Below are 57010 nucleotides of genomic sequence, written 5' to 3'. Positions count from 1 at the left end.
ACGAGCGCGCCCGCGGTCTCCGCGAGGGCGGCGAGCTCCGCGAGGGAGTTCTCCGCGTCCTGCACGGTCCCGGTGGTCCAGACGCCGACGAGCACGACGCGCTCCAGCCGGAGCTGCCGGTACTCGACCTCGGTGACGTCCTCGAGCTCGGTGGAGAGGCCCACCACACGGCGCAGGGCCGCACGCTCGGAGCGATCGAACTGATCGCCGTCCCGGTCTCCGTCGATCTCGTGGCTCCAGGCGACGTCCTCTTCCATCAGGGCATCGGCCCGAAGACCTTCGGCGTAGGTGTGCGCGAAGCGCTCAGTGTCCTGGGAAGGGGATGAAGAGGAGGTCATTGGATCCTTACGTCGATGGGGACTGCGTCACTGGTCACAACGTAGGAGTACCCCGGGAGATTCCCGGTACCCCACGTCGTGGACCCGACGATGGTCGCACGGTACGGCCCGTCTCGTCATCGCCTTATTGGGCGGCCCGGGCGGGCTTTCCCTTGCCGCCCTTGGCGTCGGGCGCGTCCGACGTCCAGTCCGGGTGGCCGGGCATCGGCGGGGTCTTCTCGCCGTAGAGCCACGCCTTGAAGAAGCCGCTCAGGTCGCGTCCGGAGATCCGGGAGGCGAGGCGCTCGTAGTCGGCGGTGTTCGCCGTGCCGTCCCGGTGGAGGCTCACCCAGCGGCGTTCCAGCTGCTCGAAGGCGGGGCGGCCGATCGTCTGGCGCAGGGCGTAGAGGGCGAGCGCGGCGCCGTCGTAGACGTTCGGCCGGAAGATGCTGATCTTCTGGCCGGGCTCGGGTCCCTTGGGCGCGGCGGGCGGGCCCCCGGCCGCGCGCCAGCCGTCGGAGGCCGCGTAGGCGGCCTTCATGCGCTTCTCCATGGGCTTGCCGGCCTTCTCCTGCGCGTACAGGGCCTCGTACCAGGTGGCGTGCCCTTCGTTGAGCCACAGGTCGGACCAGGTACGGGGGCTGACACTGTCGCCGAACCACTGGTGGGACAGCTCGTGCACCATGACCGACTCGACGTACCAGGCGGGGTAGGTGTTCCCGGCGAAGAGCTCCTTCTCGAACAGGGAGAGCGTCTGCGTCTCGAGTTCGAAGCCGGTGGAGGCGTCCGCCATGAGAATGCCGTACGTCTCGAAGGGGTAACGGCCGACCTTGCTCTCCATCCAGGCGATCTGGCCGGGCGTCTTGGCGAGCCAGGGTTCGAGTTCCTTGCGGTCCTCGGTGCGGACGACGTCGCGTACGGGCAGGCCGTGCGGTCCCGTGCGGTGCAGCACGGTGGAGCGGCCGATGGACACCTGGGCGAGCTCGGTGGCCATGGGGTGGTGGGTGCGATACGTCCAGGTGGTCGTCCCGCCGCTCCTCTCCCGGTCGGCCGGCAGACCGTTGGCGACGGCCGTGTAGCCGTCGGGGGCGGTGATCCGGAAGGTGAACAGCGCCTTGTCGGAGGGGTGGTCGTTGCACGGGAACACCAGGTGTGCGGCGTCGGCCTGGTTGGCCATGGCGAGCCCGTCGGAGGTCTGCACCCAGCCGCCGTCCTGGCCCTTGGCGGGCACCGGATCGCTGGTGTGCCGCACGGTGATCCGTGTCCAGCTGCCGGCGGGCAGCAGCTTGTCCGGCGTGACGACGAGGTCCTCGCCCGCGCTGGTGAAGGTGGCCGGCTCGCCGTCGACCCGGACCGACTCGACCGTGCCGTGGGCGAAGTCGAGGTTGAAGTGGTCCAGCGCCGCGGTCGTCCTGGCGTTGATCGTGGTGACCGCCTGGAGCGGCTTGCTGTTGCTGCCGCGGTAGGTGAGCGCGATGTCGTACGACTGGACGTCGTATCCCGGGTTGCCGAGGTACGGGAAGAGGCGGTCACCGACGCCCACGGGGGTGGCGGGCGTGCCGGCGGCGAGCAGGCAGACGGAGACGGCGGAGGCGAGCAGGGCGGTCGCCTTCAGGCGGCGGCGACCGCGCAGCTGACGGCGGAAGCGGGAGGGCACGGCGGCCCGGGGGCCGCGGGAAGAGGCTTCCGGCGTCCGGGAGCGAGGGGTGAGCAGCATGGATCACCGCTATCAGCGTGTACGCCCCGGACGGCGACGACGCGCGTCCGGCCCACCCGAACGGGTAGATCGGTGACGACGCGCGGCGCTCACGCCCCGGGCGTGTGCGCCCGGCTCACGTCGTACACGCCCGCCACGTTCCGCATCGCCCGCATCAGCGCGGGCAGGTGCGCCGCGTCGGGGAGCTGGAGGGTGTACGTGTGCCGGACGCGCTGCTGGGTCGGGGGCTCGACCGTCGCGGACACGATCTCGGCGCCTTCGAGGGCCATGGCCTCGGTGAGGTCCGCCAGCAGATGGGGGCGGACGAACGATTCGGCGAGCAGCGTGACCCGGCACTCGGTGGTGTCTCCCCAGCGCACGCCGACCTCCGCGCGCCCGGCGCTCTTCATGCGCTCCACCGCGGCGCAGGAGATCCGGTGGACGGTGACCACGCCTCCGCGCACCGCGAAGCCGGTCACCTCGTCCGGTGGCACCGGTGTGCAGCAGCCGGCCAGGCGTACGGTCGCGCCGGGCTGGTCGACGATGATGTCGGCCGTGGTGGAGCGCAGCACCGAGCCTTCGGCGGTGGGCCGGAGCGCGGCCGCCGGCGGTTCCTCCCGCTGCTCCCGCGCGTCGTCCGCGGCCGGATGGGCCGCGAGCCGGCGCTGGATGGCGATACGGGCGGCGGGCGTGTGCGCGTGCTCCAGCCACTCTCTGGAGGGCTCGGAGGCCGGGTCCTGGCCCATGAGGAGCTGGACCGTGTCGCCGTCGCGCAGGACCGTGCTCAGCGTCGCGAGGCGGCCGTTGACCCGGGCGCCGATGCACGCGTGCGCGTCCTCGCCGTACTGGGCGTACGCGGCGTCGACGCAACTGGCGCCCTCGGGCAGGCCGAGCGCGGCGCCGTCGGGCCGGAAGACGGTGATCTCGCGGTCCTGGGCGAGGTCCTCGCGCAGGGTCGACCAGAACGTGTCGGGGTCGGGCGCGCCCTCCTGCCAGTCGAGGAGGCGGGAGAGCCAGCCGGGGCGCGTGGGGTCGACGCGCTCGCCGTCGGCCGGGTCGTCGGGTGCCGGCGCGTACGGGTTGCCGAGCGCGATGACGCCCGCCTCGGCGACCTTGTGCATCTGGTGGGTGCGGATGAGGACTTCGGCCACCTGGCCGCCCGGATGGGCGACCGCCGTGTGCAGCGACTGGTACAGGTTGAACTTGGGGACGGCGATGAAGTCCTTGAACTCCGAGACCACGGGTGTCATGCAGGTGTGCAGTTCGCCCAGGACGCCGTAGCAGTCCGCGTCCTCGTTCACCAGCACCAGCAGCCGGCCGAAGTCGGCGCCGCGCAGCTGGCCGCGCTTGCGGGCGACGCGGTGGACGGAGACGAAGTGCCGGGGCCGGATGAGGACTTCGGCCGCGATGTCGGCCTCGCGCAGGTGGCCGCGTACCTCGTCGGCGATCTCGGCGAGCGGGTCGTCCGTGCGGGCGGCGTTGTCGACGATCAGTTCCCGGGTGTGTTCGTACTCCTCGGGGTGCAGGATCGCGAAGACGAGGTCTTCCAGTTCGGTCTTGAGCGCCTGGACGCCGAGCCGTTCGGCGAGCGGGATGAGGACGTCGCGGGTGACCTTCGCGATGCGCGCCTGTTTCTCGGGGCGCATGACGCCGAGGGTGCGCATGTTGTGCAGGCGGTCGGCGAGTTTGATCGACATCACGCGGACGTCGTTGCCGGTGGCGACCAGCATCTTGCGGAAGGTCTCGGGCTCGGCGGCGGCGCCGTAGTCGACCTTCTCCAGCTTCGTGACGCCGTCGACGAGGTAGCGGACGTCCGCGCCGAACTCCTCGCCCACCTGATCGAGCGTCACGTCCGTGTCCTCCACGGTGTCGTGGAGCAGCGAGGCCGTCAGAGTGGTGGTCTCGGCGCCGAGTTCGGCGAGGATCAGCGTCACCGCGAGCGGGTGCGTGATGTAGGGCTCACCGCTCTTGCGCATCTGGCCGCGGTGCGAGGACTCGGCCAGCACGTAGGCGCGGCGCAGGGGGTCGAGATCGGCGCCCGGATGGTGGGCGCGATGGGCGTCGACGACATGACTGATGGCACTGGGCAGCCGGTCACGTGCGGTGGGGCCGAGCAGGGCGGCACGGCCGAGGCGGCGCAGGTCGATGCGCGCCCGCCAGCGCGCCGCGGAACCTGCTGCCGGACCTGGGGTCGCGGGGTTCGTCGCCTCCGCACTCATGGGCACCTCCGGCTGCATGGACCGGCGGACGGGGTGCCCCAGGACGGACACGGCTCAGGGGATGGCAACGGTCCCCCGCCCGGGCCGGTGCTTGATGCTACCGAGCCCATCACGTGCGACTGACCGCCTCTCGCCGAGCGTGAAACGGATCACCCATTCGAGCGAAGAGATCGATGTTTACGATTTCGCGCCATGCGACCGGTGACGCACCGTGCTTTCGAACGCCCGGTCATCACAACGGAAGTTGACACATGCACCATCCGGCACACGCGCCTTCGATCCCAAGCCGCCGGACCACTCAGCGGACGAACGATTCCAGCCACTCGGCGTCGATCTCGCCTTCGGCGACGATCACCGCGGGACCGGTCATCTCGACCTCGCCGTCGGGCCGCTCGGTGATCAGCAGGGTTCCGCCGGGCAGGTCGACGGTGTACGTGGCCGGGCTTCCGGTCACGGCCGGGTCGGTGCCGTCCCGGCGGGCGGTGGCCACGGCGACCGCGCACGCGCCCGTGCCGCACGAGCGGGTCTCGCCGGAGCCGCGCTCGTGCACGCGCAGCGCGACGTGCCGGGGGCCGCGGTCGACCACGAACTCCACGTTCACCCCGTCCGGGTAGGCGGCGGCCGGGCTGAACGGCGGCGGGGTGCGGAGGGGGCCTGCGTGCGCGAGGTCCTCGACGAACGCGACCGCGTGCGGATTGCCCATGTTCACGTTCCGCGCGGGCCAGCTGCGCTCGCCGACGCTCACCGTGACGTCCCCTTCGGGCAGCCGCGCCCTGCCCATGCCGACGGTGACGTCACCGTCCTTGGCGATGTGCACCCTCTTCACGCCCGCGCGGGTGGCGACCGAGAGGTCGCCCTCGCCGGCGTACCCGGCCCGCTGGAGGTAGCGAGCGAACACGCGCACGCCGTTGCCGCACATCTCCGCGACCGAGCCGTCGCCGTTGCGGTAGTCCATGAACCACTCGGCCTCGGCGGCCGTGTGCTGCGCCTCGGGGTGGGCGGCGGACCGCACCACGTGCAGCAGGCCGTCGCCGCCGATGCCCGCGCGGCGGTCGCACAGGGCCGCGACGGCCGCCGGGGTCAGGCCGACGGCGTTCTCGGGGTCCGGGACGATCACGAAGTCGTTCTCCGTGCCGTGGCCCTTGAGGAAGGCGATCCGCGCGCGCGTGCTCATGCCTCGATCGTACGGGGTGGCCAGGACGGCCCCACGCGCGCGTGAACGTCAGCGCAGCCGGGCCACACGCCATACGGCGAGCACCACGACCGCCGCCAGGAACACGGTGTACGCCAGCACGACCCGCCAGTCCGGTCTGCGCCCGGAGCCGCGCTGCGGCAGCCCGGGCCACGTGTAACCCACGCGGCGGGCGGCCATCATGCCCCAGCCGGCCGCGCACGAGCAGATCAGCAGCCCCAGCATGGCGATCACCGCACCGCTGTCGCCGAAGTCGAAGGCGAGCGGGAAGGCGAACATCAGAGAGCCGATCGCGGCCAGGGCCACGATCGGGGCGAGCTGCCAGATGCGCAGCCGGCGCTGCGGGCGCAGCTCGACCTCGACCTCCGGACCACCGGCGAACATCTCGTCGGGCTCGGGGCCGTCCGCGGTCACTCCGCCCTGTGCGTCATCGGGTCCGTCGGAGCTCAGACGGTCCTCGTCCTGCTCCTGTTCACCGCTGTCGACGGTGAGGGGCTCGGTGCCTTGTGCGGTGTCGCGAGGGCCGGCCTCCATCGCCACGCGCCCTCCCAACTAGGACTTCACTGGTCGATCGAAGCTCGATGATGGCACGGCGCCGGAGGCCCGGACGGCGGCCGGAGCGTCCCGATGCCATCACGTGATCAGGCTGTAACCGGTCGTTCGACCAACGCCAGTGCGAGCTGCGGAAGTTCTGTGACATCCGCCGCAGCCCCACTGAGCCAGTGCACCCGCGGGTCGCGCCTGAACCAGGAATCCTGACGGCGGGCGAAGCGCTTGGTGGCGCGTACCGTCTCGGCCCGCGCCTCCTCCAGCGTGCACTCCCCCGCGAGCGCCGCGAGCACCTGCTGATAGCCGAGCGCACGGGCGGCCGTGCGCCCCTCCCGCAGTCCCCGCGCCTCCAGCGCGCGCACCTCCTCCACGAGCCCCGCCTCCCACATCCGGTCGACCCGGCGGGCGATGCGCCCGTCGAGTTCGGGACGGGCCACGTCGACGCCGATCTGGACGGTGTCGTAGACCGAGTCGTGCCCGGGGAGGTTGGCGGTGAAGGGCCGGCCGGTGATCTCGATCACCTCGAGCGCCCGGACGATGCGGCGGCCGTTGCTGGGCAGGATGGCCTGTGCCGCCTCGGGGTCGGCGGCGGCCAGCCGGGCGTGCAGCGCGCCCGAGCCACGCAGCGTGAGCTCCTCCTCCAGGCGCGCCCTGACCGCGGGGTCGGTGCCGGGGAACTCCAGGTTGTCGACGGCCCCGCGGACGTACAGCCCGGAGCCGCCGACCAGGATCGGCCAGCGGCCCTCGGCGAGCAGGGCGTCGATCTTCTCGCGGGCCAGTCTCTGGTACTCGGCGACGGACGCCGTGACCGTCACGTCCCAGATGTCGAGGAGGTGATGCGGGATGCCGCCGCGCTCCCCGGGCGTCAGCTTGGCCGTTCCGATGTCCATCCCCCGGTAGAGCTGCATGGAGTCGGCGTTGACGACCTCCCCGCCCAGGTGCTGGGCGAGAAGGACGCCCAGATCGGACTTTCCGGCCGCGGTGGGTCCGACGACGGCGATGACTCGGGGGGCGGGGGGTGCGCTGCTCACCGCACCAGTCTCGCAAACACCGAAAGGGCTCCTCGAACGAGTTACGTGACGGTGTGGAGGCGGGGTCGTTGCCCGTTGCGAGGTTTCGCCGCCGGTTTCGGGAGGCGGCGACCCGGACGGCGCAAACGGGCGCACCGGACGACGCGGGATTCCGCCCGCACGAGTAACGTAAGGAGCGGATATGAGCGTTTTTGCGCGACTTCTCCGGAGGTCGAGGACCACGGAGGAGGCGTCAACCGCCGAGGCACCCGCGAGCCCGCCGACGGCCGGGCCCGCGGCGGCCGAACCCTCGCCAGAAGCGGCCGAGGCGACGGGGCGGACCGGCGACCGGACCGAGGGCGGGCCCACGAAGCCGGAGACCGCCGAGGACACCCCGGTCGAGGACGGCGCCTCCGGCGAGGACAACGCCTCCCCCGAGGGTGTCGAGATCCCCAGGCAGCAGTCCGGCGGACAGCCGGCGGACAGCGAGGCCGGCGAGAACGCCCGTAGGTGATCGCTCCGCGCGCGAGTGAGCCGGCCGTGGCGCGGCGGTGGGCCCCGCGGCGAACGAGCCCGGGAACGACGAAAGGTGGACGATGGGTCTCCTGGACAATTTCAAGGCCAAGCTCTCCCCGGCCAAGGACAGGGTCTCCGGGCTCGCGCAGCAGCACGGGGACAGGATCACGCAGGGTCTCGACAAGGCCGCGAGGGTCGTCGACGAGAAGACCAAGGGCAAGTACAGCGACCGGATCCAGACGGGGACGGGCAGGGCCAAGGACGCCATGGACAAACTCGCGCACAAGGACGACGCGGGGACCGGCGGCGGCACGACCGCGGCGCCGGACTCACCACCGCCGGCGTCCTGACCGGAGGCACGGCACATCGGCGGACGGCCGCGGGGCCCGAGGGCTCCCGGCCGTCCGCCGTTTCCACCGCCCCGGGTCCTGGGGTCTGTACGGCCGGCGCGCTACGACCAGGCCGCGACCAGGTAGCCGACGCCGTACGGCGCGTCCTCGTACAGGAGGGCGCCGCTGAGGCCCGCGCCGTCGGCCGCGCCCGCGAGCACCTGCCAGGGGGCCCGGCCCGACGCCTTCAGCTCGTACGCCAGCCCGGGGTCCAGCTCCTCGAGGGCCGTCACGTCCGCCGTGGCCAGCGCCCGCGCGACCCGCGCGTCGAAAGGGGCCGCGCGCTCGTCGAGGTAACCGGGGGCCTTGAGCGTGCGGCAGGCGCTGGCGTCGCCCATCACCAGCAGCGCCACCCGCTCGGCCCGGGCCGCGATGTCCCTCCCGACCTGGACGCACCGCTCGGGCGCGAGAGGTTCCCCCACGCCGAGACCCTCGACCGGGGCGTCCGACCACCCGATCCGCTCCAGCAGCCAGGCGGCCACCGCGAGGGAGGGCGGCAGGACCCGCTCCGGGTCCGCGTCGGGCGCCTCCGGTGCACCCAGCCGTACGTCGACGTCCGCGCCGAAGCCGCCGAAGGAGCCTCGCGTGCCCTGCGGGTGCGTGCCGCGCCCGCCCTGCTCGGCGGGGCCGACGACCACGAGCAGGTCGGGCCGGGACGCGGCGAGCACCCCGAGCGCGTCGGCGCACGCCGTCCGGGCGGCGTCCAGTTCCGGAGCGGCGCCCGCGGCGACCTCGGGCACGAGCAGCGGCGGGCACGGGCAGACTGCGGCGGCGACAAGCATGATCGGCAGCGTACGCCGTCAGTACGTGAGGGGGCCCGAGTCCCACTCCAGCTCGGTGAAGAGGAACTGGTAGGTGAACACGCCCCCGGACGAGCCGTCACCGACCAGCATCCAGCCCTCGGCCGTACGGAAGCGCCGCATGCGCTGCGGGTACCGCGGATGCCTGGGCCGGTACAGCCTGACGAGCTCCCCGAACCGCGCCTCCGCCTCGTCGCGCGAGCCGTCGATCGTCGCCATCAGCTCGTACTGCCTGCGGTACGGCCCCTCGCCCGGCGGCTTGTCCAGCAGCAGCGCCCATCGCGCCATCAGGTGCTCTCCCCCGTGTCCACATCGTCGTCGGTCCCCCGGCCGGGGCCGGTCAGTCGCAGCCGCAGCCGCTTCCGGTCGCCACCGGCAGCGGCGCCGGCGCCCCGATCGTGGGCAGGCCCAGCAGCACGCCCGCGGGCTTGGCCGCCTCGGCCGCGTTGCGCTTCTCCCAGGCGTCGCCCGCGCGCGTGCGCCGCACGCCGAGGACGGCGCCCTCGGCGAGGAGGTGGTGCGGGGCGGCGTAGGTGATCCCGACCGTGACCACGTCGCCGGGGCGCACCTCCTGCTCGGGTTTGGTGAAGTGGACCAGGCGGTTGTCGGGGGCCCGGCCGGACAGGCGGTGGGTGGCGCCGTCCTTGCGGCCCTCGCCCTCGGCGACCATCAGCTCCAGGGTACGGCCGACCTGCTTCTTGTTCTCCTCCCAGGAGATCTCCTCCTGGAGGGCGACGAGACGCTCGTACCGCGCCTGGACGACCTTCTTGGGGATCTGGTTCTCCATCGTCGCGGCCGGGGTTCCGGGGCGCTTGGAGTACTGGAAGGTGAAGGCCTGGGCGAAGCGGGCCTCGCGGACGACGTGCAGCGTCTGCTCGAAGTCCTCCTCGGTCTCGCCGGGGAAGCCCACGATGATGTCCGTCGTGATCGCCGCGTGCGGGATGGCGGCCCGCACCTTCTCGATGATGCCGAGGTAGCGGTCCTGCCGGTAGGAGCGGCGCATCGCCTTCAGGACGGTGTCCGAGCCGGACTGCAGCGGCATGTGCAGCTGCGGCATCACGTTCGGGGTCTCGGCCATGGCCGCGATCACGTCGTCGGTGAAGTCGCGGGGGTGGGGGGAGGTGAAGCGGACCCGCTCCAGGCCCTCGATCCGCCCGCAGGCGCGCAGCAGCTTACTGAAGGCCTCGCGGTCGCCGATGTCGGAGCCGTAGGCGTTGACGTTCTGCCCGAGCAGCGTGATCTCGGAGACGCCCTCGGCCACCAGGGCCTCCACCTCGGCGAGGATGTCGCCGGGCCGGCGGTCCTTCTCCTTGCCGCGCAGGGCCGGGACGATGCAGAAGGTGCAGGTGTTGTTGCATCCGACGGAGATCGACACCCACGCCGCGTACGCGCTCTCGCGCCGGGTCGGCAGGGTGGACGGGAACGCCTCCAGGGACTCGGCGATCTCGACCTGCGCCTCCTCCTGCACCCGGGCGCGCTCCAGCAGGACCGGGAGCTTGCCGATGTTGTGCGTGCCGAAGACGACGTCCACCCAGGGCGCCCGCTGCACGATGGTGTCGCGGTCCTTCTGCGCCAGGCAGCCGCCGACCGCGATCTGCATGCCGGGCCGCGCGGCCTTCTTCGGGGCGAGGTGGCCGAGGTTGCCGTACAGCTTGTTGTCGGCGTTCTCACGGACCGCGCAGGTGTTGAAGACGACGACGTCCGCGTCACCGTCGGAGCCCTCCGGCGCGCGCACGTAACCGGCGTCTTCGAGCAGGCCGGACAATCGCTCGGAATCGTGCACGTTCATCTGGCACCCGTAGGTGCGCACTTCGTAGGTCTTCACGCCCACGGCCGGGCTCCGGTCGATGCTGCTCATGCGACAAGGGTAGGCGGTGCCGGAAGTGCCTCCCGCAGCCCTGTGGACAACCGGGGAGTCAGGGTTCGATCAGGCCCGCGCGGATCGCGTACCGCGTCAGTTCCAGGCGGTCGCGCATGCCGAGCTTGTGGAGCAGGTTCGCTCGGTGGCGCTCGACCGTCTTGGCGCTGATGAACAGCAGCTCGCCGATCTCCTTCGAGGTGTGCCCCTCGGCGACCAGCTTGAGGATCTCCTCCTCGCGCTCGGTGACCGCGCGCGCGGGCAGGCCGTCGCCCCGGTGCAGCCGCTCCAGGTAGGAGCGGACCAGGGCGCGCTCGGCCCCGGGGTACACGAACGGCTCGCCGCACACGGCAGCGCGGCACGCCCCGACCAGGTCGCGGTCGGCCGCGGACTTCAGGACGTAGCCGCTCGCCCCGGCCTTGAGCGCCTCGAAGAAGTACTGCTCGTTGTCGTACATCGTCAGGATGAGGATGTGCAGGCCGGGCAGGCGGCGGGAGAGCTCACGGGCCGCCTGGAGACCGGTCGTCCGGGGCATGGCGATGTCCAGGACGGCCAGATCCACCTCGCGCGTGCGCGCCAGGTCGACCGCCTCGGCTCCGTCCCCGGCCTCGGCGACGACCGTCAGATCCGGTTCGCCGTCCAGGATGAGGCGCACTCCCTGGCGTACGAGGGCGTGGTCGTCGGCGAGCAGCACGCGCGCGGGGGCGGTCATCGGCGGCCTCCTTCGGCGACGGGGATGCGCAGGCGGACGTCGGTGCCCGCCTCTGGGCCGGGTTCGAGCGACAGCTCGGCACCGATGAGCAGCGCGCGTTCGCGCATGCCGCGGATCCCGGCGCCCTCCGGGGCCCTGCCGAGGCCCGTGCCGTTGTCGCGGACCAGGAGTTCGACGCCGTCGCCGAGCGGCCGGAGCCGGAGCTCGGCACGGTCGGCACGCGCGTGCCGTGCGGTGTTGGTCAGCCCCTCCTGGGCCACGCGGTAGACGACCAGTTCGGACTCCTCGGTCAGCGGGGGCAGATCACCGGGGACGCTGTGGCGCACCGTCAGCCCGCGCGTGGTGAACTCGGCGGCGAGCGAGCGCACGGCGCTGACCAGGCCGAGCTCCTCCAGGACGCCGGGGCGCAGCCGGCGGGCGATGCGGCGGATCTCGTCCAGGCCCGCGCGGGTGGCCTCCTGCGCCTGGCCCACCTCCGCGCGCAGTTCCTCGGGGACCCGGTCGGCGACGCGCTTGAGCTGGAGGAGGACCGCGGTCAGGGTCTGGCCGACCTCGTCGTGCAGTTCGCGGGCGATCCGCTGCCGCTCGCGCTCCTGCGCCGACAGCGCACGCGCCGCACCGGCCGCCCGCTCGCTCTCCAGCCGGTCGAGCATCGTGTTGTACGTCGTGATCAGCTCGGCCGCCTCCGCCGGACCGCCGACCGCCGCGCGGGCGCCGGGACGCAGCAGATCCGCCGTGGACATGGCCCGGCCGAGCCGTCGCAGCGGGGTGAGGCCGAGCCGCAGCACGACCGCGTTGCAGACCAGCAGGAAGGCCAGGCCCGCGACGACGACCAGTGCCTCGGCGGGCAGGACGGGTGTGGAGACGGTGACCGGGCCCAGGAGCAGGGCGGCGGCCACGGTCAGGCCCGCGGCGTTGAGGGAGAAGATCCGCCAGAACAGCGACACGGTCTTCCCTCTCGCTCTGATCGCGGGCGCTTCCGGCGTGCTCGTCCCCGGCGCCCCGGGCACGGTTCCGGCCAGCCTCACCGGCCGTCCCCGGCCGCGTATATCCGTCACGTCACCCATGTCGCCACCGTACGGCCGAATGGCAGCATGCGAACGGGCCCGGTGATCACCGGCAGCTCATGACCATGCCGCCGCACACAGAGGAGAAACGTGTCTGCGCCACGCCTGAGGGCGACACCGCTGCCGGGTATCGGGGTCCAGTACGACCTGGTAACCCGTGACCAACGCCATCTGTCGGTGGTGGCGCACCGCGACGGCGCGCGCACGGTGAACGTGTACCGGGCCGACGATCCCGACTCGTGCGCCCACTCGCTGCGGCTGACCGGTGCCGAGGCGGGCGCGTTGATCGACGCGCTGAAGCCGTCCCACCACAGCGCGAGCCTGCTGTACACCTCCGACCTGGGCTTGGTCGCCGAGCGGATCGAGGTGGCCGCGGCCTCGCGCTGGAACGGTCGGGTGCTGGGCGACACACGGATGCGGACGCAGACGGGGGCGTCCGTGGTGGCGGTGCTGCGCCGGGCCGAGGCGATTCCCTCGCCCACGCCGGACTTCAGGCTGGCGGGCGGTGACATCGTGATCGTCGTGGGCACGCGCGAGGGCGTCGACGCCGCCGCGGCGATACTCGGGCGGGAGTGAACCGGTGCACTCCGCGGTGTTGTTGATCGAGTTCGGCTCCATCCTCCTCGGCCTCGGTCTGCTCGGCCGGGCGGCCGGCCGCTTCCGGCTCTCCCCCATTCCGCTGTACCTGCTGGCCGGGCTGGCCTTCGGCGAGGGCGGTCTGCTGCCGCTCGGGGCCAGCGAGGAGTTCGTCGCCATCGGCGCCGAGATCGGCGTCATCCTGCTGCTGCTGATGCTGGGTCTGGAGTACACGGCCGGTGATCTGGTCACCAACCTCAAGGCGCACCATCCGGCCGGCCTGGTCGACTGCGCCCTCAACGCCGTGCCGGGCGCGGTGGCGGCTCTGCTGCTCGGCTGGGGGCCGGTGGCCGCGGTCGTGCTGGCGGGTGTCACCTGGATCTCGTCGTCCGGGGTCATCGCGAAGGTGCTCGGCGATCTGGGGCGCGTCGGCAACCGGGAGACCCCGGTGATCCTCAGCGTCCTCGTGCTGGAGGACCTGGCCATGGCGGTGTACCTGCCCATCGTGACCGCGCTGGTGGCCGGGGCCGGGCTGCTCGCGGGGAGCGTGACGCTGGCGGTGGCGCTGGGGGCGGCGGGGCTGGTCCTGCTGGTGGCCGTGCGCTACGGGCGCGTCATCTCACGGTTCGTCTCCAGCGACGATCCGGAGAAGCTGCTGCTCGTCGTGCTCGGCCTGACGATCCTGATCGCGGGCGTCGCGCAGCAGCTCCAGGTGTCGGCCGCGGTGGGCGCGTTCCTGGTCGGCATCGCGCTGTCCGGTGAGGTCGCTGAGGGGGCGCACACTCTGCTGAGCCCGCTGCGGGACCTGTTCGCCGCGGTCTTCTTCGTCTTCTTCGGGCTGCACACGGACCCGGCGAGCATCCCGCCCGTGCTGCTGCCCGCACTCGCCCTCGCGCTGCTCACCGCCGCGACGAAGATCGCCACCGGGTACTGGGCGGCACGGCGGGCCGGCATCTCCGTCGGGGGCCGGTGGCGCGCGGGCGGCGCCCTGGTGGCCCGCGGCGAGTTCTCGATCGTGATCGCCGGCCTCGCGGTGAGCGCGGGCATCGAACCCTCACTCGGCCCCCTGGCCACGGCCTACGTCCTGATCCTGGTCGTCCTCGGCCCCCTCACCGCCCGCTGCACCGAACCCCTGGCCCGCCGCCTGACAGGACGCCTCAAGGACCGCACGCAGTCCCCACCGCCGGCGGAGACGCCTGCGCCGGTGGGCGACCGGCCTTCCTGAGGCCGGGCCGGATGCCGGACCGGATGCCGGACCGGATGCCGGACCGGATGCCGGACCGGATGCCGGCGGGCGGAGCCCACGCGGCCGGGCCCACGGGCCGGCCGGCCATCCGGGCCCGTCCCGGCCGCAGCCGCGCGGAGCGGCCACGATCCGCGCGAGAGGACCGCGCGAACCCTCCCCGGTCCCCAGCCCGGCACCCACGTCGCCTCATCGCCCGGAGGAGAGCGCGCCGGCCCCTCCGGGGCGAAAGCCGGGCGAGTGGAGGCGCCCCCGCGTCCGCGGACTACCGGCGCTCCCGGCCACGAGCGGCTGCCCTTCCGGCACCGACAACGCCCTTCGTGGTCGAGTTGCGCCCCCGTTGTGACTCCCGCCCTGGTCAGCATCGCGCACCGGCTGGCAGGATCCCACGCATGTCCACGATGTTCCGCCGGATCGGCCGACGCCGGGCCCTGCAGGGCGCGGTCGCCGGCGTCGTCGCCCTCGGGCTGCTGCTGTGGTGGCTGCTGCCCCTGGGCGAGGCGGCCCCGAGCGGGGCGATCACCGTCAGCACGGGCACGCAGGCCGGCGTCTATCAGCAGTACGCCAAGCTCCTGCGCACCGCGCTCGACAAGGACATGCCCCACCTGAAGGTGACGCTCCAGACCAGCGACGGTTCACAGGAGAACGTCACGCGCGTGGCGACCGGCGAGGCCGACTTCACCATCGCCGCGGCCGACGCCGTGGAGACGTACAAGCTCCAGCACGGGACCAACGCCGGTCGTCTGCGCGGCGTCGCCCGCCTCTACGACGACTATGTGCAGCTGATCGTGCCGCGCGGCTCGGACATCGACTCCGTCGCGGACCTCAAGGGCAAGCGCGTGGCCGTGGGACCGCCCAGCTCGGGCGTGCGGCTGATCGCCGACCGCGTGCTCCAGGCGGCCGGCATCGACGCGAAGAAGGACATCACGCCGTTCGCCGACGGCATCAACACCGCTCCGGAGCGGCTGCGGCAGGGCAGGATCGACGCGTTCTTCTGGTCGGGCGGGGCGCCGACGCTGGGACTGCAGCAACTCGCCGACGGCTTCACCTTCCGCTTCGTGCCGATCCGGGCCGGCCTCGTCGCCAAGTTGCACAGCCAGGGCGGCGCCACCCGCTACTACCGCACCACCAACATGCCCGAGTCGGCCTACCCCAGCGTCCAGAACGGGGTCGCCGTACCGACGATCGCGGTCGCCAACCTGCTGATCACGCGCACGGACATGAACCCCCGGCTCACCGAGTGGGTGACCCGCACCGTGATCAAGAGCCGCGACCGGATCGGCACCCGCGTCCACTCCGCGCAGCTCGTCGACCTGCGCACCGCGATCTACACCGACCCGCTGGCCCTGCACGAGGGCGCCCGGCGCTACTACCGCTCCGTCAAGCCGTAGGACCCCTCACCGGGCCGTTCGCCGACTCACCGAACCCTTCGCCGTCGCCGGCTCACCCGGCCGTTCGCCGGCTCACCCGGCCGTGGGGCTGTTCCTCGGTACCGCCACCGTCACCGTCAGGCCGTGCGGCTCGTGACGGGCGTAGGAGAGGGAGCCGCCGCCCGCCGCGAGCAGGGTGCGCGAGATGGACAGGCCGAGGCCGGACCCCTTGACGTTCTGATGGCGGCCGCTGCGCCAGAAGCGGTCGCCGATCCGGCCGAGCTCCTCGTCGGTCAGGCCCGGGCCGTTGTCGCTGACCACGACGGTCGAGGTCCCGCCGTCGGCCGCCACCGTCACCTCGACGCACTCGCCCTCGGGCGTGAACTTCACCGCGTTGTCGATCACCGCGTCCAGGGCGCTGGACAGGGTGACCGGGTCGGCCCAGGCGGTGGTCGCCGGGCAGTTGCCGACCAGCCGCACACCCTTGGCCTCGGCGGTCGGCGTCCAGGCCGCGACGCGCTCGGCGGTCAGCTCGCCGATGTCGGTGACCCGCAGATCGGCCTCGGTGTGCTCGGCCAGGGCCAGGTCGAGCAGGTCGTCGAGAACCTCCGCGAGGCGCTTGCCCTCGGTGCGTACCGATGCCACCTCCTCGTTGCCCTCCGGCAGTTCCAGCGCGAGCAGCTCGATGCGCAGCAGCAGCGCGGCGAGCGGGTTGCGCAGCTGGTGCGAGGCGTCGGCGACGAAGGCGCGCTGCTGCTCCAGCACGTCCTCGACGTTGTCCGCCATCTCGTTGAACGACCGTGCCAGGCGCTGGAGTTCCGGCGGCCCGCCCGCGGCCGCGACCCGCGACTTCAGCCGGCCGCTCGCGATCGCGTGCGTGGTGGCGTCCAGCACGCGTACGGGCCTGAGCACCCAGCCGGTGAGCCGGAGCGCGGCGCCGACCGCGAGCAGCATCGCGGCGATCTCGCCCACGCCGATGATCAGCCAGCCGTGCAGGATCCGGGAGCGCAGCTGCCCGGTGGGCGAGTCGGTGACGACGACCGCGACGACGTCGCCGTCCCGGATGACCGGCGAGGCGACGACCAGCCGGCCGCGCTGCCAGGGCCACACCTGCCGGGGGTCGTGGCTGCGGCGGCTGAGCAGCGCCTCGGCGAACGCCTCGCGCACCTCGCCCGCCTCCGGGAGGAAGAACGTCTGCGGCGCCTGGGCCATGGGGACGTCGGTCCGGCAGAAGACGCCGGCCCTGATGCCGTAGACGCCGTAGTAGCTGGCCAGCTCGGTGGTGAGGGTGTCGAGGCGCTCGTCCCTGGACGTGCGCGTGGAGCTGCACGCGTCGGTGACGAACTGCGCGAGCGACGCGAAGCGGGCCGTGTCGTCGATCCGGTCGACGACGACCTTCTGCTGCTGCGCGGCGGCCACGCTGACGGCGAGCGGGACGCCGAGCGCGAGCAGTACGGCCGCCATCAGGACGATCAGCAGCGGAAGAAGACGTGTACGCACCCGTGCAGGCTACGAAGCCGGGGCGACGAGCCGGTAGCCGACGCCGCGCACGGTCTCGATCAGGGCCGGCATGCGCAGTTTGGCGCGCAGGGACGCCACGTGCACCTCCAGGGTGCGGCCGGTCCCCTCCCAGCTGGTGCGCCACACCTCGCTGATGATCTGCTCCCGGCGGAAGACGACCCCGGGGCGCTGCGCGAGCAGGGCGAGCAGATCGAACTCCTTGCGGGTGAGTTGGACGACCGAACCGTCCACGCTGACCTGCCGGGTGGGCAGTTCGATGAGCACGGCCCCGAGACGCAGCGCGTCGTCGCCGCCACCCGCCGGGTCCTCGTGGGCGGTGCGCCGGCTGACGGCGTGGATCCGCGCGAGCAGTTCACCGGTGTCGTACGGCTTCACCACGTAGTCGTCGGCGCCGAGGTTGAGGCCGTGGATACGGGAGCGCACGTCGGAGCGGGCGGTGACCATGATCACCGGGGTGCCGGTGCGCTTGCGGATCTTGCCGCAGACCTCGTATCCGTCCTGGTCGGGAAGGCCCAGGTCGAGCAGGACGACGCCGAAGCAGTCGCCCTCCGGAACCAGCGCCTGCAGAGCTTCCTCGCCGCTGCGCGCGTGCGTGACGTCGAAACCGTGCCGGGCCAGAACCGCGGAGAGGGCGGCGGCCACATGGTTGTCGTCCTCGACGAGGAGCAGCCTCATCCGGTCCTCCTTCGGTTCATCGGCCGTGCGGTCGGCAGGGGTGGAGAATTCCGTGCACGCGCGCGCGTGCACCACCGCAGTCACGCTGATGGACGACGACGGCGTCAAGAGGGTTCCGGTTGCGCGCGGCTTCCGTTATCCGGCCGATACGCCCCCGCCGGGAACTGCTACGACACGTGTCCGATTGCTATCGGATCGTGATGCTCAGATTCCCCTCAGATGTAATGACGCTGGTCGTCGCCGGTTACTACTGTCCTCCGAAACCGAGGAGGACGGAGCCTGAGAGCGATGACCGAAGTATCGGTGGCCAAGGAAGACGTGGCCAGTGCAGGCGAGCTTGTCGTCCTGAAGAGCGTCAACAAGCACTTCGGCGCGTTGCACGTGCTGCAGGACATCGATCTGACGATCGCCCGCGGCGAGGTCGTGGTGGTCATCGGACCGTCCGGGTCCGGCAAGTCCACCCTGTGCCGCACCATCAACCGTCTCGAGACCGTCGACTCGGGCTCGATCGCGATCGACGGCAAGCCGCTGCCCCAGGAGGGCAGGGAGCTGGCCCGGCTGCGCGCCGACGTCGGCATGGTCTTCCAGTCCTTCAACCTCTTCGCGCACAAGACCGTGCTCGAGAACGTGATGCTGGGCCAGATCAAGGTCCGCAAGGCCGACAAGAAGAAGGCCGAGGAGAAGGCCCGGGCCCTGCTGGACCGGGTCGGCGTGGCCACGCAGGCGGACAAGTACCCCGCGCAGCTCTCCGGCGGCCAGCAGCAGCGTGTCGCCATCGCGCGTGCCCTGGCCATGGACCCGAAGGTCATGCTCTTCGACGAGCCGACGTCCGCGCTCGACCCGGAGATGATCAACGAGGTCCTCGAGGTCATGCAGCAGCTCGCCCGGGACGGCATGACCATGATCGTCGTCACCCACGAGATGGGCTTCGCACGATCGGCTGCAAACCGTGTGGTCTTCATGGCGGACGGCAGGATCGTCGAAGAGGCTCGGCCCGACCAGTTCTTCAGCAATCCGCGCAGCGACCGCGCCAAGGACTTCCTGTCGAAGATCCTGCACCACTGACGGCCGGTCCGCCCCGCCCGGCCACCGCCGGCCCCGGTCTCCACCGTCTCCGCGCCGGCTCTCAGCTCCTCACCACCCAAAGGATGTTCACCATGAAGCTCCGCAAGGTCACCGCCGCCTCGGCCGCTGTCCTCGCCCTCGCCGTGGCCGCCACGGCGTGCGGGTCCAGCGACAAGGACAAGGACAGTGGGTCGTCCGGCGGCGGAAACAAGATCAAGATCGGTATCAAGTACGACCAGCCCGGCCTCGGCCTGAAGGAGCCGAACGGCACCTTCTCCGGTTTCGACGTGGACGTGGCCACCTATGTCGCCGGGAAGCTCGGCTACAAGCCCTCGCAGATCGAGTGGGTCGAGACCAAGAGCGCCGACCGGGAGAACGCCCTCTCCCGCGGCGACGTGAAGTTCATCGCGGCCACGTACTCGATCACCGACGAGCGCAAGCAGAAGGTCGACTTCGCCGGTCCCTACTTCCTGGCCCACCAGGACCTGCTGGTGAAGAAGGACTCCGACATCACCAAGGGCACGGACCTCAACGGCAAGAACCTGTGCTCCGTGACGGGCTCCACCTCGGCGCAGAACGTCCAGAAGTCGATCGCGCCCAAGGCCAACCTCAAGGAGAACGGCGGCTACTCGGAGTGCATCGCGAGCCTCCAGAGCGGTGCCGTGGACGCGCTGACCACCGACGACTCGATCCTCGCGGGCTACGCCGCGCAGGACAAGTACAAGGGCCAGTTCAAGCTCGCCGGGCTCAAGCTCAGCAACGAGAACTACGGCATCGGTGTGAAGAAGGGTGACTCCGCGACCCTGAAGAAGATCAACGACGCCCTGACGACCATGGTCAGCGACGGCACCTGGAAGAAGGACGTCGAGAAGAACTTCGGCCCGGCCAACTACCAGTACGAGCCCGCCCCGAAGATCGGCCAGATCGTCCAGTAGGGCGAGGGCTCCGGACCGGGGCCACCGCAGGGTTTCTCAGGGGCGCGCCGCCACCCCCCGCGATCACGGCGGCGGCGCGCCACGCCCTCCTCGTACGCCACCCACCCGGAAGCGCGGGAGATCGTGTTCGACTTTCTTCAAGGTTATGACGTCCTGGGGGCGTTCTGGATGACGGTGAAACTCACCGTCCTCTCCGCCCTGGGCTCCCTGGTCTGGGGCACCCTGCTGGCCGCGATGCGGGTCAGCCCGGTCCCGCTCATGCGCGGATTCGGCACCGCCTACGTCAACATCGTCCGGAACATCCCCCTGACGGTCATCATCGTCTTCACCTCGCTCGGCCTCGCCGACATCTTCGGTGTGACGCTGGGTGCCTCCGACTTCAAGATCCAGGGCTTCCGGCTGGCGGTGCTCGGCCTCATCGCCTACCACGCGGCCTTCGTCTGCGAGGCGCTGCGCTCCGGCATCAACACCGTGCCCCTGGGCCAGGCGGAGGCGGCCAGGGCCATCGGGCTGAACTTCAGCCAGACACTCCGGCTGATCGTGCTGCCGCAGGCCTTCCGATCGGTGATCGGCCCGCTGGCCAACGTCCTGATCGCGCTGACCAAGAACACCACCGTGGCGTCCGCGATCGGCGTGGCCGAGGCCGCCTACCTGATGAAGACGATGATCGAGAACGAGGCCCAGACGCTGCTCATCGGCGCGGTCTTCGCCTTCGGCTTCGTCGTACTGACCCTGCCGACCGGCCTGTTCCTGGGCTGGCTCGGCAAGCGAATGGCGGTGAAGCGATGAGCTCCGTCCTCTACGACACCCCCGGCCCCCGGGCCAGGCGGCGCAACGTCCTCCTCTCGGTGCTCTTCGTCCTGCTGCTCGCCCTGCTGGTGTGGTGGGTCTGGCAGACGATGGACGACAAGGGCCAGCTGAAGTGGTCCCTCTGGGAGCCGTTCACGACCTCCGACGCGTGGACGACGTATCTGCTGCCCGGCCTCGGCGACACGCTGAAGGCCGCCGCGCTGTCCATGGTCATCGCGCTCCCGCTGGGCGCCTTCTTCGGCATCGCGCGCATGTCCGAACACCGTTGGGTCCGTGGTCCGGCGGCCGTCGTGGTCGAGTTCTTCCGCTCGATCCCGGTCCTGCTGCTGATGCTGTTCGCCAACGAGTTCTACGCCCGCTCCACCGGCGTCGGCACCGAGGACCGGCCCCTGTACGCGGTCATCACGGGCCTGGTGCTCTACAACGCCTCGGTCCTCGCCGAGATCGTGCGGGCCGGCATCCTCGCGCTCCCCAAGGGACAGACGGAAGCCTCGTACGCGATCGGTCTGCGCAAGAGCCAGACGATGGCCGGCATCCTGCTCCCGCAGGCCGTCACCGCCATGCTGCCGGCCATCGTCAGCCAGCTCGTGGTCATCGTGAAGGACACGGCGCTCGGCGGCGTGATGATCGGCTACACGGAGCTGCTCAACGCACGCAGCACGCTGGCCGCCAACTACGCCAACGTGATCCAGAGCTTCGTCGTGGTGGCGATCATCTACATCATCGTCAACTTCCTCCTCACCAGCTTCGCCGGCTGGCTGGAGGGCAGGCTGCGGCGCAGCAAGCGCAGCACCGGCGCGGTCCTCGGCGCCGAGGACGCCGTCGAGCTCAATGCGGCCGAGGTTCACGGCCCCTAGGGAGCCGGTGCCGATACCTGATGATCAGTCAAGTGGCATGAACGGCGCACGGGGGCAGTGGCATGATCGCCACTGCCCCCGTCGCTTGACGCAAACCCCGCCAATGGGTTGCATACGTTCTGTGATCGTGCACCCTGCTCCAACCCTCTGTTCACATGCGTCCGCGAGGACATCGCCGCGGTCAGGGGGCGCCGCGCCGTGGACCCGGTGATCATCGTCGGAGCGGGGCCCGTCGGGCTCACGCTCGCCCTGGCGCTGGCCCGTCAGGACGTGCCTGCCGTCGTGCTGGACGAGGGCCCCGGCAAGGACGAACAACGTCCCGCGCGCACCGTGGTCCTGCGCGAGGAGACCGCCGCGCTGCTGGAGCGGCTGACGAGCCTGCCGCTCTCGCGGGAGGGGGCCCACTGGGCCGCATGGCGGTCCGTACGGCGCAAGCAGGTGATGCGCGAGGTCACGTTCGGCGACGACGAGCCCTCCCCCCTGCACATCGCCCAGCACGTCCTGACCGGCGCCCTGCGCGAGGCCCTGGCCGCCGAGCGCCTGGTGCAGGTCGTCGTGGACAGCCGCCTCGACGGCGTCGAGCAGGAGGCCTCGGGCGTCACCGCCCACACCCGCGGCCCCCAGGGCACGTACTGGCGTGGCAGTTACCTGGTCGGCTGCGACGGCCCGCGCTCCACCGTGCGCAAGCTCCTGGACATCCGCTTCCCCGGCCGTACGGCGGTGGAGCGACACGCCGTGGCCACACTGCGCACGGAACTTCCGTGGCCGGACGAGGCGTTGCTCCATCGGATGCCGCCGTGGCGGACGTCCGGGCCCCCGGCCGCGGAGGTGACCGCCCGCCCCCTCCCGGACGACGTGTGGCGCCTGGACTGGCTGCTGCCGCCGGGCAAGGACCTGGTCACGCCCGAACTGCTGCTGGCACGCGTCCGGGAGACGCTCGGCGGCTGGTCGGGCGGCTCGGCGCCGGCGTACGAGCTCCTCGACACCGGCGTGCACACCGTCCATCACCGGCTGGCCCGGCGGTGGCGGGCCAGCCGGGTCTTCCTCGCCGGGGACGCGGCACACCTGCTCGGCGCGCTGGGCACGCAAGGACTCGACGAGGGGCTCAAGGACGCCGACAACCTGGCCTGGAAGCTGGCGCTGGCCTGGCATCACGGGCCGCACGAGGCCCTGCTCGACAGCTACCAGGCGGAGCGGCGCGGAATCGTCGCCGCCCGGCTGCGCGCCGCCGACCAGGTGCTGCCGCTGCTGCGCGGCGGAGGAGGGCTGCGCGCGTACGTGCCCGGCTCGGCCCGCGGTCACGACGCGCTGCTCACGGACGGTCACCTGGGGCGCGGTGCGCTCGGTGCGCCGGGGGCGTACGACCACTCGCCGCTGGCGCCCCGGCACCTGGAGGCCGAGGTCCCGGTGGGCACGGCGCCCGGCGCCGCGGTCACCGATGTGCGCGTCACCGCGGAGGACGGTTCCTTCGTGCAGCTGCGGGACCGGCTGGGACACGATGCCCTGCTGGTGGTGCTGGTCGCGCCCGGCACGGGGGTGTGGGCGCGCAAGCACTGGGTGAGCGCCGGGATCATGCCGCGGCTGGCGGCCGCGGTGGCCGCGCTGCCACACCGGGCCGAGCTGCTGGTCGCCGAGAGCTACCCCGGTGCGGCCCCGCACACGGTGCTGCTGGTGCGCCCCGACGGTCACCTGGTCACGGCGCTGGGCGGCGTGCGCCCGGCCGACCTGTACGCGGCGGCGGAAACCACGCTCGGCGGGCCGGCGAAGGAGGAGGCCACGGTCGGCCCGGCCGCGAAGTGACCGTACGCACCGTCACCCCGTGGTCCGGTCAGTGACGGTGAGTTGACCGTTCTGCACCACCGACGGTCTACTCCGGATCGTGACCGACACCTTGACGCGCCTGTGGCGGAGGGTCCACATGGACCTCGTCCGCTACTCGGGCTGCGTGTGTCGCCCGTCCTGCTGAATTCGCATCACTTTTTTCCGAGCGCGCCTCAGTGCTTCCACGCGCCCCCTCGCGAACTCTTCAGGACGTGTCCCATGTCCGTCATCACGTCCACGAGGTGCTCAACGAGTCCACCGCACGGCTGCGGTCTCCGTCCACGCCTCCTGTCCGCCCCTGCCCCGGATCGGCCGCTACAGTCGCACGGGCCAAGTGCTCCGTCTGGAGCAGGTCGAGCTCCCGGAGGAGTGGCAGTGAGCGGGACGGCGAACGGCGCGGGCGAACGGCCCGTCGGCATCGACGAGTTGCTGGAGCGGATACGCCAGGGCTACGAGCGCATCGAGCCCGGCGAGGCGTACGACGCCGCCGAGGCCGGCGAGGCGCTCCTCGTCGACATCCGCTATGCCGCCCTGCGCGAGCGGGACGGCGTGATCCCCGGCGCCCTCGTCGTCGAGCGCAACGAACTGGAGTGGCGCCTCGACCCTCAGGGCAGCCACCGCCTGCCCGAAGCCACCGGTCACGACGTGCGGGTCGTGGTGATCTGCAACGAGGGCTACGCCTCCAGCCTCGCGGCGGCGTCCCTGCACCGGCTGGGGCTCGGCCGGGCAACCGATCTGGTCGGCGGATTCCAGGCATGGAAGGCGGCGGGGCTGCCGGTGACGCCGTAGGCGGGCGCGGATCGTCGTCCGGCACGCGAACGGCTCCCGCCGTGCCGGGCCCGCGTCAGAACCCCTCGTCCCCGAGGAACTCCGTGTCCTCGCCCTCTTCCTCCAGCGCCTGCCGTACCACCCGCAGGGCCATGCCCTGGGGGTAGCCCTTGCGGGCGAGCATGCCCGCGAGACGGCGCAGCCGCTTGTCCCGGTCGAGGCCGCGTGTGGCCCGCAGCTTGCGGGTGACGAGGTCGCGAGCGGTCGCCTCCTCCTGCTCGGAGTCGAGCCGGGAGACGGCCTCGTCGATCAGCGTGGAGTCGACGCCCTTGGTGCGCAGCTCCTGGGCCAGGGCCCGCCTGGCCAGGCCGCGGCCGTGGTGCCGGGACTCCACCCAGGCGCCCGCGAACGCGCCGTCGTCGATCAGCCCGACCTCCTCGAACCGCGACAGCACCTCCTCCGCGGCGTCGTCGGGGATCTCCCGCTTGCGCAGGGCGTCCGCGAGCTGCTTGCGCGTGCGCGGGGTCCCGGTGAGCAGGCGCAGGCAGATCGCCCGTGCCCGCTCCACCGGGTCCCCTGAGGACTCCTCCTGCTCGGCCCTCGACGAAGAGGAGGAGCCCCCGTCCTGATCGGACGCCTCGTCGCGACGCCGCCGGCGGCGTCCGCGGGAACCGCCGGCGCCACGGGCTCCGTCACGAGCCCCACCGCCCCGGCGAGAGCGGCCACGGGACGAGCCGAAACCCTCCGGCGCCCCGTCGTCGCGCCGTTCCCCGCCGCCCGACCCGTCGTGGTACGAGCCGTCGTCGTCGCCCGAGCCGTCGTCACCGAACGGCCCGTCTGCGCCGTACGAGCCCCGCGCGTCGTACGGCGCGGCGCGGCCGTGTCCTCCGTCCGCGCCGTGCCCCGCATCGTCACCGTACGCGGCGCGGCCCGGCCCGGCGGCTCCCCCGTCGTTCCCGCCGCTCCGCTCACCCGCGGCGTCCTGGTAGGCGTACTCGGCCCAGTCGGTTCGCCGTGTCATGCGTCAGCTCTTGGCAGCCGGAGCCTTGGCCTTGGCCGCCTTGGCCGCCGGGACGGGCACCGACTTCGCGGCGTCGCCCGCGGTGGCCGAGACAGCGGCGTCCGCACCGGGCTCCGCGGCCGGATTCTCCGGACGCACTCCGACGCCCAGCTTCTCCTTGATCTTCTTCTCGATCTCGTTGGCCAGGTCGGGGTTGTCCTTGAGGAAGTTGCGCGCGTTCTCCTTGCCCTGGCCGAGCTGGTCGCCCTCGTACGTGTACCAGGCACCGGCCTTGCGCACGAAGCCGTGCTCCACGCCCATGTCGATCAAACCGCCCTCGCGGCTGATGCCCTGCCCGTAGAGGATGTCGAACTCGGCCTGCTTGAAGGGCGGCGCGACCTTGTTCTTGACGACCTTGCAGCGGGTGCGGTTGCCGACCGCGTCCGTGCCGTCCTTCAGGGTCTCGATGCGGCGGATGTCGATACGCACCGAGGCGTAGAACTTCAGCGCCCGGCCACCGGTCGTGGTCTCCGGGGAGCCGAACATCACGCCGATCTTCTCGCGGAGCTGGTTGATGAAGATCGCGGTGGTCTTGGACTGGTTGAGCGCACTGGTGATCTTCCGCAGTGCCTGGCTCATCAGACGGGCCTGCAGACCGACGTGGCTGTCGCCCATCTCGCCCTCGATCTCCGCGCGCGGGACGAGCGCGGCGACGGAGTCGATGACGATGAGGTCGAGGGCGCCGGAGCGGACCAGCATGTCCACGATCTCCAGGGCCTGCTCGCCGTTGTCCGGCTGGGAGAGGATCAGGTTGTCGATGTCGACGCCGAGCTTCTTGGCGTACTCGGGGTCGAGGGCGTGCTCCGCGTCCACGAAGGCGACCTGGCCGCCGGCCTTCTGCGCGTTCGCCACCGCGTGCAGGGTCAGGGTCGTCTTGCCGGACGACTCCGGACCGTAGATCTCGACGACGCGGCCGCGCGGCAGGCCGCCGACGCCCAGGGCCACGTCGAGCGCGGTCGACCCGGTCGGGATGACCTCGATGGGCTCCATCGACCGCTCGCCCATGCGCATGACCGCGCCCTTGCCGAATTGCCGTTCAATCTGTGCGAGAGCGGCATCGAGGGCCTTCTCGCGGTCGGTTCCTGCCATGGGTTCCACCCGATTTGCTTGAGTCGATCGCTTCACGTCAAAGACGCTAACGCCTGCCACTGACAATGCGCCCCGACGCCCGTCCGGCCTGTGGACAACTCGGGCACTTCTCCGTCCGAACCGGGTTGAACCACCCGCCGAGAACCTCACCGGAACCTCCATGAGAATGGATGTTCGATTTTTGTGTCAAGCGCACCACGCGGCACACCGGCACACTCCCGGTGTGCCGGTACGGAGTTGGTGCCCCGCGCTACTTCTTGTGGCGTACGGCGGGTGTCTTCGGCGGGACGACGACGGGGCGTGGGTGCTCTCGCGACGCTGAGGGCATGAAGACCCGGAAGAGCAGCAAGACCGCCTACGCCGTCGGCCTCGTCCTGATCCTCTCCGGCCTCGTGCATCTGGTGGTGTTCGCCGTCGACGGCGGCCCCTGGTACGGGCCCGTGTCCTGGCGCAAGCCCGTCACCTTCGGGCTGTCCTTCGGGGCGACGCTGATCGCGGTCACCTGGGTGACGTCGTACCTGCGCATCGGTGCGCGGCCGCGTGCCCTGCTGCTCGCCGTGTTCACCGCCGACTGCGTCGTGGAGGTCGGCGGCATCACCCTTCAGGCGTGGCGCCGGGTGCCCTCGCACCTCGACATGGAGACGCCCTTCGACACCGCGGTGTCCATGGTGCTCGCGGTGGGGGGCGGCGTCCTCGTGGTGCTGCTCAGCGTGTTCGCCGTCGCCTCGTTCCGGCGGCGGCCCACGGGTCCCGCCGGGATGGCCCTGGCGGTCCGTTCCGGCTTCGCGATCCTGCTGGTGGGGCTCGCCTCGGGCGCCGCGATGATCGCGCGCGGTGTCGTACTCACCCGCACCGGGCACCAGGAGGCGGCGTACCACTCGACGGCCCCGCTCAAGCCGTTGCACGCGGCCGGTCTGCATGCGGTCCTGGTGCTGCCGGCGCTGACCTGGCTGCTGTCCCGCACGTCCTGGAGCGAGCCGGTCCGGCGGCGGATCGTGGCGGCGGCGACCGGTTGCTACGTGGTGGCCGTCGTCGGCGCCGGGGTGTGGGCGGTGCTCACGTACTGAGCGGGACGGAAGAGGGCACCGGCGGAGGGGACACCTCAGGGCGCGTCAGCGCGCGACCGCCCCTGCGCTCCGGCGCCTTGATGTCCTGGTGCCTCGGTGCCTCGGTGCCTCGGTGCCTCGGTGCCTTGGTGCCTCGGTGCCTTGGTGCCTCGATGCCTCGGTGTCTTGGTGCTCAGTGCCTCAGGAGGAGCCCTGCCCCGGCCGACTCGGCTCACTCGGCTCACTCGGCTCACTCGGCTCACTCGGCTCCCGCGGCTCACTCGGCTCCCGCAGCGCCTCCCCCGTCACCGCCGTCCGCCGCCCCCACAGCACCCGCGCGCGCGTGAGCAGTCCCGTCCCCGGTCCTCCTCGACGGTGCCCGTGGACCCGGGGGTCGTCCGTGACCGCGTACCGCTTCACGTACGCCCCCAGGAACGCCTGCAGTGTGGCCACCGCCGGGATGGCGATCAGCGCGCCGACGGCACCGAGGAGGGCGGTGCCGGCGATGACCGAGCCGAAGGCGACGGCGGGGTGGATGTCGACGGTCTTCGAGGTCAGCTTGGGCTGGAGCATGTAGTTCTCGAACTGCTGGTAGATCACGACGAAGACCAGCACCCACAGCGCGTACCAGGGATCGACCGTGAACGCGATCAGCATGGGCAGGGCGCCCGCCAGGTAGGTGCCGATGGTCGGGATGAACTGCGAGACCAGGCCCACCCAGACGCCGAGCACGGGCGCGTAGGGGACGCCCAGGATCTGCAGCAGGATGTAGTGGGCTATGCCGGAGATCAGGGCCATCAGGCCGCGCGAGTAGATGTAGCCGCCGGTCTTGTCGACGGCGATCTCCCACGCGCGCAGCACCTCGGCCTGCCGTGCGGGCGGCAGTACGGAGCAGATCGTCCGCCGCAGCCGGGGGCCGTCGGCGGCGAAGTAGAACGAGAACAGGGCGATCGTCAGCAGCTGGAAGAGCCCGCCGAGGACCTGCGCGGACACGTCCAGCACGCCGGTGGCGCTGTGCTGCACGTAGTTGCGCAGCCAGTCGGAGCGGAGCAGGCCCTCCTGGACGTCCACGCTCTTGAGGTCGGTGTGGAAGTGGGTGTTGATCCAGTTGATGACGGAGTCGAGGTAGTCCGGGAAGTCCTCGACGATCTTGATGATCTGTCCCGCCAGCATGGAGCCGAGCAGGATGACGAATCCCGCGGACACGATCATCACGGCGATGAAGACGATGCCGGCGGCCAGCCCCCTGCGCATCCCGCGCGAGGCCATCCAGCCCACCGCGGGCTCGATGGCGAGGGCCAGGAAGAACGCGATGACGATGTTGATCAACAGGCCGGTGAGCTGGTGGAAGGCCCATGTGCCCAGCTGGAGGGCGGCGTAGAGACCGAGAACGAGCACCGCGGCGCGCGGCAGCCAGCGCGGCATGCCGACACCCGGCCCGGTGGCCGGCTCGGCCGGGGGCCGGCCGGGCGGCGTCGTGCCGGACGGGGATGCCTGCCGGGCCGTCTGCCCGGTCTCGTCAGTGGGTGCCACGGATCAAGTCTCGCCCACCGGTCCGACAATCAACTGCCGTCCTGCGATCTCCGTGACCGATCAGTGCCTCTCCCGCGGAACGTCCATGACCGTGCAGACCACGCGCCAGACCTCCTTGGCGTCCCACCCCGCGTCCAGCGCCTCGTGCACCGTGCGGCCGCCGAGCTCCGCCATCACGTGGTCGCGCGCGAAGGTGTCGGCGTACCCCGAACCGAAGTGATCCGCCATCCGCTGCCAGAAGACCGTCAACCGCATGACACCAGTATCCCGCCCCAGGGGGTGGGCCTGCGCCGGTACCCGTTGCCGAGACCGCTTTCCGCTCTACGGTCTGTCGCATGTCCGAAACAGGAGTCTCCCCACTCCCTGCCACGTCCCCGGCGCGCTCCCCGCTCTTCCGCGCCGAGCACTTCGTCTGGCTCACCGCGCGCGTGCTGGAACAGCGCCTTTTCGCCCACCACTTCCTGAACGGGGGCGCGGACCCGGTGGAGACCGCGCTCGACGCCTACCGCAACGAGGACGGTGGGTACGGCCACGCCCTGGACCCGAATCTGCGCGGCCCGGTCAGCCAGCCGCTGCACGCCGGGCAGGCGCTGCGTGTCCTGGACGCCATCGGGCGCTGCGGCGGGCAGCGCGTGGAACACGTGTGCCGGTACCTGACCGCCGTCTCCAGGGCGGACGGCGCGCTGCCGGCCGTCTGCTCCGGCCAGCGCGGCTATCCGGCGGCCCCGTTCCTCCCGGTCGTGGACGACGCGCCGAGCGAACTCCTCACCACGGGGCCGGTGGTGGGCCTGCTGAACCGCAACGCGGTGTGGCACGCCTGGCTGTTCAGGGCGGCGGACTTCTGCTGGGACGCGGTCGACTCGCTGGACAGGTCGCACCCCTACGAGATCCAGGCCGCCGTGACCTTCCTGGACTCCGCCCCCGACCGCCGGCGCGCGGAGGCGGCCGCGGCCCGACTCGGCCGCCTGGTGCGAGAACAGCGGCTCGCGGCGCTCGAACCCGACCGCCTGGACACCTGTCCCCTCGCCCCCGGCTACCTGCCCGGCGAGCAGCACTTCCCGCACGACTACGCGAAGACACCGAGGTCCCTCGCACGCGCGTGGTTCACGGACGCGGAGATGGCGCGCTCCCTCGACCACCTCGCGGACGCGCAGCAGGAGGACGGCGGCTGGCCGATCCTGCCCCACGCCGCCACGCACGGGTGGTACGCCCGGCGCGCGTGGGCGCCGGGCATCGCCCTGGAGACTCGCCCCATGGTGACCGTCGAGGCACTGCGCACGCTGAGGGCGTACGGGCGGTCGATCGGCTGACCCGGGCGCCGTCAGCCGCCCATGGCCCGCACCCCGGCGGTGACCAGCACGGCCGCCGCCACCACGAGCAGGAACGGGGCGCGCAGGACCAGCGCCACGGCGGCCGCGCCGAGCCCGGCGACGCGTGCGTCGAGCACCAGGGTGTGGCCGTCGGCGAAGGCCTGCTGGGCCGTCAGCGCGGCCAGGAGCGCCACGGGCAGGAGCGCGGCAAGCCGCCTGACGAGAGGCTTCTCGAGGGCGCCCGCGGGCACGAGCAGTCCGGCGAGCTTGACGGCGTAGCAGCCGACGGCGGTCGCGCCGATCGCGATCCAGGTGTTCAACGGTCTTCCTCTGGTGCGTCTGGTACGTCGTTCTGGTGGGCGTGGCCGGGTGCGGCGCCCCTGCGGCGGCCCTCCAGGAAGAGGACGGCGGGCGCCGCGAGGCCGGCCAGCAGGACGGGCACTCCGGCGGGCAGTACGGGCAGCAGGCCCAGTCCCAGGAGGACGGCGAGGCCGGCGACGGCGCGCTCGGTGCCGGTCTTGAGCATCGGCGCGAGCAGCGCCAGGAAGACCGCGGGCCCGGCCGCGTCGAGGCCCCACGCGTCGGTGTCCCCGATGGCCTGGGCGCCCAGTGCGCCGAGCAGCGTGGTGAGGTTCCACAGCACGTACAGGCTGAGCCCGGTGACGGTGAACCCGATCCGTGTGGCCCGACGCGTGGGCTGGGCCAGCGCCACCGCCGTGGTCTCGTCGATGACCCACTGGGCGGCGAACGGCCGCACCGCGCGCGGGAGGGCCAGCAACTGCGACAGGCGCAGTCCGTAGAAGGCGTTGCGGACGCCCAGGAAGAAGGCGCCCGCCGCCGCCGTGAGCGGATTGCCGCCGGCGGCGAGCGCGCCCACCAGGGCGAACTGGGACGCGCCGGTGAACACCAGGAGGCTGAGCGCACAGGTCTGCAGGAGCGTGAGCCCGCTGCCGGCCGAGGTCACCCCGAAGGCGAAGCCGGACACGCCCACGGCGACGCCGACGCCGAGGGCGTCCCGGAAGACGGCGGCATCGGTCTTCCCGCCGTCCTCGGCGCCTATGTCTGCGAGAGCTGTCTGTTCTGCCACGACTCGGACGGTAGGAGCAGTCACCCGCGCGCGTCTTGTACGTTCTTGCGCTCCCGCCGGTAGGCACCCGGGGGCACGCCGACGATGCGGGTGAAGTGCCGGTTCAGGTGCGGCTGGTCGGTGAACCCCACGGCCACCGCCGCCTCCGCGGGCGTCGTGCCGGCGTCCAGCAGCCGTCGCGCCTGCCGCACCCGGGCGTCGGTGAGCCAGGTGTGGGGCGGCATCCCGTAGGCGTCCCGGAAGGCCCGCAGCAGCGCGAACGGGCTGGTGCCGAGGCCGGCCGCGAGCTTCTCCAGGCTCGGCGGCTCGGCCATCCGCTCCTCGAGCGCGGCACGGGCGCGTGCCGCGATCCTGGCCCCCGCCGTCCGCACCTCCCGCTGCGGCAGCGGCCCGCCGTTGAGCCGGAGCAGCCGGGTCACGGCGACGCGCAGCAGGGTGTCGGCGGCCAGCGCGTTGCCGTCCTCCGTAGCCCGCAGCACCTGATGGACCAGCTGCACGGTGCGGGGATCGTCGAGCACCGGGCTGACGAAGCCGGGCGTCCCGCGGATCAGGGTGGTCTCCGCCGCGATCTCGGCCACGACCTGCGGCGACGGGTAGACGGCCCCGTACCGCCATCCCTCGGGCACTCCGGCCCGCCCGGTGTGCGTGGTGTCGGGGTTGACGAGGGCGAGCGCCCCGGCACCGGCGTACTGGTCGGCGCCGCGGTGGTGGAAGACCTCGACCCCGTCCGCGATGGCGGCGATGACGAAGTTCTCGTGGGTGTGCCGTACGAACGTCTTGCGGATGTAGCGGGCGCGCAGCAGATCGACCCCCGGCAGCTGGGCGTACCGCCAGTGCCGCGCCGCCTCCTTCCCCGAACCTGCCATGCCCCCATTCTCCGCGAGGCCGGGCACGGCTCGCCCCGCCCCCACCCTCGGCGCCACGTCACCGCGTCAGAGCCATTGTCAGTGGACAGGTGCAGGATGGACGCATGGTCAGCTCCGCACACCGGGCCCTCGACGGCTTCTCCCCCGCGACCCGCGGCTGGTTCACGGGGGCCTTCTCCGCGCCCACCGCGGCCCAGGCGGGCGCGTGGCAGGCCATCGGAGCGGGCTCGGACGTGCTGGTGGTCGCCCCGACCGGTTCCGGCAAGACCCTCGCCGCGTTCCTCGCAGCGCTCGACCAACTGGCCTCGACACCCCCGCCTGCCGACCCGAGGAAGCGCTGCCGCGTCCTGTACGTGTCGCCGCTGAAGGCCCTCGCGGTCGACGTCGAGCGCAACCTCCGCAGCCCGCTGACCGGCATCCGCCAGGAATCCGTGCGCCTGGGCCTGCCCGAGCCCGAGGTGAAGGTGGGCATCCGCTCGGGCGACACCCCCGCCGCCGAGCGCCGCGCCCTGTCCACGCGGCCCCCGGACATCCTGATCACCACGCCTGAGTCGCTGTTCCTGATGCTGACGTCGGCCACGCGTGACGCGCTGACCGGCGTGGAGACGGTGATCCTGGACGAGGTGCACGCGGTGGCGGGCACCAAGCGCGGCGCGCATCTCGCGCTCTCCCTGGAACGGCTGGACGAGCTGCTGCCGAAGCCGGCCCGCCGCATCGGCCTGTCGGCGACCGTCCGCCCGGTGGACGAGATCGCGCGGTATCTCTCACCGCGCCGCAAGGTGGAGATCGTCCAGCCGGCGTCGGGCAAGGAGTTCGACCTCTCGGTGGTCGTCCCCGTCGAGGACCTGGGCGAACTGGGCGGCTCGCCGGTCGCCGACGGCTCCGAGGGCGCGGAGCGGCCGTCGATCTGGCCCCATGTCGAGGAGCGGATCACCGATCTGGTCCAGGCCCACCGCTCCACCATCGTGTTCGCCAACTCCCGCCGCCTCGCGGAGCGCCTGTGCAACAGGCTCAACGAGATCGCGTACGAGCGCGCCACCGGCGAACCACTGGACGAGCACCACGCCCCGGCCGAGCTCATGGGCGGCTCCGGAGCGGCCCAGGGCGCCCCGCCCGTGATCGCGCGCGCCCACCACGGCTCGGTCTCCAAGGAGCAGCGCGCGCTCGTCGAGGAGGACCTCAAGGCCGGCCGGCTGCCCGCCGTGGTCGCCACCTCCAGCCTGGAGCTGGGCATCGACATGGGTGCGGTGGACCTCGTGGTCCAGGTGGAGTCCCCGCCCTCCGTCGCCTCCGGCCTGCAGCGTGTGGGCCGCGCAGGTCACCAGGTGGGCGCGGTCTCCACCGGCGTGGTCTTCCCGAAGTACCGCGGCGACCTCGTGCAGGCGGCGGTGGTCACCGAGCGCATGCGCACCGGCTCCATCGAGTCCCTGAGGGTGCCCGCCAATCCCCTGGACGTCCTGGCCCAGCAGATCGTGGCCATGACGGCGCTGGACACCTGGCAGGTCGACGACCTGCTCGCCACGGTCCGCCGCGCCGCCCCCTTCGCCTCCCTCCCCGAGTCGGCGTTCACGGCGGTCCTGGACATGCTCGCGGGCCGCTATCCGTCCGACGCCTTCGCCGAGCTGCGCCCGCGTGTGGTGTGGGACCGCGTCGCCGGCACGGTCACCGGCCGGCCCGGTGCCCAGCGCCTCGCCGTCACCTCCGGGGGCACGATCCCGGACCGCGGCCTCTTCGGGGTGTTCCTCGCCGGTTCCGACCCCAAGAAGGGCGGCGGCCGGGTCGGCGAGCTCGACGAGGAGATGGTCTACGAGTCACGCGTGGGCGACGTCTTCACGCTCGGCACCAGCTCCTGGCGCATCGAGGACATCACCCGCGACCGCGTCCTGGTCTCCCCCGCGCCGGGCGTGCCGGGCCGGCTCCCCTTCTGGAAGGGCGACCAGCTGGGCCGCCCGCTCGAACTGGGCCGCGCGGTGGGCCGGTTCCTGCGCGAGGTCGGCTCGCTCGCCAAGGAGGACGCCCGGCTGCGCCTGGTCGCGGCGGGTCTGGACGCCTGGGCCGCGGACAACGTCCTGTCGTACCTGGACGAGCAGCGCGCGGCCTGCGGCCACGTCCCGGACGACCGCACCATCGTCGTCGAGCGCTTCCGCGACGAGCTCGGCGACTGGCGTGTGGTCGTGCACTCCCCCTTCGGCGCCCAGGTGCACGCCCCGTGGGCGCTCGCCCTCGGCGCCAAGCTCTCCGAGCGGTACGGCATGGACGCCCAGGTGATGCACGCCGACGACGGCATCGTGCTGCGCCTGCCGGACGCCGACCTGATGGGCCTGGACCTGCTCGACCAGGAGCCGATGAAGGCGGGTTCCGAGTACGACGCCGAGCAGGCGCCCGTCGGCGCGGCGGACGTCGTCTTCGACAAGGGCGAGGTCGACCAGGTCGTGACCGACCAGGTCGGCGGATCGGCCCTGTTCGCCTCCCGCTTCCGCGAGTGCGCGGCCCGCGCGCTGCTGCTGCCCCGGCGCAACCCGGGCAAGCGCACGCCCCTGTGGCAGCAGCGCCAGCGCGCCGCCCAACTGCTGCAGGTGGCGAGCGAGTTCGGCTCGTTCCCGATCGTCCTGGAGGCGGTCCGCGAGTGCCTCCAGGACGTCTTCGACGTCCCCGGACTCGTCGAGCTGATGGGCGACCTGGAGTCCCGCAAGGTGCGCCTGGTCGAGGTCACCACCACCGAGCCGTCCCCCTTCGCCCGCTCCCTCCTGTTCGGCTACGTCGCCCAGTTCCTGTACGAGGGGGACTCCCCGCTCGCCGAGCGCCGTGCCGCCGCGCTCTCCCTCGACTCACGGCTGCTGGCCGAGCTGCTCGGCCAGGCGGAGCTGCGCGAGCTGCTCGACGCCGAGGTGCTGACCGAGCTGGAGCGTGAGCTGCAGTGGCTCACCGAGGACCGCCGCGCCAAGGACGCCGAGGGCGTCGCGGACCTCCTGCGCCTGCTCGGCCCGCTCACCGACGCCGAGCTGGCCGAGCGTGGCGCCGAACCGCCGTGGGCGCGGGAACTGGCCGGTGCCCGCCGAGCGATCAAGGTCCGCATCGGCGGCGCCGACCACTGGGCGGCGATCGAGGACGCGGGCCGCCTGCGCGATGCCCTCGGCACCGCACTGCCGGTCGGTGTCCCGGAAGCGTTCACGGAGCCCGTCAAGGACCCGCTCGGCGACCTCCTCGCCCGGTACGCGCGCACCCACGGCCCCTTCACGTCGGCCACCGCGGCCGCCCGCTTCGGCCTCGGCGTGGCGGTCACGGAGGGCGCGCTGCAGCGCCTCGCCGCGAACGGCCGTGTCGTGCAGGGGGAGTTCCACCCCGCCGGCATCGGCCAGGAGTGGTGCGACGCCACCGTGCTGCGCCGGCTGCGCCGCCGCTCCCTGGCCGCTCTGCGGCACGAGGTGGAGCCGGTGGGGCCGGCCGCGCTCGCCCAGTTCCTGCCCCAGTGGCAGCACATCGGCAAGGGGCACGGGCTGCGCGGCGTCGACGGACTGGTGCGTGCCGTCGAGCAGTTGCAGGGCGCGTCCGTGCCCGCGTCGGCCCTGGAGAAGCTGGTCCTGCCGTCCCGCGTCGCCCACTACACGCCCGCGATGCTCGACGAACTCACCTCCGCCGGAGAGCTCGTCTGGGCCGGTGCGGGCGCCCTCCCCGGCAAGGACGGCTGGATCTCCCTGTACCTCGCGGACGCCGCCCCGCTGCTCCTGCCTCCGCCACACCCCCTGGAGCTGACGGCGCTGCACCAATCGGTCCTGGACGCCCTCTCCGGGGGCTACGGCCTGTTCTTCCGCCAGATCGCCGACCAGGTCCGCGCGACCACCCACCCCGACGCCACCGATCCCCACCTGGCCGACGCCGTCTGGGACCTGGCCTGGTCGGGCCGCCTCACCAACGACACGCTGTCCCCCCTGCGCTCCCTGCTCGGCTCGGGCCGCACCACGGGCTCGACGGCCCACCGCGCCAAGCGCAACGTCCCGCGCGGGCGCTACGGCTCCCTCACCGCCGCCGTCCGCCCCGCCTCCCGCGGCGGCCCGCCGACCGTCGCCGGCCGCTGGTCCCTGCTCCCGGCGCCCGAGGCCGATCCCACGGTGCGCGCTCACGCCCTCGCCCGCACCCTCCTGGACCGGCACGGCGTGGTCACCCGGGGAGCCGTCGCCGCGGAGGGCGTCGAGGGCGGCTTCTCGGCGACGTACCGCGTCCTGTCCGTCTTCGAGGAGAGCGGCCAGGCCAGGCGCGGCTATGTGGTGGAGGGCCTCGGCGCGGCGCAGTTCGCGATGGACGGCGCGGTGGACCGCCTGCGCGCGGTGTCGAACGCCCGTGACCGCGGCGAAGCCCTGCCGCCGCAGCCGCCCTCCGACGGTGCAGATGCGCCCTACGGCGGCGATCTCGACGCCGGCTTCGGCGGCGACCCCACCACCGGATTCGGCATCCGGTTCGACGATTCGTTCGGCGCCGGGTTCGAGGCATCCCCCACCGACGGATCCGGCCCCCGCACCCCCCGCGCCGCTCCCCACGAATACGTCTCCCCTCGCGACTTCCCCCCGGCAGGACCCCGCGGCCCGCAGTCCGGCTTCGGACCCGCGGCGTACGGCTCCGGACGCGGCACCGGCACATCCGGCTCCCGGGCCGTCGTCCTGGCCGCCGCCGACCCGGCGAACGCGTACGGCGCCGCCCTCCCCTGGCCGGAGCCCCCGACCGGAGCGGGCCACAAGCCCGGCCGGAAGGCGGGCTCGCTGGTGGTCCTCGTCGACGGCGAGCTGACCCTCTACATGGAGCGCGGCGGCAAGACCCTGCTGGCCTGGCCCGCCGACCCGGACGGCGGGGCGACCGACGATCCGCGCCTCCGGGAAGCCGCCCAGGCCCTGGCCGCGGCCGCCAAGGCGGGCTCGCTCGGCACGGTCACCGTGGAGCGGGTGAACGGCGCCTCCGCCCTGACGTCCCCCATCGGCACCCTTCTGGAAGGAGCGGGCTTCATCGCCACCCCACGCGGCCTGCGGCTTCGCGCATGAGCCGGCAGGCACCACCACCGCCCACCGCCCCCGATCACCCGTCACCGCACGGGCGCACACCGTGCAACCCTTGACCCATGCCCGAAGGCGACACGGTCTGGCAGGCCGCGAGGCGACTGCACGCCGCCCTCGCGGGCAAGGTGCTGACCCGCAGTGATCTCCGGGTGCCCCGGTTCGCGACCGCGGACCTCACGGGCCGCACCGTCCTGGACGTCACCCCGCGCGGCAAACACCTGCTGACCCGTATCGAGGGCGGCCTGACGCTGCACTCCCACCTGAAGATGGACGGCTCCTGGAAGGTGTTCGCCCACGGCCGGCGCTGGACCGGCGGCCCCTCCCACCAGATCCGCGCCATCCTGGGCACCGCGGAGCTCACCGCGGTGGGCTATCGCCTCCCCGTCCTGGAGCTGATGCGGAGCTCCGACGAACAGCGCGTCGTCGGCCATCTCGGCCCCGACCTCCTCGGCCCGGACTGGGACCCGGAGCAGGCGCTCGCCAACCTCCTCGCCGACCCCGGCCGCCCCCTCGGCGAGGCCCTGCTCGACCAGCGCAATCTCGCCGGGATCGGCAACGTCTACAAGAGCGAGCTCTGCTTCCTGCTGGGCATCACCCCATGGCTCCCCGTCGGCGCTCTGCCCGCCGGCCGCGCCGCGAAACTGCCCGAGGTGGCCAAGAAGCTCCTGGAGGCCAACCGCGACCGCCCGGTCCGCACGACGACGGGCCGCCGCGGCCAGGACCTGTTCGTCTACGGCCGCGCACCCCGCCCCTGCCTGCGCTGCCACACCTCGATCCGCGCCGCCGAGCAGGGTGACGGCTCCCGCGAGCGCCCCACCTACTGGTGCCCGCACTGCCAGACGGGACCGGCCCCGGACGCCTCCCGCGGCTCCAGAACTCCACGCCGTACGACTAATTGACGACTCGTCAGAAACCCTCGTACGGTCCCTGCATGCCCGTCAAGGCGTACGACCTCACCGGACGCACCGCATTCGTCACCGGGGCCGCCGGCGGCATCGGCCGCGCCACGGCCGTACTGCTCGCCGAAGCCGGCGCCACCGTCCACTGCGCCGACCGCGACGCGGAGGGCCTGCACGAGACGGCGACACTCGTCAAGGACGGCGGCGGCACCGCCCGCACCCACCGGCTCGACGTCACCGACCGGGCGCAGCTCGGACAGGCCGTCGAATCCTGCGAGCGCCTGGACGTGATGGCCGCGATCGCCGGGATCATGCACACCGGCCCGGTCCTGGAGACCCGGGACGAGGATCTCGACCGGGTGCTGAGCGTCAACTTCAAAGGGGTGCTGTACGCCTGCCAGGAGGCCGTACGCCGGATGCTCGGGGCGAGGACCGGCGGCAGCATCGTCACCATGGCGTCCGGCGCCGTCGACACCGGCCGTCCCGGACTGCTCTGCTACGGCGTGGCCAAGGCGGCCGTCGTCCAGCTGACGAAGACCCTGGCGAACGAGGTGGGCCGGCACGGGATCCGGGTCAACGCGGTCGCGCCGGGCTGGATCCGCACCCCCATGACCGACCGCCACGGGGTCGAGGCCCAGGCGCAGACCGAGGCGGCCATGGCCCGCATGGCGCCGCTGGGCCGGGTCGGCGAGCCGGCGGACGTGGCGCACACCGTGCTGTATCTGGCCTCCGACGCGTCGTCCTTCACCACGGGCCAGATCCTGCGCCCGAACGGCGGGGTGGCGATGCCGTGGTAGCCCGGGCCGCCCGCCAGGCGTCCCGCCAGCGTTCCGGTCCCACGGCCCCGGCCGCCCGCGCCTTCGGCACGCAGTGCACCGGCAGCAGGCTCAGCCCCCATCCCCCGGCGGCGACCGCTCCCTCCAGGACTCCGGCGCCGGGCGCGAACGCCAGCCGCAGCACGGCCCACCACCACAGCGCCCCGAGCCCGAGAACCGCCCCCCGGCGCACTATCGGCCGTGCCATGGACGCCACCTCCAGCCCCGAAGCCAGACCGCCTTCACCCTCAGGGAGGGCGCACCGACGGCATACGGGCGCAACACACCGCAGGTCTCCACGATGACCGCCCCCGGCCGCACCGGCAAACGGACCGGAAGGTGGGTGGAAGGTCTCCCGGAAACGCGAAAACCCCGACCGCTCCTCTCCAGTTCCCCCTGGAGAGACCCCGGCCGGGGCCTTGCACGTGCACGTCGGTTCACGCAGCCACGCGCGTGATCGTCACGCGGCGACCACGTCCACCGCCTCGGCGGGCGCCTTGATGGTCACCCGTTCCGGTGGCACACCGGTCACCGACACGGAACCCAGCATCGGGCGAACCGGCGCGGGCACAGACTCGGTGGCCGCAGCAGACTGGGCCAGCTCGGCGAGGGCGAGCTCGTCGCTCACTTCCCGCATGAGCTCGGACATCCGTACGTCCAGCGCGTCGCAGATGGCGGAGAGCAGCTCGGAGGAAGCCTCCTTCTGCCCCCGCTCCACCTCGGAGAGATAGCCGAGCGAAACTCGGGCGGACGAGGAGACTTCGCGCAGAGTACGGCCCTGGCGCTGGCGCTGCCGACGCAGCACGTCACCCAGCAGGCGACGGAGCAGAATCATCGGTGGCTCCCTCCTCGGACCGCGTAACCGCATCCTTCACGCCCCACCGTACCGCCTCGCGCTGCGGCCGTGCGGGGAGCGATGTCGTGTTCACTCAGGGCTGCAAACATCAAAACCCCCCGTTCTGTTCCGTATCCTGTGCCAGCTCATTCCCGGTCTGTTCGCCCGCAAGCTCCTTCAGAAGCAGTGCGAGTACGCTCCGTACACTCTCCATACGAATTTCCGCACGGTCGCCGTTCAACCGCAGGGCCTCCACTTTTCCGCCACCGGCAGAATCGGCATCGCCTCCGAAGGGGCCGGCCACGGCCACGAACACCGTCCCGACGGGCTTGCCGTCCTGCGGTTCCGGGCCCGCCACACCGGTGGTCGCAAGACCCCAGTCGGCGCCGAGCGCCTTGCGCACTCCGGCCGCCATCTGGGCCGCGACCTGCGGATCCACCGCTCCTCGCCGGGCGAGCAGCGAGGCGTCGACGCCCAGCAGCTCATGCTTGAGTTCGGTGGCGTAGGCCGTCACCGCACCACGGAAGGCCTTGGAGGCCCCGGGCACCGTTGTGATGTCCGCCGCAACCAGTCCGCCGGTGAGCGACTCGGCGACGGCGAGGGTCTCGCCCCTCACTGTCAGTAGTCGCACCACGTCGGCAGCCGGAGAACTCACCCTTCCGTCTCTCCCAACGCGGCCTTGCGCTCCTCGATTCCCTGCCTGCGCAGCACAATGGCCTGTCTCACATAGTCGAGACCGGTCACCACGGTCAGGACGACCGCGGCCGCCATGACCCACCACCTCAGCGTGGCCAGCCAGCCGGTCAGGGCCAGGACGTACATTCCGACGGCCACGCCCTGGACGAGCGTCTTGAGCTTGCCGCCGCGGCTGGCCGGGATGACGCCGTACCGGATGACCAGGAAACGCATCAGTGTGATGCCCAGTTCCCGGCCGAGGATGACGATGGTCACCCACCACGGCAGATCGCCGAGCCCGGAGAGACAGATCAGCGCCGCGCCCATGATCGCCTTGTCGGCGATCGGGTCGGCGATCTTCCCGAAATCGGTGACGAGGTTGTAGGTGCGCGCCAGGTGGCCGTCGAACAGGTCGGTGATCATGGCGATGGCGAAGGCGGCCCAGGCGAGCGAGCGCCATGCCGGGTCGTACCCGCCGTCGGCCAGCATCAGCGCGACGAAGCCGGGCACCAGCAGCAGCCGGAGCATGGTGAGCAGGTTGGCGACGTTCCAGACGCTGGCCTGGTTCACGGCCGCGGCCGCCAGCTTCGCGCCCCTGGGTGACCTGTCCGCCTGCCGGTCGGAGGCGGCGGTGCCGGGCGCGGAGGACTCCGCCTTGGAGGAGCCGTTCGCCGCCGATGCCGGTACTCCGGTCATCTGCCCGCCTCCTCACTCCATCCGAGCGGGCCCGTCAGCGGCTCGGCGACCAGGTCGACACCCTCCGTACCGACCACCTTCGCCTCGACGATACGGCCCGGCTCGAGACCCGCGCCGCTCGTCAGCAGCACCTGCCCGTCCGTCTCCGGCGCCTGGTGCGCACCACGGCCGTAGACGCCGTCCTCGTCCACCGACTCCACGAGCACGTGCACCGTCTCGCCCACACGCTCCTCGGAGCGCTGCGAGACCAGTTCCTCGGCCAGCCGGGAGACGCGTGCCAGCCGCTCGGCCACGACGTCCTCGTCCAGCTTGTTCTCGTACGTCGCCGCCTCCGTGCCCTCCTCGTCGGAGTAGCCGAAGACGCCGATGGCGTCCAGCCGCGCGCCGTTCAGGAACCGCTCCAGCTCCGCCAGGTCGGCCTCGCTCTCGCCCGGGAAGCCGACGATGAAGTTCGAGCGGACGCCCGCCTGGGGCGCCTTGCCGCGGATGGTGTCGAGCAGCTCCAGGAAGCGGTCGGTGTCGCCGAAGCGGCGCATGGCACGCAGCACGCCGGGCGCGGAGTGCTGGAAGGAGAGGTCGAAGTAGGGGGCGACCTTCGGCGTGGAGGTCAGCACGTCGATCAGGCCCGGGCGCATCTCGGCAGGCTGGAGGTAGCTGACCCGCACCCGCTCGATGCCGTCGACCTCCGCCAGCTCCGGCAGCAGCGACTCCAGCAGCCGGATGTCGCCCAGGTCCTTGCCGTAGGAGGTGTTGTTCTCGGAGACCAGCATGATCTCCTTCACGCCCTGCTCGGCCAGCCAGCGCGTCTCGTTCAGCACGTCGCTCGGGCGGCGGGAGATGAACGAGCCGCGGAAGGACGGGATGGCGCAGAAGGAGCAGCGCCGGTCGCAGCCGGAGGCGAGCTTCACCGAGGCGACCGGGGAGCCGTCCAGCCGGCGGCGCAGGGGCGCGCGGGGGCCGGAGGCGGGCGCCAGCCCCTCCGGCAGGTCCGCGGGGCCGTGCCCGGGCAGCGCGACCTCGGCCGCGGACTCCTGGCGCTCGGCGGGGCTGATCGGCAGGAGCTTGCGCCGGTCGCGCGGAGTGTGGGAGGCGTGGATGCCGCCGCCGAGGATGGTCCGCAGGCGGTCGGAGATGTCCGTGTAGTCGTCGAAGCCGAGCACGCCGTCGGCCTCGGGGAGGGCCTCGGCGAGCTCCTTGCCGTACCGCTCGGCCATGCAGCCCACCGCCACGACGGCCTGGGTTCTGCCCTGTCCCTTGAGGTCGTTGGCCTCCAGGAGGGCGTCGACGGAGTCCTTCTTGGCGGCCTCGACGAAGCCACAGGTGTTGACGACCGCGACGTCCGCTTCCGCGGCGTCCTCCACGAGGTCCCAGCCGTCCGCCTCCAAGCGGCCTGCGAGCTCCTCCGAGTCCACCTCGTTACGGGCGCAGCCAAGGGTGACGAGTGCGACGGTACGGCGTTCAGGCATGCGCTCAAGACTACTTTGTCTCTCCGACAGCCCACGTCGACGGGGCTGGCGATCCTCGCCGGCCCCGCCGCACCCGGCACGCCCTAGCCGACCTGCGGGTCGCCCTTGGTGTACGTCAGGCGCTCGACCGCGCCGGGCTGGAAGTCGTTCTCGACCTTCTTGCCGTTGACGTAGAGCTGGATCGAGCCCGCGTCGCCGAGGACGAGGTTGATCTTCTCGCTGTCCTGGAAGGTCTTGGAGTCGCCCTGCTTGAGGAGTCCGTCGAACAGGAGCCGGCCGTTGTGGTCCTTGGCCGAGATCCAGCTGCGGCCGTCGGCGGCGCTCACCTGGACGGTCACCTTGTCCTGGGGTGCGGCCGCGATGGCGCTGTCCGACGGGTCCGTCTTCGGCTTGCCGGACTTGGTCTCCTTGGGCGTGGGCGAGGCGGACTTGCTGGTCGTGGGCGTCGACCCCTCGGCGACCTGCGTCTTGCCGCCACCGTCGTCGCCGCCCTTGAACGCGGTGAACCCGACGAAGCCGACCACGGCGACGATCGCGGCGACCATGGCCGCGGTCCAGTTGGGCCCGCGCCGCTCGGGGCGGATGCGTTCCGCCTCGAAGAGGGGGGCCGCCGGGGTCGGCGCCGGCCGGCCGCCGTGTTCGGCGTCGTACTGCGCCAGCAGCGGGGCCGGATCGAGATGGACGGCCTTGGCCAGGGTCCGGATGTGGCCCCGGGCGTACACGTCTCCGCCGCACGGGGCGAAGTCGTCCGCCTCGATGGCGTGCACGATCGAGATGCGGACCCGGGTGGCGTTGGTGACGTCGTCGACGGTCAGCCCGGCTGTGATACGGGCCTGCCGGAGGGCATGGCCGATGGAGGGGCGGGCTTCCTCGCGATCGTCTTCGAACGGACGCTCGTCTTCAGGAGAGTTGCCGATGGACACGGGGGCGCCTTTCGAGCGTTTAGCCACCTGTGCTGGAGGTTCAGTCTATGGGGGGTACAAATGGGTGGGGCAACCGGGCGGTGGAGCTTGTTAGCCCATCGGTATGGCCGGACACGCCGATGGTGGTGTACACGCTTGTCACTTCCCTCAACTTGACGTACGCCACAGGGAAACGGTTGCTCGATGATCCCTTACGGGTGAGTCACGATCGAGCATCGCCCGTCCCTCTGATCCATCCTCACCCTCAAGCCTCCCCGCGGATCACCGCGAGCACTCCGTCCAGCTCGTCAGGCTTCACAAGAACGTCACGAGCCTTCGAACCCTCGCTGGGCCCGACGATGTTCCTCGACTCCATGAGGTCCATGAGCCGGCCGGCCTTGGCGAAGCCGACGCGCAGCTTGCGCTGGAGCATGGACGTCGACCCGAACTGGGTGGAGACCACCAGCTCGGCGGCCTGGCACAGCAGGTCGAGGTCGTCGCCGATCTCCTCGTCGATCTCCTTCTTCTGCTTGGTGCCCACGGTGACGTCGTCCCGGAAGACCGGCGCCATCTGGTCCTTGCAGTGCCGGACGACGGCCGCGACCTCCTCCTCGGTCACGAAGGCGCCCTGCATACGGGTCGGCTTGTTCGCGCCCATCGGCAGGAACAGCCCGTCGCCCTTGCCGATCAGCTTCTCGGCACCGGGCTGGTCGAGGATGACCCGGCTGTCGGCGAGCGAGGAGGTGGCGAAGGCGAGCCGCGAGGGCACGTTCGCCTTGATCAGACCGGTCACGACGTCGACCGAAGGCCGCTGCGTGGCCAGCACCAGGTGGATGCCGGCCGCCCGCGCGAGCTGCGTGATGCGCACGATCGCGTCCTCGACGTCGCGCGGGGCGACCATCATCAGGTCGGCGAGCTCGTCGACGATCACCAGCAGATACGGGTAGGGCTGGAGTTCGCGCTCACTGCCCTCCGGCGGCTTCACCTTGCCGTCGCGCACGGCCACGTTGAAGTCGTCGATGTGCCGGAATCCGTACGCCGCGAGGTCGTCGTAGCGCAGGTCCATCTCCCGTACGACCCACTGGAGTGCCTCGGCGGCGCGCTTCGGGTTGGTGATGATCGGCGTGATGAGGTGCGGAATGCCTTCGTAGGCGGTCAGTTCGACCCGCTTGGGGTCGACCAGGACCATGCGGACGTCCTCGGGAGTCGCGCGGACCATGACGGAGGTGATCAGGCAGTTGATGCACGACGACTTGCCCGAACCGGTGGCTCCGGCCACCAGCACGTGCGGCATCTTCGCCAGGTTGGCCATCACGTAGCCGCCCTCGACGTCCTTGCCGAGCGCGACCAGCATCGGGTGGTCGTCCTCCGCGGCGGCCGCGAGGCGCAGCACGTCGCCGAGGTTGACCATCTCCCGGTCGGTGTTGGGGATTTCGATGCCGACCGCGGACTTGCCCGGGATCGGGCTGATGATCCGCACGTCGGGGCTGGCGACGGCGTAGGCGATGTTCTTCGTCAGCGCGGTGATCCGCTCGACCTTCACGGCGGGGCCGAGCTCGACCTCGTAGCGCGTGACCGTCGGCCCGCGGGTGAAGCCGGTGACGGAGGCGTCGACCTTGAACTCGGAGAAGACGTTCGTGAGCGAGGCGACGATCGCGTCGTTGGCGGCGCTGCGCGCCTTGCCGGGGCCACCCCGCTCGAGGAGGTCGAGCGAGGGCAGCGAGTAGGTGATGTCCCCGGACAGCTGGAGCTGCTCGGCGCGCGGCGGCAGGTCACCGGGCGCCTCGGGCGCGGGCTTGGTGAGGTCCGCGACCTCGACCTTCAGCTTCTCCTGCTTGGGACGGGCCGCCGGAACGGCCTTCGCGGCCGGCGCGGGTGTCGGTGTCGGTGTGCTCTCCTCGCGGTCCCCGGCGCTCACGCCCTGGGTGAGGTCGGCGACGATCGGCGAGGGCGGCATCCCGTGCATGACCGCGCCGTCGAGCGCCGCGGCGGCCGCCGCGGCGACGTCCACGGCGTCCATGGGGCGCGCCATGTCCGGCTGCGGCACCGCGGAACGCCTGGGGCGGCCACGGCGCTTGGAGAGGGCCTCCTGCTCCGCCGCGTCGGGATCGTAGGACTCCGGGGCCGGACCGCGTTTGCGCGGGCGCGCGGGCAGCCCGTCGCGCCACTGGTCGTCGTAGCGCCGGTCGTCCTCGGTGAAGTCGTCGTCCTCCGGGTCGTGCAGGACGCCGAGTTTCACGCCGAGCAGCCGCAGCCGCTGCGGGATGGCGTTGACCGGCGTCGCCGTGACGACGAGCAGACCGAACACCGTCAGCAGCACGAGCAGCGGTACGGCGAGCACCTCGCCCATGGTGTACGTCAGCGGGGTCGCCGCGCCCCAGCCGATGAGCCCGCCCGCGTCCCGTATGGCCTGCATGCCGTCGCTGCGCGCGGGCGCGCCGCAGGCGATGTGGACCTGGCCGAGCACGCCGATGACGAGCGCGGACAGGCCGATCACGATGCGGCCGTTGGCCTCGGGCTGCTCGGGGTGCCGGATGAAGCGCACGGCGATGAGCGCGAGCAGGATCGGCACCAGCAGATCGAGCCGGCCGAAGGCGCCGGTCACCAGGATCTCGACGAGATCGCCGACCGGACCGCGCAGATCGGCCCAGGTGCCCGCGGCCACGATCAGCGCGATGCCGAACAGCAGCAGTGCGACACCGTCCTTGCGGTGCGCCGGGTCGAGGTTCTTGGCGCCGTTCCCTATCCCGCGGAACACGGCGCCGACGGCGTGCGCGAGGCCCAGCCAGAGGGCGCGCACGAGCCGGTAGATGCCGCCGGTCGGACTCGGCGCCGGCTTCGGGGGCGCCGCCTTCTTCGCGGCGGGTTTCCTGGCGGGCGCCTTCTTTGCCGGAGCCTTCTTCGCGGCGGCCTTCTTCGCCGGTGCCGCCGCCTTCTTCGCGGGCTGCTTCTTGGCAGCGGAGGGACGTGAGGCCATAGGTGCGAGGTTACCGGTGGAGACGGCGACGGACACGTGTGCCCGGTGCTTCACCCGTTCGTGTCGCCCTGGAAGGGGCGCGGAACTGACGCTTCCTCATGGGCAACCGGTCCGCGCCGAAACGTCAGTTCTGCGAGGACACCGACGAGGCGCTGCCGGCGCCCGGCTCCAGGGCGTCCAGCGCCCGCCGCAAACCGGTGAGTTTGCGTTCGAGATGGGCCGCGGTCGCCACCGCCGCCGCATCCGCCGACTCGTCGTCGAGCTGCTTGGACAGCGCCTCGGCCTGCTCCTCGACCGCGGCGAGCCGCGCCGACAGCTCGGCCAGCAGACCCGCCGGCTCCTTCACCTCGCCGACCGCGGCCTTGCCGCCGCCTTCCAACTGGAGCCGCAGCAGCGCCGCCTGCTCCCGCAGCTGGCAGTTCTTCATGTACAGCTCGACGAAGACGGAGACCTTGGCGCGCAGCACCCAGGGGTCGAACGGCTTCGAGATGTAGTCCACCGCGCCGGCCGCATACCCGCGGAAGGTGTGGTGGGGGCCGTGATTGATCGCCGTGAGGAAGATGATCGGGATGTCCCGGGTCCGTTCTCGCCGCTTGATGTGCGCGGCTGTCTCGAAGCCGTCCATGCCCGGCATCTGGACGTCCAGCAGAATGACCGCGAAGTCGTCCGTGAGCAGTGCTTTGAGCGCTTCCTCCCCGGACGATGCCCGCACCAGCGTCTGATCGAGCGCAGAGAGGATGGCCTCCAGCGCCAGCAGATTCTCCGGCCGGTCATCGACCAGGAGGATCTTGGCCTTCTGCACCATGGCCCGCCCTCCTCGCCCCGGCTGTGCACCGGGCGCCGCCCCTGGGGACGACTCCCTTGCGCCGCCCGTCCTTGTGCCGGTCATCGTAGCCGCACCCCGCTCGTCGCCACACCCTGTCACCGCGATGTCACTGTGCACGTAGCAGAAACGTAGCGGGAGACCAGAAGGTTCCCCGAATCCCGTACTTCTACACGGCATCGGCCACACTGAGTCAGCAACTCCGAGTGAACATCGATGGTTCCCGTCACTCCTCTCGCATCCACTGTTCCATCACCGACAGCAGGTGATCGGGGTCGACCGGTTTGGTCACATAGTCGGAAGCACCCGACTCGATCGCCTTCTCCCGGTCGCCCTTCATCGCCTTCGCCGTCAGCGCGATGATCGGCAGGCCCGCGAACTGCGGCATCCTGCGGATCGCCGTCGTCGTCGCGTACCCGTCCATCTCGGGCATCATGATGTCCATCAGGACGACCGCGACATCGTCGTGCTGCTCCAGGACCTCGATGCCCTCACGGCCGTTCTCGGCGTAGAGCACCGAGAGGCCGTGCTGCTCCAGGACGCTGGTCAACGCGAACACATTACGGATGTCGTCGTCGACGATCAGCACCTTCTGGCCGCCGAACAGGATGCCGCGGTGCGACGGCGGCGCCGCGGCCTTCTGCTCGGCCGACCACTGCTCGGGGGCGGCGGTGAGCTGCTCCGCGTCGAGCCCGTTCCTGCGACGGCGCCGGAAGAGCGCGGCGGCGCCGTTCTGCGTCTCGCGGTACGACTTCACCTCGGCCGGCGTCTCAATCTCCGCCTGGGCGAGCTGGGCCAGGTCCGAGGCGGCCACCAGATCGCCCGCCTCCAGGGCGGGCAGCGCCTGCTGATAGCCCTGCGGCGGCAGTTCGCTCGGATGCAGGGGCAAATACAGCGTGAACGTCGAACCGCGCCCCGGTTCGCTCTGTGCGTGGATCTCACCGCCGAGCAGCTGCGCGATCTCCCGGGAGATCGACAGCCCCAGGCCGGTGCCGCCGTATTTGCGGCTCGTCGTGCCGTCCGCCTGCTTGAACGCCTCGAAGATCACCCGCATCTTGCTGGCGGCGATGCCGATACCGGTGTCCGTCACCGAGAACGCGATCAGGCCCGCGTCCGGATCGCTCAGCGAGCCGGTCTCCAGCAGCTGCTCCTTGATCCCCACCGGGACGTCCCGGTGGGCCGGCCGGATCACCAGCTCGACCGAACCGGAGTCGGTGAACTTCACCGCGTTCGACAGCAGGTTCCGCAGCACCTGCAGCAGCCGCTGCTCGTCGGTGTGCAGCGTGGCGGGCAGCTCGGGCGAGACCCGTACGGACAGGTCCAGGCCCTTCTCCGCGGTCAGCGGCCGGAAGGTGGCCTCCACGTAGTCCACGAGCTGCACGAGCGCGATGCGCGTCGGGGAGACGTCCATCTTGCCCGCCTCGACCTTCGACAGGTCGAGGATGTCGTTGATCAGCTGGAGCAGGTCGGACCCCGCGCCGTGGATGGTCTCGGCGAACTCGACCTGCTTCGGCGTGAGGTTCGCGTCCGCGTTGTCGGCGAGCAACTTGGCCAGAATCAGCAGGGAGTTGAGCGGCGTACGCAGCTCGTGCGACATGTTGGCGAGGAACTCGCTCTTGTAGCGCATGGAGACCGCGAGCTGCTCGGCACGCTCCTCCAGGACCTGCCGCGCCTCCTCGATCTCGGTGTTCTTCACCTCGATGTCACGGTTCTGCTGGGCCAGCAGCTCGGCCTTCTCCTCCAATTCGGCGTTGGACGCCTGGAGGGCCTTCTGCCGGTTCTCCAACTCCGCCGAGCGCTCGCGCAGTTGCTCGGTCAGCTCCTGCGACTGCTTCAGCAGCTGCTCGGTCTTGGTGTTGACCGAGATGGTGTTGACGCTGGTCGCGATCATCTCGGCGATCTGGTTCAGGAAGTCCTTCTGGATCTGCGTGAACGGCGTGAAGGACGCCAGCTCGATGATGCCGAGCACCTTGCCCTCGAACAGCACCGGAAGGACGATCACCTGGGCGGGCGGCGCCTCGCCGAGACCGGAGGAGATCTTCAGATAGCCGCTGGGCGCGTTCTCCACCAGGATCGTGCGCTTCTCCTCGGCGGCCGTCCCGATCAGCGCCTCGCCCGGCCGGAACGACGTCGGCATGGAACCCATCGAGTAGCCGTAGGACCCCAGCATGCGCAGTTCGTACGCGTCCTCGCTCTCGGCGCTGAGGTCCTTGCCGTCCACCAGCGGCATCGCCACGAAGAACGCGCCGTGCTGCGCGGAGACCACCGGCGTCAGCTCGCTCATGATCAGCGAGGCCACGTCCTGCAGGTCGCGCCGGCCCTGCATGAGCGCGGAGATGCGGGCGAGGTTGCCCTTGAGCCAGTCCTGCTCCTTGTTGGCGATCGTGGTGTCGCGCAGGTTGGCGATCATCTTGTTGATGTAGTCCTGCAGCTCCTGGATCTCGCCGGACGCGTCGACGTCGATCTTCAGGTTCAGGTCGCCGCGGGTCACCGCGGTCGCCACGCGCGCGATGGCGCGCACCTGCCGGGTGAGGTTCCCGGCCATCTCGTTCACGGACTCGGTCAGGTCGCGCCAGGTCCCGTCGACGTCACGCACGCGTGCCTGACCGCCGAGCGCACCCTCCGTGCCCACCTCGCGGGCCACCCGGGTGACCTCCTCGGCGAAGCTGGAGAGCTGGTCGACCATCGTGTTGATCGTCGTCTTGAGCTCGAGGATCTCGCCGCGGGCGTCGATGTCGATCTTCTTGGTCAGGTCACCCTTGGCGATGGCCGTGGTGACCATGGCGATGTTGCGCACCTGGCCGGTCAGGTTGGAGGCCATCTGGTTCACCGACTCGGTGAGGTCCTTCCACGTGCCGGACACACCCGGCACGTGCGCCTGGCCGCCGAGGATGCCGTCCGTGCCCACCTCGCGGGCCACCTTGGTGACCTGGTCGGCGAACGAGCTCAGCGTCTTGACCATGGTGTTGAAGGTGTCGGCGAGCTGCGCGACCTCGCCGCGCGCCTCGATCGTCACCGTCCGCGTCAGATCGCCGTTGGCGACCGCCGCCGCCACCTGGGAGATGTTGCGCACCTGCACGGTGAGGTTCTTGGCCATGAGGTTGACGTTGTCGCTGAGGTCCTTCCAGATGCCGACCACGCCCGGCACGTGCGCCTGGCCGCCGAGGATGCCCTCGGTGCCCACCTCGCGGGCCACCCGGGTCACCTGCTCGGCAAAACTGGACAGCTGGTCGACCATCGTGTTGACCGTCGTGACGAGTTCGAGGATCTCGCCCTTCGCGTCGACGGTGATCTTCTTCGACAGGTCGCCCTTGGCGACCGCGGTCGTGACCTCGGCGATGTTGCGCACCTGGATGGTCAGGTTGTTCGCCATGAAGTTCACGGACTGCGTGAGGTCCTTCCAGGTGCCGGAGACGCCCTGGACCTCGGCCTGACCGCCGAGCTGCCCCTCCGTGCCCACCTCGCGGGCGACCCTGGTGACCTCCTCCGCGAACGACGACAGCTGGTCGACCATCGTGTTCAGGGTGTTCTTCAGCTCCAGGATCTCCCCGCGCGCGTCCACTGTGATCTTCTGGGACAGGTCACCGCGGGCCACCGCGGTGGCGACCTGGGCGATGTTGCGCACCTGAGCCGTCAGGTTCCCGGCCATGCCGTTCACCGAGTCCGTCAGGTCCCGCCACACGCCGGCCACGCCCGGCACCTGCGCCTGACCGCCGAGGCGGCCCTCCGTGCCCACCTCGCGGGCCACCCGGGTCACCTGGTCGGCGAACCCGGAGAGCTGGTCGACCATCGTGTTGATGGTGTTCTTCAGCTCCAGGATCTCCCCGCGCGCGTCCACGTCGATCTTCTGCGACAGGTCACCGCGGGCCACCGCGGTCGTGACCTGGGCGATGTTGCGCACCTGAGCCGTCAGGTTCCCGGCCATGCCGTTGACGGAGTCGGTGAGCTCCTTCCAGGTGCCGGCCACGCCCGGTACGACCGCCTGACCGCCGAGGCGGCCCTCGGTGCCCACGTCCCGGGCCATCCGCGTCACCTGGTCGGCGAAGGACGAGAGCTGGTCCACCATCGTGTTCACGGTGTTCTTCAGCTGGAGCATCTCGCCGGAGACGTCGACGGTGACCTTCTGCGACAGATCGCCGTTGGCCACCGCCGTCGTCACCTGGGCGATGTTGCGCACCTGCCCGGTGAGGTTGCGGAACGCGGTGTTGACGGAGTCCGTCAGGTCCTTCCAGGTACCGGCGGCACCCGGCACCTGCGCCTGCCCGCCCAGCTCGCCCTCCACGCCGACCTCGCGCGCCACGCGCGTGACCTCGGAACCGAAGGACGAGAGCTGGTCCACCATCCCGTTGACGGTGTTCTTCAGCTCCAGCATCTCGCCGGCCACGTCGACGGTGACCTTCTGCGACAGATCACCGCTGGCCACCGCCGTGGTCACCGCGGCGATGTCGCGCACCTGGATCGTGAGGTTCCGGAACACCGTGTTGACGGAGTCCGTCAGGTCCTTCCACGTGCCGGCGGCGCCCGGCACGTTCGCCTGGCCGCCCAGCTGCCCCGCGGCGCCCACCTCGTTGGCCACCCGCGTGACCTCGTCCGCGAAGATCCGCAGCGTCTCGGTCATCTGGTTGATCGTGTCCGCGAGCTGCGCGACCTCGCCGCGCGCCGACACGGTGACCTTCTGCGACAGATCGCCGTTGGCCACCGCCGTCGTCACCTGGGAGATCCCGCGCACCTGGGCCGTGAGGTTGCCGGCCATGAGGTTCACCGAATCGGTGAGGTCCTTCCACACGCCGGCCACGCCCGGCACCTGCGCCTGGCCGCCGAGCTCACCCTCGGTGCCCACCTCGCGCGCGACCCGCGTCACCTCGGAGGAGAAGGACGACAGCTGGTCGACCATCGTGTTGACGGTGTTCTTCAGCTCGAGCATCTCGCCGGCGACATGGACGGTGACCTTCCGCGACAGATCACCCTTGGCCACCGCCGTCGTCACCAGGGCGATGTCCCGCACCTGGGCCGTCAGCCGGTACGCCATGGTGTTGACGGAGTCCGTCAGGTCCTTCCAGGAACCCGACATGCCCCGCACGCGTGCCTGTCCGCCCAGCTTGCCCTCGGTGCCCACCTCGCTGGCCACGCGCGTGACCTCGTCGGTGAAGGTCGACAGCTGGTCGACGAGATTGTTGACCGTACGGCCGACCTTGAGGAACTCCCCGCGCAGCGGATGCCCGGTCCCGTCCGGCGCCTGCGTCCGCAGCTCCATGCGCGGCGACAGATCACCCTCGGCCACCGCCGTCAGTACCCGTCCGACCTCGGAGACGGGCCGTACGAGGTCGTCCACGAGGGCGTTGGAGGCCTCGATGGCGGCGACCCAGGAACCCTCGTAGGCGCCCGTCTCCAGCCGCTCCGTGAGCTTGCCCTCGCGGCCCACCATGCGCCGCACCCGGGACAGCTCACCGGCCAGATGCAGATTGCGGTCGGCCACCTCGTTGAAGACCGCCGCGATCTCCGACATCACGCCGTCCCCGGACACCGTGAGCCGCTTGCGGAAGTTGCCGTCGCGCATCGCCACGAGCGCCGCGAGCAGTCGGTTGAGGGACGCCGTGTCCACCGAAGTGGTGCCGCCTCGCGGTTTGCGTTGGTTGCTCAGGGACTGTCCGCCTTTCGCGCGCGTCTTAGTGCCCCGCGTCGCTGCGCCAGACTCCACTGTGTCCCTCCCGCAGGGGTCGACCGTTACTGCTGTGCTCCGGTACTTCCGTTCGGCGTACCAGTTACTGCTGCGCGTTCCTGCCGGATGTACCAGACCGCACCCCGGGCTGCTGCCCACTGCCCAGGGACGTCACTCGGCCTGCCCGGACCTTCACAACAAGCTTGCCCAGTGTTTCACCCTGCTTGAACCCGGCCATAACAGTTCGGCAGCTTCGCACATCGTCCGCACACCCTCTGGGCGGAAACACTGCAGACCGGCATCCGCATGGACGGCGAAGGTAAGTAACCTTGCATGCGGCTGTCCAGCCGCGCCGGTCCGTACGGCCTGGGCGGTGGCAGGAGTACGAGGGGCATCGGAGGGCGGCCGCACAACATGACCACCGGACTGATCCCGGGGGAACAGCCCCCGGACCCCAGGCCGACGGGCGGTCTGCCGCATCAGCGGCACGAGCCGGTCGGCCAGGCAGCCCTGCCCGTCGACAACCGGACGAGGAGTTCTGTGATCACCGCGCGCGCGGCCGCCAGCTTCGAGCCCGTCGGGCGATCGGTCGCGACCGCCCGCTCGTTCGTCCGCGACACTCTCCAGGGCTGGGGCTTCGCCGACATCGTCGACGACGCCGTGGTCCTGACCAGCGAACTCGTCACGAACGCCGTCGTGCACGCGGGCACCTCCGCCGACGTTCTGTGCCTGCGCAGCGACGAGGGCGTACGGATCGAGGTCGCCGACCGCTACCCCGAGCGTGAGATCCCTCTCCAGGGCTCCCCCGCCAACATGGGCAGCCCCGACCGCGAGGGCGGCCGCGGCCTGCAGCTCTGCGCGGCGCTGGCCGGGCGCTGGGGCGTCGAGTACACCCCCACGCACAAGCAGGTCTGGTTCCAGCTCGACCTCCCCGAGCGCGCGGTCGGCACCCGCGCCGCGGGCCCGTCCCTGCCCTCCGCGCTCCTCCCGGTCGCCGACGGCCGGGTCCGCGTCGCCGTCGTCCAGATCGACCGCACCGGCTCCATCACGGCCTGGAACGAGGACGCGGAGGAACTCTTCGGCTACCCGGCCGAACAGGTCACCGGCAAGCCGCTGACCGACCTCGCCGCCTGGCCGCACACGCCGGGCACCAGCACGGGCATCGCGGAGGCGCTCCAACTCTCCCGCTGGGAGGGCAGCTACGGCATCCGGGACGCCGGCGGCCGCGTCATCCCGGTCTACGCCTCGCACCTCCGCGTCCGCGACACGGGCGGCGAGCCCTCCACGGTCTGCCTCCTCGTACGGGACCACGAACGGGCCGTTCTGCAGACGCCGTTGCGCCTGCCGGCGTCGGACACCGTCACCGGCGGCGAGGGCCAGAGCAACGACCCCTTCGAGGTCTTCATCGGCTCCCCCGCCCCGGACGACCTCGACGGCCTCCTGCAACGCACGGTCGAGCGCGCCCGCGACATGCTCGACGGCGACTCCGCCTTCCTGCTCCTCGCGACCGACGACGAGACGGAGTTGGAGGTCCGCGCCTCCACGGGCCTGCCCTCCGCCCGCCAGCGCTTCGCGCGCGTGCCCGTCGAGGCGGGGCCCGGCCGCTACGGCTCGGCCCGCATGCCCGCCGTCCACGACGACCTCTCGGCCGTCCCCGGCGCGGTCCCGCTCCTCGGCGGCACCGGCATGCGCTCGGTCGTCACGGTCCCCCTGAAGGTCGAGGGGCGGCTCACCGGCTCGCTGGGCGTGGCCGCCGAGGGCGCGGGCAGATATTCCAACGAGGAAGCCCTGCGCCTCCAATTCGCCGCCGACCGCATCGCGTTGGCCGTCGAGTCGGCCCGCCTCGGCGAACTGGAGCGCCTGCGCCGCGGCTCCCTGAGCTTCCTCGTCGAGGCCTCCGACCTCCTCGCCGGCACCCTGGACCGCGACCAGACGCTCGCCCTGATGGCGCAGATGACCGTTCCCACCCTCGCCACCTGGTGCGCCGTCTACACCATCGCCGACCAGGCCTCCGAGCCCTACCTGTCGTACGTCCTGCACGAGGACGAGGAACTCATCGACGGCATCAAGTCGTTGCTCTCCAAGGTCGCGCCACCCGACCCGGTACCGACCCCCGGGGCCCGCATCTGGACGGCCCCCGGCGAGGTCGCCCACCAGGCGGCCCTGCGCAGCTCCATGCGCAGCCTGGGCCTCAGCGGCGGCCCGACCCACCAGGTCGCCTCGGGCATCGGCCCCACGCTCGCCACGGCGTCCGCCGTGGGCGGCGAAACGGTCGTCCTCCCCCTGGTCGCCCGCAACCGCGTCATCGGCATGCTGACGCTCGGCAAGCCCACCGACGAACACTTCCGCCAGGAGATCCTGGAACTGGCCGAGGACTTGAGCCGCCGAGCGGCCCTGGCACTGGACAACGCCCGGCTGTACTCGGAGCGCACCGCCATCAGCCAGTCCCTCCAGCGCAGCCTCCTGCCGCCCGAGCTGCCCGAGATCGGCGGCGTCGAGGTCGAGGTCATCTACCGCGCGGCCGGCGAGGGCAACGAGGTCGGCGGCGACTTCTACGACCTCTTCCCGATCAGCGACGGCGCCTACGGCTTCGCCATCGGCGACGTCTGCGGCACGGGCCCGAACGCGGCCGCCGTCACCGGCCTCGCCCGGCACGCCCTGCGTCTGCTGGCCCGTGAGGGCCTCAGCGGCCCGGCGGTCCTGGAGCGACTGAACTCGGCCATTCTGGACGAGGGCGCCCGCAGCCGCTTCCTGACGCTCCTGTACGGCGAGTTGAGGCCGCAGGAGGACGGCAGCGCGGAGCTCAAGGTGGTCTGCGCCGGCCACCCGCTCCCGCTGCGTCTGCGCCAGGACGGCTCGGTCGAGCCGGCCGCCGAGCCCCAGCCGCTCCTCGGCGTCATGGACGACCTGGAACTCTACGAGCAGACGGTCACCCTCGACCCGGGCGACGTCCTGCTCTGCGTGACGGACGGCGTCACGGAGCGCCGCGAGGGCACCCGCATGCTGGGCGACGACGGCCTCACCGACGTTCTCACGACCTGCACGGGCCTGACGGCCGGCGCGGTAGCGGCCCGCATCATGCGCGCGGTGGAGCGCTTCGCCTCCGACGCCCCGTCCGACGACATGGCCATCCTGGCGATGCGGGTACCGGGACTGCACAAGGACTGAGCGACCCGAACACGCGAAAGGCCCCGCCCAATTGGGCGGGGCCTTTCGACTGGAGCCCCCAAACGGAATCGAACCGTTGACCTTCTCCTTACCATGGAGACGCTCTACCGACTGAGCTATAGGGGCCTGTCACCTTTTCGGGTTTCCCCGCGGCAACGGAATAGATCATACCCCGCAGGGACGGGTGCTCCCAACCACCTGGTCCCGTCCCGAAAGCCCGCTCAGAAGGCAGGCTGCAGCAATCCGCCAAGCGCATTGCACGCGCCGACGACTCGCTGCATGTCCCGCTTGGTCAACGCGGCGTCCACCGGCAGCGCGAGCGTCTCGTCGGCGGCCCGCTCGGTCTCCGGCAGCGACACGCAGCGGCGGAATTCCGGCAGCCGATGCACAGGCGTCTTCACCGGCACCCGGGCCTCAACTCCCCTGGCCCGCACGGCCCGGGCGAAGGCGTCCCGATCCGGCCGCCCGTTGCCCGGCACCCGCACCACGTACTGCTGATACGTGTGCCCGTCACCGCCGTCGGGCGTGCGCACCCCCCTCAGTTTGGCGTCGAGATAGGCCGCCCGCTCCCTGCGCTGCGCCACTTCGTCGTACGGCACCTCTGACTCGCCCTGTTCCAGCACGAGGAGCCCGCGCCGCTGCCCCAAGCCGTGCAGCCGCGCGACATCGGCCGGCCGGCCGAAGCGGTGGACGACAACGACCGCCGCCGTCCGCGGAGTTACGGCTGCGTCGGCAGCGGAAGGATCGATGCAGTACGTGACCGGATCTATGTCGGCGAACACCGGCAGCGCTCCGGCCATCGTGACGGCCTGAGCGACCTCGACGTTCCCGAAGGCCGGTACGACGACCTCGTCACCGAGACCCACGCCGGCGGCCCTGAGCAGTGCAGCAGTACCCATACCGCGGATGGTTGTTGCGCAACGTGAACTTCAAGTGACGCAGAACAAAAAAGGGTTGGACCCCGAACCGAAGTTCAGGATCCAACCCTTTGAATAATTGTTCGGCGGCGTCCTACTCTCCCACAGGGTCCCCCCTGCAGTACCATCGGCGCTGTAAGGCTTAGCTTCCGGGTTCGGAATGTAACCGGGCGTTT

General features: G+C 71.5%; 47 protein-coding genes, 1 tRNA gene, 1 rRNA gene and 2 pseudogenes (1 of these 51 cut by a window edge). 19 read left to right on the top strand and 32 right to left on the bottom strand.

Annotation, left to right across the window (positions count from 1 at the left end; genetic code table 11):
• The 6 genes from hflX to miaA all read right to left on the bottom strand — a co-directional run.
• On the bottom strand, nucleotides 1-338 hold the start of the coding sequence (gene hflX, locus ACIRPX_RS23540) for a GTPase HflX (protein ID WP_404197844.1). It extends 1156 nt beyond the left edge of the window; only the first 338 of its 1494 coding nucleotides appear in the window; its start codon is at nucleotides 336-338; the stop codon falls past the left edge of the window.
• Between the two features lie 124 nt (nucleotides 339-462).
• Nucleotides 463-2034: a M1 family metallopeptidase gene (locus ACIRPX_RS23535; protein WP_404197842.1), complete on the bottom strand. Its 1572-nt coding sequence runs from the start codon at nucleotides 2032-2034 to the stop codon at nucleotides 463-465.
• Nucleotides 2035-2123: 89 nt separating this feature from the next.
• The gene (locus ACIRPX_RS23530) at nucleotides 2124-4232 is read right to left on the bottom strand and encodes a RelA/SpoT family protein (protein ID WP_404197840.1); all 2109 of its coding nucleotides are present in this window, start codon (nucleotides 4230-4232) and stop codon (nucleotides 2124-2126) included.
• 298 nt (nucleotides 4233-4530) lie between these two features.
• Nucleotides 4531-5406 carry a diaminopimelate epimerase gene (dapF, locus tag ACIRPX_RS23525; protein ID WP_404197837.1) on the bottom strand — a complete coding sequence of 292 codons (876 nt, stop codon included), beginning with the start codon at nucleotides 5404-5406 and terminating at the stop codon, nucleotides 4531-4533.
• Between the two features lie 48 nt (nucleotides 5407-5454).
• Entirely contained in the window at nucleotides 5455-5958 is a 504-nt protein-coding gene (locus tag ACIRPX_RS23520) for a hypothetical protein (RefSeq protein WP_404198115.1), read from the bottom strand.
• Between the two features lie 107 nt (nucleotides 5959-6065).
• Nucleotides 6066-7004 (bottom strand): tRNA (adenosine(37)-N6)-dimethylallyltransferase MiaA, encoded by a 939-nt coding sequence (miaA, locus tag ACIRPX_RS23515; RefSeq protein ID WP_404197834.1) that lies wholly within the window; start codon nucleotides 7002-7004, stop codon nucleotides 6066-6068.
• Nucleotides 7005-7185: 181 nt separating this feature from the next.
• Between miaA and ACIRPX_RS23510 the strand changes: the two genes are divergently transcribed.
• Both ACIRPX_RS23510 and ACIRPX_RS23505 read left to right on the top strand, forming a co-directional pair.
• Nucleotides 7186-7497 (top strand): hypothetical protein, encoded by a 312-nt coding sequence (locus ACIRPX_RS23510; protein WP_404197832.1) that lies wholly within the window; start codon nucleotides 7186-7188, stop codon nucleotides 7495-7497.
• Nucleotides 7498-7579: 82 nt separating this feature from the next.
• Nucleotides 7580-7849, top strand: coding sequence for an antitoxin (locus tag ACIRPX_RS23505; protein WP_404197829.1), 270 nt, complete (start codon nucleotides 7580-7582; stop codon nucleotides 7847-7849).
• Between the two features lie 101 nt (nucleotides 7850-7950).
• Here ACIRPX_RS23505 and ACIRPX_RS23500 read toward each other — a convergent pair whose 3' ends face one another.
• The 5 genes from ACIRPX_RS23500 to ACIRPX_RS23480 are packed head-to-tail and all read right to left on the bottom strand — an operon-like array spanning nucleotide 7951 to nucleotide 12205.
• Nucleotides 7951-8670, bottom strand: coding sequence for a class III extradiol dioxygenase subunit B-like domain-containing protein (locus tag ACIRPX_RS23500; RefSeq protein ID WP_404197826.1), 720 nt, complete (start codon nucleotides 8668-8670; stop codon nucleotides 7951-7953).
• Nucleotides 8671-8688: 18 nt separating this feature from the next.
• Nucleotides 8689-8976: a hypothetical protein gene (locus ACIRPX_RS23495; RefSeq protein WP_404197824.1), complete on the bottom strand. Its 288-nt coding sequence runs from the start codon at nucleotides 8974-8976 to the stop codon at nucleotides 8689-8691.
• A gap of 52 nt (nucleotides 8977-9028) precedes the next feature.
• Nucleotides 9029-10546, bottom strand: a complete 1518-nt coding sequence (gene miaB, locus ACIRPX_RS23490) for a tRNA (N6-isopentenyl adenosine(37)-C2)-methylthiotransferase MiaB (protein WP_404197821.1) — start codon at nucleotides 10544-10546, stop codon at nucleotides 9029-9031.
• Nucleotides 10547-10604: 58 nt separating this feature from the next.
• A complete protein-coding gene (locus ACIRPX_RS23485; RefSeq protein WP_404197819.1) occupies nucleotides 10605-11258 on the bottom strand; it encodes a response regulator in 654 nt (217 codons plus the stop codon).
• Nucleotides 11255-12205, bottom strand: coding sequence for a sensor histidine kinase (locus ACIRPX_RS23480; protein ID WP_404197816.1), 951 nt, complete (start codon nucleotides 12203-12205; stop codon nucleotides 11255-11257). Before ACIRPX_RS23480 ends, ACIRPX_RS23485 begins: the two co-directional genes overlap by 4 nt.
• 210 nt (nucleotides 12206-12415) lie before the next feature.
• On the opposite strand from ACIRPX_RS23480, the gene ACIRPX_RS23475 reads away from it, so the two are divergent.
• The 3 genes from ACIRPX_RS23475 to ACIRPX_RS23465 all read left to right on the top strand — a co-directional run bounded on the left by ACIRPX_RS23475 (nucleotide 12416) and on the right by ACIRPX_RS23465 (nucleotide 15535).
• Nucleotides 12416-12901: a cation:proton antiporter regulatory subunit gene (locus ACIRPX_RS23475; RefSeq protein WP_404197814.1), complete on the top strand. Its 486-nt coding sequence runs from the start codon at nucleotides 12416-12418 to the stop codon at nucleotides 12899-12901.
• 4 nt (nucleotides 12902-12905) lie between these two features.
• On the top strand, nucleotides 12906-14126 hold the full coding sequence (locus ACIRPX_RS23470) for a cation:proton antiporter (RefSeq protein ID WP_404197812.1): 1221 nt from the start codon (nucleotides 12906-12908) through the stop codon (nucleotides 14124-14126).
• A gap of 410 nt (nucleotides 14127-14536) precedes the next feature.
• A complete protein-coding gene (locus ACIRPX_RS23465) occupies nucleotides 14537-15535 on the top strand; it encodes a TAXI family TRAP transporter solute-binding subunit (protein WP_404197809.1) in 999 nt (332 codons plus the stop codon).
• 72 nt (nucleotides 15536-15607) lie between these two features.
• Here ACIRPX_RS23465 and ACIRPX_RS23460 read toward each other — a convergent pair whose 3' ends face one another.
• Both ACIRPX_RS23460 and ACIRPX_RS23455 read right to left on the bottom strand, forming a co-directional pair.
• Nucleotides 15608-17014, bottom strand: coding sequence for an ATP-binding protein (locus ACIRPX_RS23460; protein WP_404197805.1), 1407 nt, complete (start codon nucleotides 17012-17014; stop codon nucleotides 15608-15610).
• 9 nt (nucleotides 17015-17023) lie between these two features.
• The gene (locus ACIRPX_RS23455) at nucleotides 17024-17710 is read right to left on the bottom strand and encodes a response regulator transcription factor (protein ID WP_404197802.1); all 687 of its coding nucleotides are present in this window, start codon (nucleotides 17708-17710) and stop codon (nucleotides 17024-17026) included.
• A gap of 288 nt (nucleotides 17711-17998) precedes the next feature.
• On the opposite strand from ACIRPX_RS23455, the gene ACIRPX_RS23450 reads away from it, so the two are divergent.
• The 8 genes and pseudogenes from ACIRPX_RS23450 (at nucleotide 17999) to ACIRPX_RS23415 (ending at nucleotide 23987) form a co-directional block, all read left to right on the top strand.
• On the top strand, nucleotides 17999-18775 hold the full coding sequence (locus tag ACIRPX_RS23450; RefSeq protein WP_404197799.1) for an amino acid ABC transporter ATP-binding protein: 777 nt from the start codon (nucleotides 17999-18001) through the stop codon (nucleotides 18773-18775).
• Nucleotides 18776-18867: 92 nt separating this feature from the next.
• On the top strand, nucleotides 18868-19710 hold the full coding sequence (locus ACIRPX_RS23445) for a glutamate ABC transporter substrate-binding protein (RefSeq protein ID WP_404197796.1): 843 nt from the start codon (nucleotides 18868-18870) through the stop codon (nucleotides 19708-19710).
• Nucleotides 19711-19833: 123 nt separating this feature from the next.
• Nucleotides 19834-20499: an amino acid ABC transporter permease gene (locus tag ACIRPX_RS23440; RefSeq protein ID WP_404197793.1), complete on the top strand. Its 666-nt coding sequence runs from the start codon at nucleotides 19834-19836 to the stop codon at nucleotides 20497-20499.
• Nucleotides 20496-21377: an amino acid ABC transporter permease gene (locus tag ACIRPX_RS23435; RefSeq protein WP_404197791.1), complete on the top strand. Its 882-nt coding sequence runs from the start codon at nucleotides 20496-20498 to the stop codon at nucleotides 21375-21377. Before ACIRPX_RS23440 ends, ACIRPX_RS23435 begins: the two co-directional genes overlap by 4 nt.
• A gap of 198 nt (nucleotides 21378-21575) precedes the next feature.
• A complete protein-coding gene (locus ACIRPX_RS23430) occupies nucleotides 21576-23177 on the top strand; it encodes an FAD-dependent monooxygenase (RefSeq protein ID WP_404197788.1) in 1602 nt (533 codons plus the stop codon).
• Between the two features lie 118 nt (nucleotides 23178-23295).
• Nucleotides 23296-23343, top strand: coding sequence for a hypothetical protein (locus tag ACIRPX_RS23425; protein ID WP_404198113.1), 48 nt, complete (start codon nucleotides 23296-23298; stop codon nucleotides 23341-23343).
• Between the two features lie 79 nt (nucleotides 23344-23422).
• Nucleotides 23423-23577: pseudogene (locus ACIRPX_RS23420) on the top strand (cysteine dioxygenase); the annotation flags it as partial.
• A complete protein-coding gene (locus tag ACIRPX_RS23415) occupies nucleotides 23574-23987 on the top strand; it encodes a rhodanese-like domain-containing protein (protein ID WP_404197785.1) in 414 nt (137 codons plus the stop codon). The pseudogene ACIRPX_RS23420 and the gene ACIRPX_RS23415, both read left to right, overlap by 4 nt.
• A gap of 55 nt (nucleotides 23988-24042) precedes the next feature.
• Here the strand turns inward: ACIRPX_RS23415 and recX are convergent, their stop codons facing one another.
• Both recX and recA read right to left on the bottom strand, forming a co-directional pair.
• A complete protein-coding gene (gene recX / locus ACIRPX_RS23410) occupies nucleotides 24043-24987 on the bottom strand; it encodes a recombination regulator RecX (protein WP_404197782.1) in 945 nt (314 codons plus the stop codon).
• A gap of 3 nt (nucleotides 24988-24990) precedes the next feature.
• Nucleotides 24991-26115: a recombinase RecA gene (gene recA, locus ACIRPX_RS23405; protein WP_404197779.1), complete on the bottom strand. Its 1125-nt coding sequence runs from the start codon at nucleotides 26113-26115 to the stop codon at nucleotides 24991-24993.
• A gap of 326 nt (nucleotides 26116-26441) precedes the next feature.
• Here recA and ACIRPX_RS23400 point away from each other — a divergent pair, with 326 nt between their 5' ends.
• Nucleotides 26442-27182, top strand: coding sequence for a hypothetical protein (locus ACIRPX_RS23400; protein WP_404197776.1), 741 nt, complete (start codon nucleotides 26442-26444; stop codon nucleotides 27180-27182).
• 180 nt (nucleotides 27183-27362) lie between these two features.
• On the opposite strand, the gene ACIRPX_RS23395 is transcribed toward ACIRPX_RS23400, so the two are convergent.
• Both ACIRPX_RS23395 and ACIRPX_RS23390 read right to left on the bottom strand, forming a co-directional pair.
• Complete coding sequence (locus ACIRPX_RS23395; RefSeq protein WP_404197773.1) at nucleotides 27363-28694, bottom strand: AI-2E family transporter; 1332 nt, start codon at nucleotides 28692-28694, stop codon at nucleotides 27363-27365.
• A 60-nt stretch (nucleotides 28695-28754) separates the two neighbouring features.
• Nucleotides 28755-28949 carry a DUF3046 domain-containing protein gene (locus ACIRPX_RS23390; RefSeq protein ID WP_404197770.1) on the bottom strand — a complete coding sequence of 65 codons (195 nt, stop codon included), beginning with the start codon at nucleotides 28947-28949 and terminating at the stop codon, nucleotides 28755-28757.
• An 80-nt stretch (nucleotides 28950-29029) separates the two neighbouring features.
• Here ACIRPX_RS23390 and ACIRPX_RS23385 point away from each other — a divergent pair, with 80 nt between their 5' ends.
• A complete protein-coding gene (locus ACIRPX_RS23385) occupies nucleotides 29030-30004 on the top strand; it encodes a hypothetical protein (protein WP_404197768.1) in 975 nt (324 codons plus the stop codon).
• A gap of 11 nt (nucleotides 30005-30015) precedes the next feature.
• Here ACIRPX_RS23385 and ACIRPX_RS23380 read toward each other — a convergent pair whose 3' ends face one another.
• The 3 genes and pseudogenes from ACIRPX_RS23380 to ACIRPX_RS23370 all read right to left on the bottom strand — a co-directional run.
• Nucleotides 30016-30324 carry an AzlD domain-containing protein gene (locus ACIRPX_RS23380; protein ID WP_404197765.1) on the bottom strand — a complete coding sequence of 103 codons (309 nt, stop codon included), beginning with the start codon at nucleotides 30322-30324 and terminating at the stop codon, nucleotides 30016-30018.
• Nucleotides 30321-31091: an AzlC family ABC transporter permease gene (locus tag ACIRPX_RS23375; protein WP_404197763.1), complete on the bottom strand. Its 771-nt coding sequence runs from the start codon at nucleotides 31089-31091 to the stop codon at nucleotides 30321-30323. The genes ACIRPX_RS23380 and ACIRPX_RS23375 overlap by 4 nt, the downstream gene beginning before the upstream one ends.
• A 29-nt stretch (nucleotides 31092-31120) precedes the next feature.
• Nucleotides 31121-31957: pseudogene (locus tag ACIRPX_RS23370) on the bottom strand (AraC family transcriptional regulator); the annotation flags it as partial.
• A gap of 104 nt (nucleotides 31958-32061) precedes the next feature.
• On the opposite strand from ACIRPX_RS23370, the gene ACIRPX_RS23365 reads away from it, so the two are divergent.
• From ACIRPX_RS23365 to ACIRPX_RS23355, 3 genes are all read left to right on the top strand, one after another.
• Entirely contained in the window at nucleotides 32062-36987 is a 4926-nt protein-coding gene (locus ACIRPX_RS23365) for an ATP-dependent helicase (protein WP_404197760.1), read from the top strand.
• 77 nt (nucleotides 36988-37064) lie between these two features.
• The gene (locus ACIRPX_RS23360) at nucleotides 37065-37901 is read left to right on the top strand and encodes an Fpg/Nei family DNA glycosylase (RefSeq protein ID WP_404197757.1); all 837 of its coding nucleotides are present in this window, start codon (nucleotides 37065-37067) and stop codon (nucleotides 37899-37901) included.
• Nucleotides 37902-37933: 32 nt separating this feature from the next.
• Nucleotides 37934-38698 carry an SDR family NAD(P)-dependent oxidoreductase gene (locus tag ACIRPX_RS23355; RefSeq protein ID WP_404197754.1) on the top strand — a complete coding sequence of 255 codons (765 nt, stop codon included), beginning with the start codon at nucleotides 37934-37936 and terminating at the stop codon, nucleotides 38696-38698.
• Here the strand turns inward: ACIRPX_RS23355 and ACIRPX_RS23350 are convergent.
• The 9 genes from ACIRPX_RS23350 to ACIRPX_RS23310 all read right to left on the bottom strand — a co-directional run bounded on the left by ACIRPX_RS23350 (nucleotide 38646) and on the right by ACIRPX_RS23310 (nucleotide 52788).
• Nucleotides 38646-38924, bottom strand: coding sequence for a hypothetical protein (locus ACIRPX_RS23350; RefSeq protein WP_404197751.1), 279 nt, complete (start codon nucleotides 38922-38924; stop codon nucleotides 38646-38648). The two genes, ACIRPX_RS23355 and ACIRPX_RS23350, sit on opposite strands and share 53 nt — an antisense overlap.
• Before the next feature lie 252 nt (nucleotides 38925-39176).
• Nucleotides 39177-39551: a helix-turn-helix domain-containing protein gene (locus tag ACIRPX_RS23345; protein WP_016432287.1), complete on the bottom strand. Its 375-nt coding sequence runs from the start codon at nucleotides 39549-39551 to the stop codon at nucleotides 39177-39179.
• A gap of 109 nt (nucleotides 39552-39660) precedes the next feature.
• Nucleotides 39661-40206: a CinA family protein gene (locus tag ACIRPX_RS23340; protein WP_404197748.1), complete on the bottom strand. Its 546-nt coding sequence runs from the start codon at nucleotides 40204-40206 to the stop codon at nucleotides 39661-39663.
• Nucleotides 40203-40922, bottom strand: coding sequence for a CDP-diacylglycerol--glycerol-3-phosphate 3-phosphatidyltransferase (gene pgsA / locus ACIRPX_RS23335; RefSeq protein ID WP_404197745.1), 720 nt, complete (start codon nucleotides 40920-40922; stop codon nucleotides 40203-40205). The genes ACIRPX_RS23340 and pgsA overlap by 4 nt, the downstream gene beginning before the upstream one ends.
• A complete protein-coding gene (rimO, locus tag ACIRPX_RS23330; RefSeq protein ID WP_404197742.1) occupies nucleotides 40919-42388 on the bottom strand; it encodes a 30S ribosomal protein S12 methylthiotransferase RimO in 1470 nt (489 codons plus the stop codon). The genes pgsA and rimO overlap by 4 nt, the downstream gene beginning before the upstream one ends.
• A gap of 83 nt (nucleotides 42389-42471) precedes the next feature.
• Entirely contained in the window at nucleotides 42472-43311 is an 840-nt protein-coding gene (locus ACIRPX_RS23325) for a helix-turn-helix domain-containing protein (protein ID WP_404197739.1), read from the bottom strand.
• Between the two features lie 244 nt (nucleotides 43312-43555).
• The gene (locus ACIRPX_RS23320) at nucleotides 43556-46267 is read right to left on the bottom strand and encodes a DNA translocase FtsK (protein WP_404197737.1); all 2712 of its coding nucleotides are present in this window, start codon (nucleotides 46265-46267) and stop codon (nucleotides 43556-43558) included.
• Between the two features lie 124 nt (nucleotides 46268-46391).
• Complete coding sequence (locus ACIRPX_RS23315) at nucleotides 46392-47072, bottom strand: two-component system response regulator (protein WP_404197734.1); 681 nt, start codon at nucleotides 47070-47072, stop codon at nucleotides 46392-46394.
• Nucleotides 47073-47316: 244 nt separating this feature from the next.
• Nucleotides 47317-52788: a HAMP domain-containing protein gene (locus ACIRPX_RS23310; RefSeq protein ID WP_404197731.1), complete on the bottom strand. Its 5472-nt coding sequence runs from the start codon at nucleotides 52786-52788 to the stop codon at nucleotides 47317-47319.
• A 375-nt stretch (nucleotides 52789-53163) separates the two neighbouring features.
• Between ACIRPX_RS23310 and ACIRPX_RS23305 the strand changes: the two genes are divergently transcribed.
• The gene (locus ACIRPX_RS23305; protein WP_404197727.1) at nucleotides 53164-55917 is read left to right on the top strand and encodes a SpoIIE family protein phosphatase; all 2754 of its coding nucleotides are present in this window, start codon (nucleotides 53164-53166) and stop codon (nucleotides 55915-55917) included.
• 50 nt (nucleotides 55918-55967) lie between these two features.
• Here ACIRPX_RS23305 and ACIRPX_RS23300 read toward each other — a convergent pair.
• The 3 genes from ACIRPX_RS23300 to rrf all read right to left on the bottom strand — a co-directional run.
• Nucleotides 55968-56043, bottom strand: a tRNA-Thr gene (locus ACIRPX_RS23300).
• Between the two features lie 95 nt (nucleotides 56044-56138).
• The gene (locus ACIRPX_RS23295; protein WP_404198110.1) at nucleotides 56139-56801 is read right to left on the bottom strand and encodes a DegT/DnrJ/EryC1/StrS family aminotransferase; all 663 of its coding nucleotides are present in this window, start codon (nucleotides 56799-56801) and stop codon (nucleotides 56139-56141) included.
• A gap of 114 nt (nucleotides 56802-56915) precedes the next feature.
• Nucleotides 56916-57010: ribosomal RNA gene (gene rrf, locus ACIRPX_RS23290) — 5S ribosomal RNA — on the bottom strand; the annotation flags it as partial.

It is taken from the genome of Streptomyces sp. NPDC101225, assembly GCF_044767585.1.
Lineage (GTDB): Bacteria > Actinomycetota > Actinomycetes > Streptomycetales > Streptomycetaceae > Streptomyces.
Note: the sequence above shows the minus strand (reverse complement) of the source record. Positions and strands in the feature narration are given on the sequence as shown.

What these genes read in the sequence shown, in the direction of transcription:
- ACIRPX_RS23435 (WP_404197791.1), top strand. Translation starts at nt 20,496, where the DNA reads ATGAGCTCCGTCCTCTACGACACCCCCGGCCCCCGGGCCAGGCGGCGC.
- ACIRPX_RS23485 (WP_404197819.1), bottom strand. Translation starts at nt 11,258, where the DNA reads ATGACCGCCCCCGCGCGCGTGCTGCTCGCCGACGACCACGCCCTCGTA.
- ACIRPX_RS23465 (WP_404197809.1), top strand. Translation starts at nt 14,537, where the DNA reads ATGTCCACGATGTTCCGCCGGATCGGCCGACGCCGGGCCCTGCAGGGC.
- ACIRPX_RS23495 (WP_404197824.1), bottom strand. Translation starts at nt 8,976, where the DNA reads ATGGCGCGATGGGCGCTGCTGCTGGACAAGCCGCCGGGCGAGGGGCCG.
- ACIRPX_RS23535 (WP_404197842.1), bottom strand. Translation starts at nt 2,034, where the DNA reads ATGCTGCTCACCCCTCGCTCCCGGACGCCGGAAGCCTCTTCCCGCGGC.
- ACIRPX_RS23355 (WP_404197754.1), top strand. Translation starts at nt 37,934, where the DNA reads ATGCCCGTCAAGGCGTACGACCTCACCGGACGCACCGCATTCGTCACC.
- rimO (WP_404197742.1), bottom strand. Translation starts at nt 42,388, where the DNA reads ATGCCTGAACGCCGTACCGTCGCACTCGTCACCCTTGGCTGCGCCCGT.
- ACIRPX_RS23400 (WP_404197776.1), top strand. Translation starts at nt 26,442, where the DNA reads ATGAAGACCCGGAAGAGCAGCAAGACCGCCTACGCCGTCGGCCTCGTC.
- ACIRPX_RS23505 (WP_404197829.1), top strand. Translation starts at nt 7,580, where the DNA reads ATGGGTCTCCTGGACAATTTCAAGGCCAAGCTCTCCCCGGCCAAGGAC.
- ACIRPX_RS23350 (WP_404197751.1), bottom strand. Translation starts at nt 38,924, where the DNA reads ATGGCACGGCCGATAGTGCGCCGGGGGGCGGTTCTCGGGCTCGGGGCG.
- ACIRPX_RS23385 (WP_404197768.1), top strand. Translation starts at nt 29,030, where the DNA reads ATGTCCGAAACAGGAGTCTCCCCACTCCCTGCCACGTCCCCGGCGCGC.
- ACIRPX_RS23390 (WP_404197770.1), bottom strand. Translation starts at nt 28,949, where the DNA reads ATGCGGTTGACGGTCTTCTGGCAGCGGATGGCGGATCACTTCGGTTCG.
- ACIRPX_RS23320 (WP_404197737.1), bottom strand. Translation starts at nt 46,267, where the DNA reads ATGGCCTCACGTCCCTCCGCTGCCAAGAAGCAGCCCGCGAAGAAGGCG.
- ACIRPX_RS23530 (WP_404197840.1), bottom strand. Translation starts at nt 4,232, where the DNA reads ATGAGTGCGGAGGCGACGAACCCCGCGACCCCAGGTCCGGCAGCAGGT.
- ACIRPX_RS23510 (WP_404197832.1), top strand. Translation starts at nt 7,186, where the DNA reads ATGAGCGTTTTTGCGCGACTTCTCCGGAGGTCGAGGACCACGGAGGAG.
- ACIRPX_RS23455 (WP_404197802.1), bottom strand. Translation starts at nt 17,710, where the DNA reads ATGAGGCTGCTCCTCGTCGAGGACGACAACCATGTGGCCGCCGCCCTC.
- pgsA (WP_404197745.1), bottom strand. Translation starts at nt 40,922, where the DNA reads ATGACCGGAGTACCGGCATCGGCGGCGAACGGCTCCTCCAAGGCGGAG.
- ACIRPX_RS23345 (WP_016432287.1), bottom strand. Translation starts at nt 39,551, where the DNA reads ATGATTCTGCTCCGTCGCCTGCTGGGTGACGTGCTGCGTCGGCAGCGC.
- miaB (WP_404197821.1), bottom strand. Translation starts at nt 10,546, where the DNA reads ATGAGCAGCATCGACCGGAGCCCGGCCGTGGGCGTGAAGACCTACGAA.
- ACIRPX_RS23500 (WP_404197826.1), bottom strand. Translation starts at nt 8,670, where the DNA reads ATGCTTGTCGCCGCCGCAGTCTGCCCGTGCCCGCCGCTGCTCGTGCCC.
- ACIRPX_RS23445 (WP_404197796.1), top strand. Translation starts at nt 18,868, where the DNA reads ATGAAGCTCCGCAAGGTCACCGCCGCCTCGGCCGCTGTCCTCGCCCTC.
- ACIRPX_RS23305 (WP_404197727.1), top strand. Translation starts at nt 53,164, where the DNA reads ATGACCACCGGACTGATCCCGGGGGAACAGCCCCCGGACCCCAGGCCG.
- ACIRPX_RS23360 (WP_404197757.1), top strand. Translation starts at nt 37,065, where the DNA reads ATGCCCGAAGGCGACACGGTCTGGCAGGCCGCGAGGCGACTGCACGCC.
- recA (WP_404197779.1), bottom strand. Translation starts at nt 26,115, where the DNA reads ATGGCAGGAACCGACCGCGAGAAGGCCCTCGATGCCGCTCTCGCACAG.
- dapF (WP_404197837.1), bottom strand. Translation starts at nt 5,406, where the DNA reads ATGAGCACGCGCGCGCGGATCGCCTTCCTCAAGGGCCACGGCACGGAG.
- ACIRPX_RS23315 (WP_404197734.1), bottom strand. Translation starts at nt 47,072, where the DNA reads ATGGTGCAGAAGGCCAAGATCCTCCTGGTCGATGACCGGCCGGAGAAT.
- ACIRPX_RS23520 (WP_404198115.1), bottom strand. Translation starts at nt 5,958, where the DNA reads ATGGAGGCCGGCCCTCGCGACACCGCACAAGGCACCGAGCCCCTCACC.
- ACIRPX_RS23365 (WP_404197760.1), top strand. Translation starts at nt 32,062, where the DNA reads ATGGTCAGCTCCGCACACCGGGCCCTCGACGGCTTCTCCCCCGCGACC.
- ACIRPX_RS23450 (WP_404197799.1), top strand. Translation starts at nt 17,999, where the DNA reads ATGACCGAAGTATCGGTGGCCAAGGAAGACGTGGCCAGTGCAGGCGAG.
- recX (WP_404197782.1), bottom strand. Translation starts at nt 24,987, where the DNA reads ATGACACGGCGAACCGACTGGGCCGAGTACGCCTACCAGGACGCCGCG.